The 55,980-nt window shown below is 68.9% G+C and carries 51 protein-coding genes (2 of these 51 running past the window's edge); 25 read left to right on the plus strand and 26 right to left on the minus strand.

From position 1 onward, the window contains the following. The 3 genes from ftsA to lpxC form a co-directional block, all read left to right on the plus strand. Positions 1–37, plus strand: partial view of a cell division protein FtsA gene (gene ftsA / locus HHL11_RS29580; protein WP_169422188.1) — the 3' end only. The gene continues 1,193 nt to the left of window position 1, outside the view; only the last 37 of its 1,230 coding nucleotides appear in the window; its start codon lies beyond the left edge, outside the window; its stop codon occupies positions 35–37. 151 nt (positions 38–188) lie between these two features. Next, a complete protein-coding gene (gene ftsZ, locus HHL11_RS29585) occupies positions 189–1,430 on the plus strand; it encodes a cell division protein FtsZ (protein ID WP_169422189.1) in 1,242 nt (413 codons plus the stop codon). A 198-nt stretch (positions 1,431–1,628) separates the two neighbouring features. Beyond that, entirely contained in the window at positions 1,629–2,552 is a 924-nt protein-coding gene (gene lpxC, locus HHL11_RS29590; protein ID WP_169422190.1) for a UDP-3-O-acyl-N-acetylglucosamine deacetylase, read from the plus strand. A 2-nt stretch (positions 2,553–2,554) separates the two neighbouring features. Here lpxC and ruvC read toward each other — a convergent pair whose 3' ends face one another. From ruvC to HHL11_RS29630, 8 genes are read right to left on the minus strand one after another with little or no spacing between them, the layout of a single operon-like run. After that, positions 2,555–3,106, minus strand: coding sequence for a crossover junction endodeoxyribonuclease RuvC (gene ruvC, locus HHL11_RS29595; protein WP_169422191.1), 552 nt, complete (start codon positions 3,104–3,106; stop codon positions 2,555–2,557). Between the two features lie 8 nt (positions 3,107–3,114). Then, positions 3,115–4,113: a phosphatidate cytidylyltransferase gene (locus HHL11_RS29600; RefSeq protein ID WP_169422192.1), complete on the minus strand. Its 999-nt coding sequence runs from the start codon at positions 4,111–4,113 to the stop codon at positions 3,115–3,117. 4 nt (positions 4,114–4,117) lie between these two features. Next, positions 4,118–4,729, minus strand: a complete 612-nt coding sequence (locus HHL11_RS29605) for a lysophospholipid acyltransferase family protein (RefSeq protein WP_169422326.1) — start codon at positions 4,727–4,729, stop codon at positions 4,118–4,120. A 17-nt stretch (positions 4,730–4,746) separates the two neighbouring features. After that, positions 4,747–5,499 (minus strand): transglycosylase domain-containing protein, encoded by a 753-nt coding sequence (locus HHL11_RS29610; protein ID WP_169422193.1) that lies wholly within the window; start codon positions 5,497–5,499, stop codon positions 4,747–4,749. Continuing rightward, on the minus strand, positions 5,496–6,311 hold the full coding sequence (gene aroE, locus HHL11_RS29615) for a shikimate dehydrogenase (RefSeq protein WP_169422325.1): 816 nt from the start codon (positions 6,309–6,311) through the stop codon (positions 5,496–5,498). Before aroE ends, HHL11_RS29610 begins: the two co-directional genes overlap by 4 nt. A 31-nt stretch (positions 6,312–6,342) precedes the next feature. Further along, complete coding sequence (locus HHL11_RS29620; protein WP_169422327.1) at positions 6,343–7,191, minus strand: energy transducer TonB; 849 nt, start codon at positions 7,189–7,191, stop codon at positions 6,343–6,345. 13 nt (positions 7,192–7,204) lie between these two features. After that, positions 7,205–9,259 carry a ribonuclease catalytic domain-containing protein gene (locus HHL11_RS29625; protein ID WP_169422194.1) on the minus strand — a complete coding sequence of 685 codons (2,055 nt, stop codon included), beginning with the start codon at positions 9,257–9,259 and terminating at the stop codon, positions 7,205–7,207. Positions 9,260–9,294: 35 nt separating this feature from the next. Further along, the gene (locus HHL11_RS29630) at positions 9,295–9,879 is read right to left on the minus strand and encodes a YqiA/YcfP family alpha/beta fold hydrolase (protein WP_169422195.1); all 585 of its coding nucleotides are present in this window, start codon (positions 9,877–9,879) and stop codon (positions 9,295–9,297) included. 67 nt (positions 9,880–9,946) lie between these two features. Here HHL11_RS29630 and HHL11_RS29635 point away from each other — a divergent pair, with 67 nt between their 5' ends. Together HHL11_RS29635 and HHL11_RS29640 are read left to right on the plus strand one after the other, a co-directional pair. Beyond that, positions 9,947–11,716: an ATP-binding protein gene (locus tag HHL11_RS29635; protein WP_169422196.1), complete on the plus strand. Its 1,770-nt coding sequence runs from the start codon at positions 9,947–9,949 to the stop codon at positions 11,714–11,716. Then, entirely contained in the window at positions 11,713–17,637 is a 5,925-nt protein-coding gene (locus HHL11_RS29640; RefSeq protein ID WP_169422197.1) for an alkaline phosphatase D family protein, read from the plus strand. The genes HHL11_RS29635 and HHL11_RS29640 overlap by 4 nt, the downstream gene beginning before the upstream one ends. Here HHL11_RS29640 and HHL11_RS29645 read toward each other — a convergent pair. After that, positions 17,634–18,305 carry a response regulator gene (locus tag HHL11_RS29645; RefSeq protein ID WP_169422198.1) on the minus strand — a complete coding sequence of 224 codons (672 nt, stop codon included), beginning with the start codon at positions 18,303–18,305 and terminating at the stop codon, positions 17,634–17,636. The two genes, HHL11_RS29640 and HHL11_RS29645, sit on opposite strands and share 4 nt — an antisense overlap. Before the next feature lie 82 nt (positions 18,306–18,387). Here HHL11_RS29645 and rodA point away from each other — a divergent pair, with 82 nt between their 5' ends. The 7 genes from rodA to HHL11_RS29680 all read left to right on the plus strand — a co-directional run bounded on the left by rodA (position 18,388) and on the right by HHL11_RS29680 (position 27,108). Further along, positions 18,388–19,542 (plus strand): rod shape-determining protein RodA, encoded by a 1,155-nt coding sequence (gene rodA, locus HHL11_RS29650; RefSeq protein ID WP_169422199.1) that lies wholly within the window; start codon positions 18,388–18,390, stop codon positions 19,540–19,542. A gap of 4 nt (positions 19,543–19,546) precedes the next feature. Then, positions 19,547–20,416, plus strand: coding sequence for an NAD(P)-dependent oxidoreductase (locus HHL11_RS29655; RefSeq protein ID WP_169422200.1), 870 nt, complete (start codon positions 19,547–19,549; stop codon positions 20,414–20,416). Then, positions 20,413–22,497: a protein kinase domain-containing protein gene (locus HHL11_RS29660; protein WP_169422201.1), complete on the plus strand. Its 2,085-nt coding sequence runs from the start codon at positions 20,413–20,415 to the stop codon at positions 22,495–22,497. The genes HHL11_RS29655 and HHL11_RS29660 overlap by 4 nt, the downstream gene beginning before the upstream one ends. Positions 22,498–22,543: 46 nt before the next feature. Continuing rightward, the gene (gene tldD, locus HHL11_RS29665) at positions 22,544–24,004 is read left to right on the plus strand and encodes a metalloprotease TldD (RefSeq protein ID WP_169422202.1); all 1,461 of its coding nucleotides are present in this window, start codon (positions 22,544–22,546) and stop codon (positions 24,002–24,004) included. Between the two features lie 70 nt (positions 24,005–24,074). Continuing rightward, the gene (locus HHL11_RS29670; protein ID WP_169422203.1) at positions 24,075–24,644 is read left to right on the plus strand and encodes a hypothetical protein; all 570 of its coding nucleotides are present in this window, start codon (positions 24,075–24,077) and stop codon (positions 24,642–24,644) included. Between the two features lie 204 nt (positions 24,645–24,848). After that, on the plus strand, positions 24,849–25,964 hold the full coding sequence (locus tag HHL11_RS29675) for a 3-deoxy-7-phosphoheptulonate synthase (RefSeq protein ID WP_169422204.1): 1,116 nt from the start codon (positions 24,849–24,851) through the stop codon (positions 25,962–25,964). Between the two features lie 94 nt (positions 25,965–26,058). Next, positions 26,059–27,108 (plus strand): hypothetical protein, encoded by a 1,050-nt coding sequence (locus tag HHL11_RS29680; protein ID WP_169422205.1) that lies wholly within the window; start codon positions 26,059–26,061, stop codon positions 27,106–27,108. Here the strand turns inward: HHL11_RS29680 and mpl are convergent. Both mpl and HHL11_RS29690 read right to left on the minus strand, forming a co-directional pair. Then, positions 27,105–28,484: a UDP-N-acetylmuramate:L-alanyl-gamma-D-glutamyl-meso-diaminopimelate ligase gene (gene mpl, locus HHL11_RS29685; RefSeq protein WP_169422206.1), complete on the minus strand. Its 1,380-nt coding sequence runs from the start codon at positions 28,482–28,484 to the stop codon at positions 27,105–27,107. The two genes, HHL11_RS29680 and mpl, sit on opposite strands and share 4 nt — an antisense overlap. A 145-nt stretch (positions 28,485–28,629) precedes the next feature. Further along, complete coding sequence (locus tag HHL11_RS29690; RefSeq protein WP_169422207.1) at positions 28,630–30,258, minus strand: long-chain fatty acid--CoA ligase; 1,629 nt, start codon at positions 30,256–30,258, stop codon at positions 28,630–28,632. A 71-nt stretch (positions 30,259–30,329) separates the two neighbouring features. Between HHL11_RS29690 and HHL11_RS29695 the strand changes: the two genes are divergently transcribed. From HHL11_RS29695 to HHL11_RS29725, 7 genes are all read left to right on the plus strand, one after another. Next, positions 30,330–30,923, plus strand: coding sequence for a hypothetical protein (locus HHL11_RS29695; protein ID WP_169422208.1), 594 nt, complete (start codon positions 30,330–30,332; stop codon positions 30,921–30,923). After that, entirely contained in the window at positions 30,916–31,467 is a 552-nt protein-coding gene (locus HHL11_RS29700; RefSeq protein ID WP_169422209.1) for a TlpA family protein disulfide reductase, read from the plus strand. Before HHL11_RS29695 ends, HHL11_RS29700 begins: the two co-directional genes overlap by 8 nt. Positions 31,468–31,618: 151 nt before the next feature. Next, positions 31,619–32,065 (plus strand): acetyl-CoA carboxylase biotin carboxyl carrier protein, encoded by a 447-nt coding sequence (accB, locus tag HHL11_RS29705; protein ID WP_169422210.1) that lies wholly within the window; start codon positions 31,619–31,621, stop codon positions 32,063–32,065. A gap of 2 nt (positions 32,066–32,067) precedes the next feature. Continuing rightward, the gene (accC, locus tag HHL11_RS29710) at positions 32,068–33,417 is read left to right on the plus strand and encodes an acetyl-CoA carboxylase biotin carboxylase subunit (protein WP_169422211.1); all 1,350 of its coding nucleotides are present in this window, start codon (positions 32,068–32,070) and stop codon (positions 33,415–33,417) included. Beyond that, positions 33,417–34,298 (plus strand): 50S ribosomal protein L11 methyltransferase, encoded by an 882-nt coding sequence (prmA, locus tag HHL11_RS29715; protein WP_169422212.1) that lies wholly within the window; start codon positions 33,417–33,419, stop codon positions 34,296–34,298. The genes accC and prmA overlap by 1 nt, the downstream gene beginning before the upstream one ends. A 25-nt stretch (positions 34,299–34,323) precedes the next feature. Beyond that, positions 34,324–35,460: a DUF3426 domain-containing protein gene (locus HHL11_RS29720; protein ID WP_169422213.1), complete on the plus strand. Its 1,137-nt coding sequence runs from the start codon at positions 34,324–34,326 to the stop codon at positions 35,458–35,460. Between the two features lie 23 nt (positions 35,461–35,483). Then, complete coding sequence (locus tag HHL11_RS29725) at positions 35,484–36,380, plus strand: carbohydrate kinase family protein (RefSeq protein ID WP_169422214.1); 897 nt, start codon at positions 35,484–35,486, stop codon at positions 36,378–36,380. Between the two features lie 45 nt (positions 36,381–36,425). Here the strand turns inward: HHL11_RS29725 and HHL11_RS29730 are convergent, their stop codons facing one another. Further along, on the minus strand, positions 36,426–37,196 hold the full coding sequence (locus HHL11_RS29730) for an SDR family oxidoreductase (RefSeq protein ID WP_169422215.1): 771 nt from the start codon (positions 37,194–37,196) through the stop codon (positions 36,426–36,428). Positions 37,197–37,309: 113 nt separating this feature from the next. On the opposite strand from HHL11_RS29730, the gene HHL11_RS29735 reads away from it, so the two are divergent. Continuing rightward, complete coding sequence (locus HHL11_RS29735) at positions 37,310–38,746, plus strand: MBL fold metallo-hydrolase (RefSeq protein WP_169422216.1); 1,437 nt, start codon at positions 37,310–37,312, stop codon at positions 38,744–38,746. A gap of 1 nt (position 38,747) precedes the next feature. On the opposite strand, the gene HHL11_RS29740 is transcribed toward HHL11_RS29735, so the two are convergent. The 8 genes from HHL11_RS29740 to HHL11_RS29775 all read right to left on the minus strand — a co-directional run bounded on the left by HHL11_RS29740 (position 38,748) and on the right by HHL11_RS29775 (position 47,344). Beyond that, positions 38,748–39,764 (minus strand): branched-chain amino acid ABC transporter permease, encoded by a 1,017-nt coding sequence (locus tag HHL11_RS29740; protein ID WP_169422217.1) that lies wholly within the window; start codon positions 39,762–39,764, stop codon positions 38,748–38,750. Position 39,765: 1 nt separating this feature from the next. Next, positions 39,766–40,650 carry a branched-chain amino acid ABC transporter permease gene (locus HHL11_RS29745; protein ID WP_169422218.1) on the minus strand — a complete coding sequence of 295 codons (885 nt, stop codon included), beginning with the start codon at positions 40,648–40,650 and terminating at the stop codon, positions 39,766–39,768. A gap of 45 nt (positions 40,651–40,695) precedes the next feature. After that, positions 40,696–41,898: an ABC transporter substrate-binding protein gene (locus HHL11_RS29750; RefSeq protein ID WP_169422219.1), complete on the minus strand. Its 1,203-nt coding sequence runs from the start codon at positions 41,896–41,898 to the stop codon at positions 40,696–40,698. Between the two features lie 28 nt (positions 41,899–41,926). After that, entirely contained in the window at positions 41,927–42,634 is a 708-nt protein-coding gene (locus tag HHL11_RS29755) for an ABC transporter ATP-binding protein (RefSeq protein WP_169422220.1), read from the minus strand. Between the two features lies 1 nt (position 42,635). Then, positions 42,636–43,412, minus strand: coding sequence for an ABC transporter ATP-binding protein (locus HHL11_RS29760; RefSeq protein WP_169422221.1), 777 nt, complete (start codon positions 43,410–43,412; stop codon positions 42,636–42,638). A 116-nt stretch (positions 43,413–43,528) separates the two neighbouring features. After that, entirely contained in the window at positions 43,529–45,508 is a 1,980-nt protein-coding gene (locus HHL11_RS29765) for a TRAP transporter large permease (protein WP_169422222.1), read from the minus strand. Beyond that, the gene (locus tag HHL11_RS29770) at positions 45,505–46,158 is read right to left on the minus strand and encodes a TRAP transporter small permease subunit (RefSeq protein WP_169422223.1); all 654 of its coding nucleotides are present in this window, start codon (positions 46,156–46,158) and stop codon (positions 45,505–45,507) included. The genes HHL11_RS29765 and HHL11_RS29770 overlap by 4 nt, the downstream gene beginning before the upstream one ends. A gap of 73 nt (positions 46,159–46,231) precedes the next feature. Continuing rightward, positions 46,232–47,344 carry a TRAP transporter substrate-binding protein gene (locus tag HHL11_RS29775; RefSeq protein WP_169422224.1) on the minus strand — a complete coding sequence of 371 codons (1,113 nt, stop codon included), beginning with the start codon at positions 47,342–47,344 and terminating at the stop codon, positions 46,232–46,234. A 143-nt stretch (positions 47,345–47,487) separates the two neighbouring features. On the opposite strand from HHL11_RS29775, the gene HHL11_RS29780 reads away from it, so the two are divergent. From HHL11_RS29780 to HHL11_RS29800, 5 genes are read left to right on the plus strand one after another with little or no spacing between them, the layout of a single operon-like run. After that, complete coding sequence (locus tag HHL11_RS29780; RefSeq protein WP_169422225.1) at positions 47,488–48,273, plus strand: fumarylacetoacetate hydrolase family protein; 786 nt, start codon at positions 47,488–47,490, stop codon at positions 48,271–48,273. 34 nt (positions 48,274–48,307) lie between these two features. Further along, positions 48,308–48,754: a rhodanese-like domain-containing protein gene (locus tag HHL11_RS29785; RefSeq protein ID WP_169422226.1), complete on the plus strand. Its 447-nt coding sequence runs from the start codon at positions 48,308–48,310 to the stop codon at positions 48,752–48,754. 23 nt (positions 48,755–48,777) lie between these two features. Further along, positions 48,778–50,004 (plus strand): bifunctional glutamate N-acetyltransferase/amino-acid acetyltransferase ArgJ, encoded by a 1,227-nt coding sequence (argJ, locus tag HHL11_RS29790; protein ID WP_169422227.1) that lies wholly within the window; start codon positions 48,778–48,780, stop codon positions 50,002–50,004. Beyond that, complete coding sequence (locus tag HHL11_RS29795) at positions 50,001–50,873, plus strand: ATP-binding protein (protein ID WP_169422228.1); 873 nt, start codon at positions 50,001–50,003, stop codon at positions 50,871–50,873. Before argJ ends, HHL11_RS29795 begins: the two co-directional genes overlap by 4 nt. After that, positions 50,870–51,343 carry an NUDIX domain-containing protein gene (locus tag HHL11_RS29800; RefSeq protein WP_169422229.1) on the plus strand — a complete coding sequence of 158 codons (474 nt, stop codon included), beginning with the start codon at positions 50,870–50,872 and terminating at the stop codon, positions 51,341–51,343. Before HHL11_RS29795 ends, HHL11_RS29800 begins: the two co-directional genes overlap by 4 nt. 7 nt (positions 51,344–51,350) lie before the next feature. Here the strand turns inward: HHL11_RS29800 and HHL11_RS29805 are convergent, their stop codons facing one another. The 6 genes in view from HHL11_RS29805 to pilB are tightly spaced (at most 40 nt apart) and all read right to left on the minus strand, a layout consistent with a single transcriptional unit that may run on beyond the window. Continuing rightward, positions 51,351–51,557: a DNA gyrase inhibitor YacG gene (locus HHL11_RS29805; protein ID WP_169422230.1), complete on the minus strand. Its 207-nt coding sequence runs from the start codon at positions 51,555–51,557 to the stop codon at positions 51,351–51,353. Continuing rightward, complete coding sequence (gene zapD, locus HHL11_RS29810) at positions 51,557–52,309, minus strand: cell division protein ZapD (RefSeq protein ID WP_169422231.1); 753 nt, start codon at positions 52,307–52,309, stop codon at positions 51,557–51,559. Before zapD ends, HHL11_RS29805 begins: the two co-directional genes overlap by 1 nt. A 40-nt stretch (positions 52,310–52,349) precedes the next feature. After that, a complete protein-coding gene (gene coaE / locus HHL11_RS29815; RefSeq protein ID WP_169422232.1) occupies positions 52,350–52,952 on the minus strand; it encodes a dephospho-CoA kinase in 603 nt (200 codons plus the stop codon). Between the two features lie 10 nt (positions 52,953–52,962). Further along, positions 52,963–53,829: a prepilin peptidase gene (locus HHL11_RS29820; protein ID WP_169422233.1), complete on the minus strand. Its 867-nt coding sequence runs from the start codon at positions 53,827–53,829 to the stop codon at positions 52,963–52,965. Beyond that, positions 53,829–55,043, minus strand: a complete 1,215-nt coding sequence (locus HHL11_RS29825) for a type II secretion system F family protein (protein WP_169422234.1) — start codon at positions 55,041–55,043, stop codon at positions 53,829–53,831. Before HHL11_RS29825 ends, HHL11_RS29820 begins: the two co-directional genes overlap by 1 nt. Before the next feature lie 38 nt (positions 55,044–55,081). Next, on the minus strand, positions 55,082–55,980 hold the 3' portion of the coding sequence (pilB, locus tag HHL11_RS29830) for a type IV-A pilus assembly ATPase PilB (RefSeq protein ID WP_169422235.1). The gene runs 838 nt beyond the window's last position; the window shows 899 of its 1,737 coding nt (coding positions 839–1,737); the start codon falls outside the window, past its right edge; the stop codon is at positions 55,082–55,084.

Consider the following 55,980-nt stretch of genomic DNA (forward strand, 5'->3'; position numbering starts at 1 on the left):
CGGGCGCCTGAAGGATTTCATCGTGGGGAACTTCTGATGATGCATCCCCACAAGTTGTGGCTGGCGCGCGGCAGCCCTCCCGGCCGCAGAAAGGAGCGATGGCGGTGCACCGATCCACCGTTCCTGCGTTAAAGCAAACCAACAAAAGAAGTTCGTCAGTGGCAACTGCAAAGAGTTAGGAGCATCAAATGAGCATCGAAATGATCGAAGTCGAGGAGTTCCACCAGGGCACCCAGATCAAGGTGATCGGGGTCGGCGGTGGCGGCGGCAACGCCGTGGCGCACATGATCGAGCGCAGCGTGCAGGGCGTGGAGTTCATCTGCGCCAACACCGATGCGCAGGCTCTGCAGCGCAGCTCCGCGCACAAGCACATCCAGCTGGGAGGCAGCGGCCTGGGCGCCGGCGGCAAGCCGGACAAGGGCCGCGAGCTCGCCGAGGCGGCCGTGGATTCCATCCGCGAAGCCATCGCGGGCGCCCACATGCTGTTCATCACCGCCGGCATGGGCGGCGGCACCGGCACCGGCGCCGCGCCGGTGATCGCGCGGGTGGCCAAGGAAATGGGCATCCTGACGGTGGGGGTCGTGACGAAGCCGTTCGACTGGGAAGGCGGCCGCCGCATGACCAACGCCGACAACGGCCTGTCCGAGCTGGAAGCCAACGTCGACTCGCTGATCGTCGTCCTGAACGAGAAGCTGCAGGAAGTGCTGGGTGACGACATCACCCAGGACGAAGCCTTCGCGCACGCCAACGACGTCCTGAAGAACGCCGTGGGCGGCATCGCGGAAATCATCAACGTGCCCGGCCACGTGAACGTGGACTTCGAGGACGTGCGCACCGTGATGGGCGAGCCCGGCAAGGCGATGATGGGAACGGCCCTGGCCTCCGGCCCGGACCGCGCCCGCATCGCGGCGGAACAGGCCGTGGCCTGCCCGCTGCTGGAAGGCATCGACCTGTCCGGCGCCAAGGGCGTGCTGGTGCTGATCACCGCCGCGCGCGGCAGCCTGAAGCTGAACGAGTCCAAGCAGGCCATGAACACGGTCCGCGCCTACGCCTCGGCGGAAGCGCACGTGATCTTCGGCACCGCCTACGACGAAGCGCTGGGCGACGACATCCGCGTGACCGTGGTCGCGACGGGCCTGTCCCGCCAGGGCCAGCAGCGCCGCACGGCGCCCCCGCTGCAGGTGCTGCGCACCGGCACCGACAACGTGCCGTTCAACGTGCCGACGGTGAACAACGCCATCGCCGGCCCGGGCGCGATCGTGACGCGCGAGATGCAGACGGCGGCGCAGCAGCCGGATTACGGCGGCATGGCCGTGCCCAGCGTGTGGCGCACCAACCGCACCCAGGCGGCGGCCAAGGTCGACGCGCTGTCCTCGGGCGGCATGGACGATTTCGAGATTCCCGCGTTTCTCCGGAAGCAGGCAGACTAAAAGAAATCTCCGAGGGTGAGAAGCATTGGGGCGGGTGCAGGAAAGGCCCGCCCTTTTTCTTTTTTACGCGGCTTCACGCCCGCTTCATGCCTCATTCACTGTAAAGCCGCAGGCTCTGCCGTGAGAGAGACCGGGACTATGGAGGGCATTGTGAAGATTGGAAACGCTGTCAGGGAGTGGCCCTTTACAATTCCGAGGATGCTGCGCCAGAGAACCCTCAAGTCCCTGACCAAGGCGGTCGGCGTGGGCCTGCACGGTGGCCAGCGGGTCGAACTGACGCTGCGCCCGGCCCAGCCGGACACGGGCATCGTGTTCCGCCGCACCGACCTCCCGCTGCCGGTGGACATCCCCATCTCGGCCCAGGCGGTCACGGATACGCGCATGGCGTCCACCATCTCCAATGGCGGCGTCAAGGTGCTGACGGTCGAACACCTCATGTCGGCCTGCGCCGGCCTGGGCATCGACAACCTCTACGTGGACATCACGGCGGAAGAAGTGCCCATCCTCGATGGCTCTTCGGCCTCCTTCGTGTTCCTGCTGCAGTCCGCGGGCATCGTGGAGCAGAACGCGCCGCGCCGCTTCATCCGCGTGCTGCGGCCGGTGGAAGTGCGGGAAGGCGAGGGCGAGAACCTCAAGTGGGCGCGGCTGGACCCGTACCACGGCTTCAAGCTGGGTTTCGAGATCGACTTCGACCACCGTGTGGTCAATTCGACGGGCCAGCGCTACGAGTTCGACCTGAGCAAGGGCAACTATTCGCGCGACATCGCCCGCGCCCGCACCTTCGGCTTCACCAAGGACCTGGAGATGATGCGCTCCCGCGGCCTGGCCCTGGGCGGCGGCATGGACAACGCGATCGTCGTCGACGACTACCGCGTGCTCAACTCCGAAGGCCTGCGCTACGACGACGAGTTCGTCAAGCACAAGATCCTCGACGCCATCGGCGACCTGTACCTGGTCGGCAAGCCGCTGCTGGCCGCCTACAGCGCCTTCCGTTCGGGCCACGCCCTGAACAACAAGCTGATCCGCGCCTTGCTGGCGGACCAGACCTCCTTCGAGGTCGTGAGCTTCGGCGACGAACGCCAGGCGCCGGCGGGCTTCGCGCAGCCGGCACGGGCCTGGTAAGGTCAGATCACCCGGCCGGTCTTGTACGCGCCGGTCGAGCGCCGCGCCACCTGGCCGGCCGCGCGGATCCGCTCCGTCGCCACCGACGCATGCGCGTGCGTGATCGCGAGGCCCAGCGCGTCGGCCGCGTCCTCGCCGGGCAGCCCCGGCAGTGACAGCAGGCGCTGCACCATCAGCTGCACCTGCTTCTTCGCGGCCTTGCCGGTGCCCGCCACCGCCTGCTTCATCTGCATGGGCGTGTATTCGGCGATTGCCAGGTTGGCCGTCACCAGCGCGGTGACGCAGGCGCCGCGCGCCTGCCCGAGCAGCAGCGTCGATTGCGGGTTGACGTTGACGAACACGATCTCGATGGCCGCCGCGTCGGGCTGGTAACGCACACGCAGCTCGCCGATGCCGTCGAACAGCACCTTCAGCCGCGCCGGCAGGTCGCCGCGATCGAGGTGGGTGGTGGTGATCGTGCCGCTGGCCACGTATTCCAGCTGCTGGCCGCTCACCACGTCGATCACGCCGAAGCCGGTGGTCTGGAGGCCGGGGTCGATCCCGAGGATGCGCATGGCGCGGATTATCCGGTCTGCACGCCGAAGTACCAGCGCACCGTGTGGAAGAAGATCGGCGCCGCGAAGCACAGCGCGTCGACGCGATCCAGCAAGCCGTTGGCCCCGGTGATGGACAAGGTGCGCGGACCCCACGAGGTGACGCCGCGATCGCGCTTCAGCGCCTTCATCACCAGGTGTCCCAGCAGCCCCGCGACACAGGCCACGAAGGCGGCCGCCAGCGCCTGCTCGGGCCGGAAGGGCGTGATGAAGGACAGCGCCGCGCCCAGCACGCTGCCGGCCAGCACGCCGACGGCGGCGCCCTGCCAGTTGAAACTGGCGCTCACGGCCGGCAGGCTCGGCGGACGGGTGAAGCGGCGCGCGACCAGGTGCTGCACCAGCATGCAGGCCTGCACCACGAACACGAGGAAGAACACCAGGAAGGCCTGCTTGCCGTCGTAGTTGCGGCCCGGAAAGCGCAGCAGCAGCAGCGCCGGCACGTGGCTCATGCCGTACACGCAGACCATGATGCCCCACTGCAGCTTGGCGTTGCGCTCCAGGTAGCGCTGCGTGTCGCCCGAGAGGGCGCTCGCCACCGGCAGCGCCAGGAACACGTAAACCGGGATGAACACCGTGAACAGGTCGAAGCGGCGCGTGGCCACCAGCCAGAACTGCAGCGGCAGCACCACGAAGAAGGCCAGCACCAGGCTGTGGTGGTCGCCGCGCCGGGTGGGCGACAGGGTGATGAATTCGCGCAGCGCGAAGAAGGCGATCAGCCCGAACAGGATCGTGGCCATGGTCTCGCCGGTGGCCCAGCCGAACCAGAACACCGCCACCATCACCCAGGAGGTCGCGAGCAGCTGGCGCAGGTGCCGCAGTTCCAGGTGCCAGGCCTCGTCCAGCGGCTCGCGCCGCCGGAAGGTGGCCAGCGTGGCGCTGACGCTGGCGATGACCAGCAGCCCGAACACCACGAAGAACAGCGCGGCGACCTGTTCGCGCGAATCGAGGCTGCGCAGGAACCGGTTCATGCCTTCAGATCTCCCGCAGCGCGATGACGGCGGCCCGCGCGCGGTCCAGGAAGGCGCGCCGCTCCTCGCCGGGCTCCAGCCGGATCGGCGCGCCGAAGGTCACCGAACAGAGGATGGGCACCGGCACCACTTCGCCCTTGGGCATCACGCGCTGGATGTTGTCGATCCAGGCCGGCACCAGCACCACGTCGGGAAATTTCTGCGCCAGGCTGTAGAGGCCGGACTTGAAGGCCTGCGGTTCTTCGCCCGCGCCGCGCGTGCCTTCGGGGAAGATCACGACGGAGTCGCCGCTGGCCAGCGCGTCGATCAGCGGCACCAATGGGTCTTCGTCGCCCTTGCGCTCGCGATCGACGTAGACCGCGTTGAACACCGCGGTCGTGATCCACTGCCGCAGCGGCGACTTGGTCCAATAGTCCTTGGCCGCGATCGGCCGCGTGATGCTGCGCAATTCCGCCGGCAGCGCGGCCCAGATCATCACCAGGTCGGCGTGGCTCTGGTGGTTGGCGAAGTAGATGCGCTGTTCGGCCTTGGGCGGGCAGCCGTACCAGCGCGCCTGCGAGCCGGTGAGGACGCGGATGAGGCCCAGCAGGAACAGGCCGAAAGCCTTCGCGGCCAGCGGCGACAGTTCCTTTTTCAAGGCAGTTCGGCCTCGCGCATGCGGGCGACGATGACGTTGGCGCGCCCGGACAGGTAGGCCGAGCCGGGATTCTTCTCGAAGCGCTTGGGCTGCGGCAGCATCACCGCCAGCCGCGCGGCTTCGTAGGGCGTGAGCCGGCTGGCCGGCTTGCGGAAGTAGTGCTGCGCCGCGGCCTCGGCGCCGAACACGCCTTCGCCCCATTCGACGTTGTTCAGGTAGATCTCCAGGATGCGCTGCTTGTCCAGCAGGTGCTCCAGCAGCATCGTCAGAACGAATTCCTGGCCCTTGCGCAGCATCGTGCGCTCGCCGGACAGCAGCAGGTTCTTGGCCAGCTGCTGCGTGATGGTGGAGCCGCCGACGATCTTCGGCGGCTTGGTGCTGGCGCGCACGACGGCGGGCCGCTTGGCATTGGCTTGCGCGCGCTTGGCGGCGACTTCTTCGGCCTTGGCGTTGCGGTCCCAGGCCTTCTCGATCGCGTCCCAGTCGACGCCGTCGTGGTTGACGAAGGTGCCGTCCTCCGAGGCGATGACCGCGCGCTTCAGGTTGTCGGAGATCGCGTCGTAAGCCACCCAGTGCTGGCTCCAGGGCAGCCGGTGCTTCTCGTTGTAGATGCGCCAGGCTTCCGAGCGCTGGAAGGTGGTGGACTCGGGCGCGACCGCCGCCATCATGGCGATGCGGCCGACGAAGAACAGCTGCAGCACGAGGCCTGCGAGCAGCACCAGGCCCACCCAGCGGAAGATCGCTTTCACTTGAGCTCCAGCTCCGCGCGCAGTTCTGCCAGCACCTGGCCCGAAGGCGGACGCACGCCGCGCCAGACCAGGAAGGCTTCGGCCGCCTGTTCCACCAGCATGCCCAGGCCGTCGCGGCCCGTGGCGCCATGGTCGGCGGCCCACTGCAGGAAACCGGCCGCGGCCGGGCCGTACATCATGTCCAGGGCCAGCGCGCCCGGCTTCAGCACGCTGGCGGGCACCGGGACCGCATCGCCGGCGAGGCTGCTCGCCGTGGCGTTGACGACGATGTCGAAGCTGCCGGCGCTGCCATCCAGCGGGCTGGCCGCCAGCACGACGTCATTGGCCGCCGCCAGGGTGGCATGGCTGGCCACCAGGGCGTGGGCCTTCGCCGCGGTGCGGTTGGCCACCACCACGCGGCGCGGGCGCGCCTCCAGCAGCGGGCCCAGCACGCCGGCCGCAGCGCCGCCAGCGCCCACCAGCAGCAGGTCGCGACCCGCCAGCTTGACGCCGGCGTTGCGCTCCAGGTCCCTCACCAGGCCGATGCCGTCGGTGTTGTCGCCCTGGATGATGGAGCCGTCGAAGCGCAGCACGTTGCAGGCGCCGGCCAGCGCCGCGCGGGCGCTGCGGTGGTCCACCAGCGAGGCGGCCTGGAATTTGAAGGGGACCGTGATGTTGCAGCCCTTGCCGCCTTCGGCCAGGAAGGCGCGCACGGCGGCGGGAAAGCCGTCCAGCGGCACCAGCCGCCGGCCATAGTCCACGGGTTGCCCGGTCAGGGCGGCGAAGCGGGCGTGGATCCACGGCGACTTGCTGTGTTCCACCGGGTTGCCCATGACGCAATAACGTTCCACGGGAACGATTTTCTCACCGGCTGGTCAGCTTTGTTTCCAGAGTGTCATCCCGGGTGAACTTGAAGCGCGAGACCACCACGATTTCGTCGGCCTTGCGCCGCATGGCGTCGTTGAAGCGGCCGAAAGGCCCGGCCGCGCGGGCAATGCTGGCCGCGCGGCGGTCCAGCGTGAGGTTGCCCGAGGATTCGACGATCTCGGTGTCCAGGATGCGGCCGTCGTGGTTGACGGTGACGATCATGGTCAGCTCGCCATAGAGCTTGCGCCCCTGCAGCTCCGGGAAGTTGCGGGTGCCACGCTCCTCGATCCTGCGGCGCAGGCCGTCGTAGTAGACCGCGTACACCTCCTCGCGCGTCGCGGGGCTGATGTAGCGCTTCTTGGGACGCGCGTTTTCCTCGTTGATGCGCCGCTCGATCTCGGCGAGCAGCTTCATCAGGTGGCGGCGCTTGTCCTCCTGCGCGGCCGTCTCGGCGTCGTGCGAGGCCAGCTTGGGGTCGGCCGGCGGCATGGCCGCCAGCGTGCGCTTCAACTGGGCCAGCATCAGCATCTGCTGGTCCTGCATGGACTCGATCTTGCGCTGCTCGTCCTCGGCGGCGTCGCCGAACTGCATCAGCGCCGAGGGCGGCAGGGGCGAGGTGGCGCGGCCGCTCTCGGCCTCGCCGCCGCCCGCCAGGCTGGCCTGGGCGATGGCCTGGGCCTTGACCGGCTTCTCGTTGCTGCGCGCGTTGACCAGCACCACTTCGAGCGGCGTGTCCTGGAAGACGCGGTTGAAGCCCTCGGGGTCGACGATGCGGACGGCCAGCAGGGCCGCATGCACGGCGACGGATGCGCCCAGGGCGATTTCCAGGGTGCTGAAGGACTTCAGGTTCACGAATCGGTCAGGTGGAACTGGGAGCGGCGACGGGCGCGCCCGCTTCTTCCTCCGGAGTGTCCGTGACATCCACCGCGATGGCAATCGGACCGGCCACGCTTTCCTCTTCGCTGTCTTCTTCTTCCGACACCGCCGCGGCATCCAGCCGCTCCAGCACCGTGCCGTTGACGTCCAGGGTGATCAGGTCGATGGCGCCCAGCTTCACGCGCACGCGGCTGCCGCGCGGCAGGTCCGCGGTGCCCAGCACCGGCAGCACCAGCGGCAGGGCGTCGGCGCGCGCCAGGGTTTCCTTGAAGACGGTGGCTTCCAGCTCCGTGATGCCCTGCTGCTGCAGGTACTTCAGGGTCCAGTAGCGCTCCATGCCGGCCTGGTTGGCGTTGTAGGCGCTGTAGGCGGCGTCGAAGGCGGAGATGATGGAGAACAGCTCCGCGTCCTTCGGCTTGAAGGGCGCGGCCAGCGCCGCGGTGCGGCCGTGGCGCGCGCCCGCGATGATCTGCCACTGGTTCACCAGGTCGGTGTAGCGGCGCAGCGGCGAGGTGCTCCAGGCATAAGCCTTCACGCCGATGCCCGCGTGCGGCGCTACCTTGGTCCCCATGCGCACCTTGACGCCAGGCGCCAGGCTGGCCTGGCTGCGGTAGATGGCGGGCACGCCGATGTCCCCGAGCCACTGGCCCCAGGTGCTGTTGGCGAGGATCATGGCCTCGGCCACGATCAGGTCCAGCGGCGCGCCGCGCCGGCGCATGGTGATCTCCACCGTCTCGTCGCCCTGCGGTTCGCCGTCCGCGCCGGGCAGGCGGAAGTTGTAATCGGGCCGGTTGAAGGTCTCCGGCTTGCCCCGCACCACCTCGCGCTGCGCCTTCAGCTGCTTCGCGAGCCGGAACAGGAAGGACAGCTGCGGGCGGAACTGCGCGGCGCTCGCCGGCACGTCGCCGGCGGGCGAGGCCGGGTCTTCCAGCCAGGCTTCGTCCAGGTGGGCATCGAGCTGGTCGTGGCGCAGGTTGGCCGCGATCGGCACGCGCTCCAGCCGCGTCTCGTGGCTCTTGACGGCAAGCGTGGCCTCGTCGAACTGCACGTACAGCGATACGGCGGGGCAGTCGCGGCCTTCGAGCAAGGTGTAGGCCTGGACCACGTCGTCCGGCAGCATCGTCACCTTGTAGCCGGGCATGTAGACAGTGGACAGGCGTGTGCGCGCCAGCTGGTCCAGCGGCGCGCCGGTCTGCAGCGCCAGGCCCGGGGCGGCGATGTGCACGCCCACGGTGACGGTGCCGCTGCCCAGCCCTTGCACCGACAGCGCGTCGTCGATTTCGGTCGTGCTGGAGTCGTCGATCGAGAAGGCCTGGACGTCCGCCACCGGCAGTTCGTCCTTGATGGCCGGCGCGGTGACCGGCGGGAAGCCCGTGCCCTTGGGGAAGTGCTCCAGCAGGAAGCGCTTCCAGTGGAACTGGTAGGGCGAGGTGATCGCGCCGGCCTTCTGCAGCAGGGCCAGCGGCGCTTCGTGCGTGCTGCGCGCGGCCTCGACCACGGCCTTGTATTCGGGCGCGTTCTTGTCCGGTTTGAACAGGATCTTGTACAGCTGATCGCGGATGGCGGGCGGGCAACTGCCCGCGGCCAGTTCCGCGGCCCAGGCGGCGATCTGCGCCTGCAACTGCTTCTTCTTCTCGATGGCCGCGAGCGCCTGCTGCAGGACCTCGGCCGGCGCCTTGCGGAAGCGGCCCTTGCCGGCGCGGCGGAAGTAGTGCGGCGCCTCGAACAGGCGCAGCAGCGCCGCGGCCTGCTGGGCCAGCGTGGCGTTGGCGCTGAAATACTCGCGCGCCAGGTCGGCGAAGCCGAATTCCTCCTCGGGCGCGAACTCCCAGGCCAAATCCAGCTCGATGCCTGTGGCCAACTGCTGCGCCTCGCGCAGCAGCTCGGCGGGGTTGGGCTTCTCGAACTTCAGCAGGATGTTGGCCGCCTTGACCTTCACCCGCTTGCCGCTTTCCAGCTCCACCTGCGACGATGCGTCGGCTTCCGACAGCACCCGCCCAGCCAGGAATTTCCCGGCATCCTCGAACAAAACGAACATCCCCCGATTGTCCCATGCGGGGCAGGTGGGGGCGCTCAGGCCAGCTGCAGGAACTCCATCACGTCCCGCAGGTGGGTGCCGAAGTCGGAGATCGCATGGTCCCCGCCTTCCAGCAGCTTGATCCGCACGCCCGGGTAGCGACCGGTCATCTCGCGCCAGTCCAGCACTTCATCGCCCTTGGCGATGACGGCGAAGTAGCGGTCCGGATGAGCCGCCGGGCCGCGTTCCAGGGCCCGCAGTTCGTCCACGTATTCGGGGGCGAAGTAGAAATGTTCCGCGGGGTCGTGCCAGGCGGTCTGCTCGCCGATGTAGCGCCCCAGGTCGCGCGCCGGATGCACGGCGGGGTTCAGCAGCACGGCGCGGCAGCCGGTGTCCTCGGCCACGCAGGTGGCATAGAAGCCACCCAGGGAGGAGCCCACCACGGCCATGGCCTCGCGCGGCCAGTCGCGTGTGCCTGCGCGCAACAGGTCCATGGCGGCGCGCGGGGAGGGCGGCAGCTGCGGGCACCACCAGGTCACGGCCGGGTGGCGCTCGCGCACGGCGGCCGCCATCGCCTGGGCCTTGAAGGAGCGCGGGGAGGAGCGGAAGCCGTGCAGGTACAGCAGATGGGTGACGGGCATAAGAGGAATCCTAGCTCCCCATGCGGAATGTCCCTAAACTCCCGGTGACAAGAAACGGAGCTAACGGGTGGGACAAACGGAAGGCGTGGCCGGCACCGAGGCGCCGGTGTCGGACGAACTGGTCAGGCGAAGCGTCGCCATCATCCTGGCGCAGACGCGCACGGGAGCGGTCACCGCGATCGTCATGGGCGGCCTGTTCGGCTTCATCTACGTGCCCACCGCCGGCTGGCTCGCCTACCTGGCGTGGTACCTGGTGTTCGCCGCCGGCATGGCCAGCCGCCAGCCTTACTTCCGCCGCCTGCTGGCGCGCGACGGCCCGACCCCCGCATCGCTGCGGCGCATCGCCTTCGTCGCCGCCTTCACCGGCTGGCTGGCGCCGCTGTCGGTGCCGCTGTTCGCGCACTACATCAGCATCGCCGACGTCGGCGTCATCACCATCATCATCGTCGGCTGGGTCTCGGTGGCCGTGGCCGTGCTGGCGGTGCAGCCCCGCGTCTATGGCGTGTACGTCACGGCCAGCCTGGCCACGGTGTACCTGGGCTGGATCCGGCTGGCCGACGCCTCGGACCTGGTCATGATCGGCATCAGCATGGCGCTGGGCGGCCGCATGATGGTGAAGCTGGGGCAGGACGTCTACATCCAGCTGCGCGACACGGTGGCTGCCGCGGAGCAGAACGCCTCGCTGGTCAGCCAGCTGCGCGACGCGCTGGCCCGCCAGCAGGAGGCGCAGAAGGCGCGCTCGCGCTTCCTGGGCGCCGCCAGCCACGACCTGCGCCAGCCGGTGCAGGCGCTGCTGTTCCTGTCCGACATCTTCCGCAAGTCGACCGACCCGGCGCGGCGCGACCAGATGGCGCTGCAGATCGCCCGCACCGGCGAATCCATCGACAGCATGTTCCGCCACCTGGTGGACTTCGCGCAGATCGACGCCGGCACCATGAAGGCCGTGCTGCGGCCCGTGCAGCTCGATCGCCTGGTGGGCGCAGCCGTCACGGGCTATGCCGAGAAGTGCGCTGCCAAGGGCCTCAAGTTCAAGCTGCAGATGGACGAGGAGCTGGCGGTCGCCGCCGACCCCGTGCTGCTGGAGCGGCTGCTGCGCAACTTCCTGGACAACGCCTACAAGTACTCGCTGCAGGGCGAGATCTCGCTGCGCGTGGCGGCCCACGGCGGCGAGGTGGAACTGCAGGTGACCGACCAGGGCGTGGGCATGAAGCCCGAGGAGCTGGGCCAGGCCTGCAACGCCTTCTACCGCGGGCCTTCGGCCAGCGTGGCGGAGGCCGAGGGCATCGGCCTGGGGCTGGCCATCTCCAAGCACATGGCCGACCTGATGCATGCGCAGTTGCAGCTGGTCTCGCATGCGGGCGAAGGCACGCGCGTCAGCGTGCGCTTGCCGCTGGTGCAGGGCGAGCAGCAGGCGCAGGCCGTCGGCGCCCCGCTGCGCGCCACTGCGCCGCTGGAAGGCCTGCTGGTGGCCGTGCTGGAAGACGACCGCCTCGCCCGCGACGCGCTGTGCGCCTGGCTGCGCGAAGCGGGCGCGCAGGTGGCGCAGGGCAGCAGCCTCGCGGTGCTGCAGCAGGAGCTGCGGCGCGCACCCGACTTCATGGTGGCCGACTTCCGCCTCCCGGAGGGCAACGGCGTCGAGGCGATCCACGCCATCCGTTCGCAGCATGGGCCGTTCCCGGCGCTGATCGTTTCCGGCGAACCCGACATCGCCGAGCGTGACCTGGGCCTGCCGGTGCTGCAGAAGCCGGTGACGCCCGAGCGCCTGCTGCAATGCCTGCGCCAGGCGCTGCCGGAGCGCAGCGCCCTGCCGTCCTCGCGCGTGAACGAACCGGCATGAGCGCGCCGCCGAGCGCGCCCACGCAACAGCCCCTTTCCGCTTCCTGGCGCGAGTGGATCCAGTCCGGCGACTGGAAGGGACAGGACGGCCCGGACTTCGACGCGATCGTCATCGGCTCCGGCTATGGCGGCAGCGTCGCGGCCCTGCGCCTGGCGCAGAAGAACTACCGCGTGCTGCTGCTGGAACGCGGCAGCGAATACCTGCCGGGGGAGTTCCCCAACGATTTCTCGCTGCTGCCCAAGTTCTTCCGGGCCAACATCCCCACGCGTCCTGCGCCCATGGGCCGGGCCACCGGCCTGGTGGAAGTGCACCTGGGCGAGGGCATGGTGGCCGTCACCGGCAATGGCCTGGGGGGCGGCAGCCTGATCAACGCCGGCGTCGTCATGCAGCCGGATGCCGACGTGTTCGCGCAGCCGCAATGGCCGGCGGCGATCCGCCACGGACCCGGCACGGTGCTGGAACCGTTCTTCGGTCGCGCGCGCGAGCAGTTGCGCGTCGCGCCCTGGGACGCGCAGCTGCCGCAGGGCGGCAAGCTGGCCAAGACTGCGGCGCTGGAGCGCCTGGGCGGCCGCCTGGGCGCGCCCTTCCGCGGCGTCGACACCACGGTCGATCCGGACCGCTGCCTGCGCTGCGGCGACTGTGCGGCCGGTTGCAACGTGCCCGATGCCAAGGGCAACCTGCCGCAGACCTACCTGCGCGCCGCGCTCGCCACCGGGCGGGTGCAGATCGTCACGCAGGCGGAGGTGTACCGCTTCGAGCCCGCGCCGCAGGAAGGCGGGGCGTTCGCCGGCTGGCAGGTGCACGCCTTCGCCACCGACGCGCAGCAGCAGTTCACGGCCACGCGCGAAGTGCTGGCCGACACGCGCCGCTCCAGCACCGCGCGCAGGCTGGCCGCGCCCCTGCTGTTCGTCTGCGCGGGCACGCTGGGGTCCACGCAGTTGCTGCAGCGTTCGCAGGCGCGGGCCGCCGACCGCCTCTCCTTCTCGCCGGCGCTCGGCACGCAGGTCTCGGGCAACGGCGACAGCCTGAGCTGGCTGGTCGACGAGCCGGAGAAAGTGGCGAGCCTCGGGCGCGGCCAGGCCGGCCTGGAGGCCTGGGAGCAGGCACGAGCCAACCAGCCCTTCAAGCGCGAGATGGTGGTCGGCCCCACGATCACCGGCGTCGTCGACCTGCGGAAGGACGCACAGGTGCCGCTGGAAGAGCGGCTGGTGGTGGAAGACGGCGCCGTGCCGCGCGCGATCGCGCAGCTCTATCGCGAGCTGCTGGCCACCGCGAGCACGCTGAAGGCGCTGGACGACTGGTGGTTCCGGCCGCCGCCCGGCAGCGCGGGCGAGGATCCGCTCACCGCCAGCGAACTGCGGGCCCAGCACAGCCAGGTGCTGCTGGTGATGGGCCACGACGGCTCGAAGGGCCGCATGGTGTGGCTCGATGGCTCCGACCGCAGCGCGCCCTACCTGCCCGATCCGCAGGAGCTTCCGACGTACAAAGCGCAGCAGAAGCTGTTCGACCGCATCGGCGCCCGCCACGTGCACAACCCGCTCTGGCGCACGATGCCGGAGACGGCCACCGGGCTCATGACCGGGCCGAAGCCGGAACCGGTGCTGAGCACGGTGCACCCGCTGGGCGGCTGCGTCATGAGCGACGACCCCGAGTGCGGCGTCGTCAACGACCGCGGCCAGGCCTGGGTGCGCGACCCCGGGCGCGAACTGCTGCCGCGCAGCGCCTTCGAGTGGCCGGGCCGGCCCGATGGCCAGCGCGGCGAGCGCAACGAGCCGCGCCTGTACCGCGGCCTCTACGTGCTCGATGGCTCGATCGTGCCGACCGCGCTGGGCTGCAACCCGCTGTGGACGATCTCCGCGCTGGCGGAGCGCGCGCTCGACGCCATCCCCGCGCGGGCGGAGCAGCCGCCGCGCGCGGCCTTCCCGGGCGCGCCGCGCGCGCCGCAGGTCCTGCCCTCGCGCGACGTGGCCATGGATGCCGTGCTGCATGAAGTGCTGCTCGCTTCCGCGCCGCGCGTCAGCGGCAAGCTGGCGGACGCCTTGGGCAACAAGGCGGTGGCGGCACGCTTCGAGGCGGACTTTTTCAGCGACGACATCCAGCGCGACATGCGACGTGGCCGCCATCCGCTGCGCGTGGAGGCCACGCTGGTGCTGGGCGGCGCCACGCCGGATGCGCCGGTGGAACTGGAATACCGCTCCGAAGGCGGCCGCTTCGAGCCGCTGCCGTCGAACGCGGGCAGCAGCGGGCCGGGGCTGATGCTTCGCAGCGCGCTCGAGGCGGCCTTCCTCGTGCTGGCGCTGGCGGCGGTCGTGGTGCTGGCCGCGGTGGGCCGGCCGCTGCCCGCGGTGCTGGCGCTGGTCGCCGCGGCCGCGGGCCTCGTCCTCCTGCCTTTGGGCCGGACCTTGCTGACGTGGATCATCCTGCGGCTCGTGCGCGACGTCCCGAACCGCGCCTTTGACGAAGCAGGCTGGTCGCAGAAGCTGGTCTACGCCAGGACGCTGTGCAAGCAGCTGGTGCACGCCAGCGAGAAGCGGGTGATGCGCTACCGCGTGCCGATGGTGCTGCACGCCGGGCCCGCGGGCGCGCCGCGCCATCTCACGCTGCACGCGACCAAGACGGTGATGTACCGCGCCAGCCTGCCGCAGCTGTGGCAATGGCTCAGGCACAGCGTGCCCCTGCGGCCCACCTTCTGGGAACAGACGATGAACGCGCAGGTGCGGGTGGTGCCGCGCGGCCGCCCCGCCTGGTCGCGGGCCTGGCTGGCCGGCACCTTCCGCATGGGGTTCGACAACCTGCTCTCCAGCGGCATGTCGGCGGCGCGCCGCCACGCGCGCGGCGCGATGGAACTGGGGCAGGGCGGCGACACGACCAGCGGCATGCTGGCGCTGACGTCCTATCCGATGCTGTTCCTGCGCTTCGCGCTGAAGACGCGGCTGCTGGATTTCCGGCTGCCTTCGTACTCCGGCCGGCCGCTGCCGGACCATGCGCCGGCGCAGGAGACGCAGCTGCGCTTGCGCAACGGCGGCTTCGCGCCGGCCGAACTGCACCAGGTGCACGTCTCGCGCGGGCGCTCCAGCGGCGACGAAGGCGACGAGAGCCGTTCGCCGCTGGTGCTGCCGCTGTGGCGCTATCGCGCGCGCGACGAGGCCGGCCAGGTGGTGCCCACGAGCATCACCGAGGGCAGCTGGATGGGGATGCCGGTGGCGCGGGCGCGCTCCGTGCTGCTGCTGCACGCCTTCGGCCAGAACGGCCTGACCTACACGCTCAAGACCATCCACGAGAACCTGGCCGAGCACTTGCAGCGCGCCGGTTTCGAGGTGTGGGTGCTGGAGCTGCGCATGTCCACCCGCAGCGGCTTCGCGGACGATCCCAGCGCCATCGACCAGATCGCGCAGCACGACGTCCCCGGCGCGGTGCGGCACATCCTGCAGACGCTGCAGGGCGAGCATCCGGAAATTCGCGACCCGCTGCAGATTTCCGCTTTCTCGCAGTGCATCGGCTCGGCGTCGCTGTGGATGGCGCTGCTCTCGGGCAAGCTGAGCCACGCGGTCGTTCCCATCGACGGCCGCAGCGAAGAGGCGCCGCAGCTGTCGATGCTGTCGCACCTGATGTCCAGCCAGGTGCATCCGTGGATCGTCGGCGCGCGCGGCACGCAGGCCAAGACCTGGCTGCCCTCGCTGCTGCAGGCGGTGTGGAAGCGCGGCGCCGTGCCCTTCGCGGTGCGTGGGCCGCAGCTGGGCGTGTTGCTGCCGATGCTGGACCGCGTGCTGTCGACGCTGCCGGCGCCGGCGCGCGAGGACGAGCGCATCGCCGGCCAGGAAGACGCCGCCGCCACGTGCAGGCGCATCCGCTTCATCGAGGCGCCGCTGTTCCGGCACGAGAACATCGGCCGGGCCACCTTCGCCGCCATGAACCTGCTGTTCGGCGACGCCAACCTGCGCCTGTTCGCGCAGGCGCGGCGCTTCGTCGATCGCGAGCAACTGGTGGATGAGGACGGCGTCAACCGCTACGTGACCGACGCCAACCTGCGCCAGCACGCCGCTTTCCCGCTGCAGCTGCTGCATGGCGCCGAGAACGAGCTGTTCGACGTTTCCGGCGCGAAGAAGTCTTTCGAAGCGCTGGGGCGTTTCCACGCCGGCTGGCAGGAGCAGTTCTGCCAGCGGCCGGGTGACCGGGTCGGCCCGGTCCTGGTGCCGGACCACGGCCACCTCGACGTGCTGATCGGGGACCGCGCGCCGGATGTGGTGTTCCCCGAGATCTCCGGATTCCTGGCGCGCGTGCTGGACGAGCGGGTGCACGCAGCCGCCCCGACGGCGACGGTGGGCTGGGAGGCGCGGCCGCCGCGGCTGGGCCCCTTCGTCGGCTGGCTGCGCGAGGAGGGTGGCTTGCCGGTGCTGCGGGTGAGCTTTGGCGTGGACGATGCCGGCGGCGCGCAGTTGCCCGCCATCGTGTTGCGCTGGCAGGACGCTGCCGGAGCCTTCCACACGCTGCAGCCCGCGCCGGCCTGGACGATGGCGCTGGCCGGCACCGGCCGGCCGCACGACCACGCCGTGGTGCAGCGCATGGCCTGGGCCGACCTCCGGCTCGAGGGCGAATGCGCCGGCGCCCAGGCCTGGCAGGTGCTGAGCCTGCATCCGGCCTGGGGCGGGCAGCAGCAGGAACCGCTGCCGGCTCCGGGCTCCGATCGGTTTGATGAACGCCTGGACCAGTGGCTGGCGCAGAGCAGCTCGGCGCCGGCGCTGGTCATCCCCTCGCTGCAGGACGGCCGCGGGGTCGATTACGGCAACGCGCTGTTCCGGCTGCCGCCGCGGGCCCTGGCCACGCTGCCGGCAACCAGCGGCGAAGCGGTGTTCGGGGTGGGCTGCTGCCGGCATCCCGGCCTGGGCCCCGACCTGCCGCGGGTCGACCAGCCGCTGAAAGCCTTCCTGGCGGGCCAGGATGCCCCCAGGACGGCTTTTTCGATGCTGCTGGGGGACCAGATCTATGCCGACGCCACGGCGGGCATGGTGGACCCTACGAGCCCGCTGGAGCGCTTCCATGAACGGCACGAGACCGCGTTCCGGCGCGAAGGGCTGGGCCAGCTGCTGGCCGCGATGCCGGTCTACATGACGCCGGACGACCACGAGTGGATCGACGGCTACCCGCTGGGTAGCCCGCTGGTGGCAGAGCCCTGGCCGGACTGGCGCCGGGGGAGCCGTTATCGCGCGCGGGAACGCCGCGCCGCCAAGGTGGCGCTGCGGGCGCTGACGATCTTCCAGCGCCTGCAGTCGCCGCAGGGCGAGCGGCGCGGCCGCTGGTACGAGTTCAGCCACGGCTGCGTGCGGACTTTCGTGATCGACACGCGCGTCGGCCGGCTGCGCGAACGGCCGCAGATGGTGCACCCCGGCGTGCTGGCCGACCTGCGGGAATGGCTGCGCGCGCCGGCGGCGCGCGATGCGCTCAACGTGGTGGCCAGCGGCTCGGTGGTGCTGCCCGGCATGCGGATGAACGCCGACCCGGCCAACCCGGGCTGCATCGACACCTGGCAGTACGCGCCGCAGCAGCGGCAGGCCTTGCTGGACCTGCTGGTCGAAGAGGCGCGCGGCCGCTTCCTGCTGCTGTCCGGGGATTACCACGTGAGCGGCGCGGCGCTGCTGCAGCGGGACGGCCAGACGGTCGGCGCTGCGGTGCTGGCGCCGCCGCTCTACGCGCCCATGCCGTATGCGAACGCCACTCCCGAAGCGGTGTTCACGGACGAACAGGTCGGCGGCCTGCGGATGGTCGTGCCTGCCGGTGGCGACATCGCGCGGGGCTCGGGCCTGGGCGTGCTCGATGTGCGGCGCGAAGCGGATGGCTTCGCGATCGCCTACCGGCGCGACCTGTGGGTGTGGGAAACGGCGCAGCGGACGCCGTGGGCGGCGGACCTGTCCTTGCGGACTTAGTGCACCGGGGGCGGCGCGGTCTCGAGATCGCGCAGGCTCAGCCCGGCGCGCGCCAGCGCGTACACGGCTTCAGTGCGGTTCGACACCACCAGCGCATCGAGGATGTGCGCCACGTGCGACTTGACCGTCGTGTCCGACAGGCCCAGGTCGCGCGCGATCACCTTGTTCGGCTTGCCCTGCACGATGCCGATCAGCACCTGGCGCTGGCGGTCCGTGAGGCGGGCGCCCAGCTTGGCCCAGGCGTCCTGCTGCGCCTTGGTGGCCGGCGCGGCAACGCTGAGGCTGGTGGGGGGCAGGTAGACGCCGCCGGACAGCACCAGGGACAGGGCGGCATGGAACTGCTCGCTGGGCGCGGACTTGGGCACGAAGCCGAAGGCGCCGAGGTCGATGCAGTCGCGGACCACGGCGGGATCGTCGTTGGCGGACAGCACGAGCACCGGCACTTCGGGCCGGCGCTTGCGGACTTCGGTCAGGGAATCGAGGCCGCTGTAACCGGGCATCTGCAGGTCCAGGATCATCAGGTCGGCATGGAGCCCGGCGTCGAGCCGGGCCAGCGCCGCATCGACCACGGGGCATTCGATCACCTGCACGTCCTGGCCGGTGTCCTGCAGCGTGGCGACCACGCCGATTCGGTACAGGGGATGGTCGTCGACGACTAGGATGTTCATGGGCTACTCGGGTGTTGGGGAATGTTAGCAGTGCAGGGAGCCGCCCCGCATACAGCCATTTGGAGGAGGGCGATAATTTGGCATGGCCGCCGTGTTCGACAAACCTACCATCCGCCAGCGCCTGGCTCCCATGCTCCAGGGCTTCGACGGCCCGCTTGCCTTCGCCGTCTTCCTGCTGGCCTGCGCCGGGCTGCTCACCATGTATTCCTCCGGGTATGCCAACGGCGCCCGCTTCTATGACCACGCCCGCAACATGCTGCTGGCGGGCTCGATCATGTTCGTGGTGGCGCAGATTCCGCCGCAACGCCTGCTGAGCTTCGCGGTTCCGCTCTACCTGTTCGGCGTGGCGCTGCTGGTGGCGGTGGCCGTGTTCGGCATCACCAAGAAGGGCGCCAAGCGCTGGATCAACCTGGGCGTCGTGATCCAGCCCAGCGAGATCATGAAGATCGGCATGCCCCTGATGCTGGCCTGGTGGTTCCAGAAGCGCGAAGGACAACTGAGGCCTTTGGACTTCCTGGTGGCCGGCGTGCTGCTGGCCATCCCGGTGGGCCTGATCATGAAGCAGCCGGACCTGGGCACCGCGCTGCTGGTGCTGGCGGCCGGCATGGCCGTGATCTTCTTTGCCGGCCTGCCCTGGAAGCTGGTGATCCCACCGGTGGTGCTGGGCCTGGTCGCCGTGGGCCTGATCGTCGGCTTCGAGTCGCAGCTGTGCGCCGACGGCGTGCGCTGGCCGGTGCTGCACGACTACCAGCAGCAGCGCATCTGCACCTTGCTGGACCCGACCAAGGACCCGCTGGGCAAGGGCTTCCACATCATCCAGGGCATGATCGCCATCGGCTCCGGCGGCCTGCTGGGCAAGGGCTTCATGCAGGGCACGCAGACCCACCTGGACTTCATTCCCGAGCGCACCACCGACTTCGTCTTCGCCGCCTATTCGGAGGAGTTCGGCCTGGCCGGCAACCTGTTCCTGATCGTTGCCTTCCTGTTCCTGGTGCTGCGGGGGCTGGCCATCGCGCTGGAAGCCTCGACCCTGTTCTCCCGATTATTGGCAGGCGCGGTGACCATGATCTTCTTCACCTATGCATTCGTGAACATGGGCATGGTGAGCGGCATCCTGCCGGTGGTGGGGGTGCCGCTGCCCTTCATCAGTTACGGCGGCACGGCGATGGTAACCCTCGGCATGGGCCTGGGCATCCTGATGTCGATCGCCAAGTCGAAGCGCCTGGTGCAGAGCTAGGCGCATGCAGCGGGTCGGCATCGTCGGTGTCGGCAACATGGGCGGGGCGATGGCGGCCCGCCTGCTGGAGCTGGGCTTCGCGGTGCAGGCCTGTGACCTCCTGGCCGAGCCCGTGCAGGCGCTGGTCGCGCAGGGCGCGCGGGCGGCGGCCGATCCCGCCGCCGCGGCGCACGATGCTTCGGCCCTGATCGTGTGCGTCGTCGATGCGGCGCAGGTCGAACAGGTCTTGTTCGGCGAGCGCGGCGCCGCGGCGGCGTTGCCGGCCGGCGCAGCGGTGCTGCTGTGCCCCACCATCGCGCCGCAGGACGTCGAGCGCTCGGCCGATCGCCTGCAGGCCCTGGGCCTCGTGCCCATCGACGCGCCGATGTCCGGTGGCCCGGTCCGCGCCCGCGACGGCAGCATGAGCCTGATGGTCGCCTGCGCCGACGCCGCTTTCGAGCAGCAGCGCGGCTTGATCGAAAGCCTCAGCCGCAAGGTGTTCCGCGTCGGCACGCGGCCCGGCGACGGCGCGCGGACCAAGCTGGTCAACAACCTGCTCGCCGGCATCAACCTGGCGGGCGCCGCCGAGGCGCTGGCGCTTGCGCAGCGGCTGGGCCTGGACCTCGCGCGCACGCTCGACGTGATCGAGCAATCGAGCGGCCAGAGCTGGATCGCCTCCGACCGCCTGCGCCGCGCCATCGCCGGCGACTACGCGCCGCGCGCCCACGTGAGCCTGCTGCAGAAGGACACCGGCCTGGCCCTGCAGGCCGCGTCCGCCGCCGGTTTCGAGGGACCACTGGGTCCGGCGGCGCACGAAGTGTTCGAGCGCGCGGCGGCGGCCGGCTACGCAGGGCTGGACGACGCGGCCCTGTTCAAGCTACTTTCGGGCCGATGACGAAGATCCTGGTGGTCGAGGACGAGGCGGCGATCCGCAACAACATCGCGCGGCTGTTGCGGCTGGAAGGCTACGACACGGCCACGGCGGCCGACGGCCGCGAGGGCCTGGCGCAGGCGCGCCTGCTGCGCCCGGACATCCTGATCACCGACATCGGCATGCCGGGGCTGGACGGCTTCGCGCTGGTGGAAAGCGTGCGCGCCGAGCCCGAGCTGGCGACGACGGCGATCCTGATGCTGACCGCGCTGGACGACCGCGCCAGCATGCGGCGCGGCATGAGCGCCGGCGCGGACGACTACCTGGGCAAGCCCTTCACGCGCAGCGAACTGCTGGAAGCGCTGGACGGGCTGCAGAAGAAGCGCGGCCGCATCGAGGAATCCATCGCCACCGCGGTGCGCCGGCGCGAGGAACTGCTGCGCCGCGCCTTCACCCAGATCCTGGGCGGCGTGAAGGCGGACGAGCCGTTCGGCCTGCAGCCGCCGCCGGGCGCCGTCCCGGACCAGGTGCTGCAGGCCACGGTGCTGTTCTCCGACATCCGCAACTTCACCTCGCTGGCCGAGCGGCTCGATTCGACGGAAGTGGCGGAGCTGCTGACCGAATATTTCGAGCGGACCTGTGCGCCGGTGCTGGCCAATGGCGGCCGCTACCTGAAGTTCATCGGCGACGGCCTGATGGCGGTGTTCACCGCCGTCCCCGGCCAGGAGGGTCCGCCGGCGGCGCGGCGCGCCGTGTCGGCTTCGTTGGCGGTGGCGCTGGCCACGCACGAATTCCGCGACTGGGTCCTCGAGCGCTTCGGCGCGCGCGGCTTGCCGCCTTTTGCCATCGGGGTGGGCCTGCACGCCGGCGAGGTCACCATCGCCCGCCTGGGCAGCGGCGAGCAGAAGGAGTTGACGCCCATCGGCGACACCGTCAACACCGCGGCGCGGCTGGAAGACGCCAGCAAGGAACTGGGCTGGACCGTTGTCGCCAGTTCCGCGGTGCTGCAGGCCGCGGGCAGCGGCGTGCAGACCGGGGCCATGACTTCGCTGGAAGTGCGCGGGCGGCACGGCTTCGTCGACGTCGCCGAGATCGTGGGCCTGCAGCCCGGTCCCGAGGACAGCCATCCGGGCGCCGCCGTGCTGGTGGAGCGCGCCGCCGACATCCAGGAGGCGCTGCGCATCAACTCGGAGATGACGGCGCGCGCCGTCAAGGGCGCGCTGCGCAGCTCGCTGACGGCGGTGAAGGCGCACAGCTTCGAAGGCGAGGGCGCGCCGATCCGGCTGAAGGACTACCGCCTGACGCGCAAGCTGGCCGACGGCGGCATGTCGCAGGTGTACCTGGCCGAGCGCGAGGAGGACGGCCTGCCCGCGGTGCTGAAGGTGCTGGCCGCGAACGGCACCGCCACCAGCGAGAACCTGGCACGCTTCATCCAGGAATACGCGCTGCTGTCGCGGATCGCCGACCCGCACGTCACCTGCATCTACGACCAGGGCTTCAGCGACGACCTGGCCTACATCGCGATGGAGTACTTCGAGCGCGGCGACCTGCGTCGCGAGCTGCGCGCCGGCATGGACCGCGAGCGGGTGCTGCAGGTGACGCTGCAGCTGGCGCGCGCGCTGGAGGTGATCCATGGCCACGGCATCATCCACCGCGACCTGAAGCCGGAGAACGTGATGGTGCGCGCCGACGGCAGCGTGGCGCTGGCGGATTTCGGCGTGGCCAAGTCCATGCTGCAGCAGGACCAGCTGGCGCTGACGCAGACGCGGCATGGCGACGTGGTGGGCACGCCCTTCTACCTGAGCCCGGAGCAGGCTGCGGGGCGCGCCATCACGCCGGCCAGCGACCTGTACAGCCTGGGCGTGATGTTGTACGAAATGCTCACCGGCAGCCGCCCCTACCAGGCCGAGACGCTGGACCTGCTGCTGGCGCGGCACCTCACCGCGCCCGTGCCCAGCCTGCCGCTGGAGTTCGAAGGCCTGCAGCCGGTGCTGGACCGCCTGATGGCGAAGCAGCCGGCGGATCGCTATGCGAGCGCCGGCGCGCTGATCGCGGACCTGCGCGAGCGCCCATTGCTGAGAACCCTGGCGGGCCCAGCCGCGTAAGCCGCCGCTGACCGCGCGGGCAAGAGCCCCGGCCTACAATGCCCCGATGATCTCGCGCGAACCCACCATCGAACGCCTTGCGACCGCCAAGGCGCTGCTGCTCGAACCCTTCGGCCTCGACGAAACCCACCTGACCCGGGCGCTGGCCGAGATCCGGAAGCACCGCGTGGACGACGCCGACCTGTACTTCCAGTACACGCGCAGCGAAGGCTGGAGCCTGGAAGAGGGCATCGTCAAGACCGGGAGCTTCAGCATCGACCAGGGCGTGGGCGTGCGGGCGGTGAGCGGCGAGAAGACGGCCTTCGCCTATTCCGACGACATCTCCGAGGCTTCGCTGCTGGACGCGGCGCGCACGGTGCGCAGCATCGGCGCGGCGGCCGGTGGCGGCAAGGTGCGCGTGACGGCGCCGCACGTGGCGGGCAGCCGCTCGCTGTACGCGGGACTGGACCCGATCGCCACGCTGGACAGCACCTCGAAGGTCAAGCTGCTGGAGAAGGTGGAGCAGATGGCCCGTGCCAAGGACCCGCGCGTGGCGCAGGTGATGGCGGGGCTCGCCAGTGAATACGACGTGGTGCTGGTGGCGCGTGCCGACGGCACCATCGCCGCCGACGTGCGGCCGCTGGTGCGGCTGTCGGTGACGGTGATCGCGGAGCAGAACGGCCGCCGCGAGATCGGCTCCGGCGGCGGCGGTGGCCGCTTCGGCCTGGCCTATTTCGACGACGCGCACTGCCAGCAGTACGTGGACGACGCCGTGAAGGCGGCGCTGACCAACCTCGAGTCGCGTCCCGCGCCCGCCGGCGAGATGACCGTCGTGCTCGGCCCGGGCTGGCCTGGCATCCTGCTGCACGAAGCGGTGGGCCACGGCCTGGAAGGCGACTTCAACCGCAAGGGCTCCAGCGCCTTCAGCGGGCGCATCGGCCAGCGCGTCGCCGCCAAGGGCGTGACGGTGCTGGACGACGGCACCATCGCCGACCGCCGCGGCTCGCTGAACGTCGACGACGAAGGCAACCCCAGCCAGCGCAACGTGCTGATCGAAGATGGCATCCTGCGCGGCTACATCCAGGACTCGCTGAATGCGCGCCTGATGGGCGTCAAGCCCACCGGCAACGGCCGGCGCGAGAGCTATGCGCACATCCCGATGCCGCGCATGACCAACACCTACATGCTGGCTGGCGACCGCGACCCGGCGGAGATCGTGGCCAGCATCGAGAAGGGCCTGTATGCCGTCAACTTCGGCGGCGGCCAGGTGGACATCACCTCCGGCAAGTTCGTGTTCTCCGCCAGCGAGGCCTACTGGGTGGAGAAGGGCAAGATCCTCTATCCGGTGAAGGGCGCCACCATCGTCGGCAACGGCCCGGATGCGCTCACGCGCGTCAGCATGATCGGCAACGACATGAAGCTGGACACCGGCGTCGGCACCTGCGGCAAGGAAGGCCAGAGCGTGCCGGTGGGCGTGGGCCAGCCGACGCTGCGCATCGACGGCCTCACGGTCGGCGGCACGGCCTGACGCGGCTTTGCCACGCGCCTAGGGAGGCGCCCTAGGCATTTAGATGCATAGCTGCAATACTCGGCGTGACATGAGCACGCCGAGTTCGCGGCTTCCGATCGACCGCTTCACCAACTTCCCGAGCATCGACACCTTCGGGGGGTTGAGCAATTTCCTGCGCCACGCCGTGGCCGACGAGGACAGCCGCATGCTGTCCGAAAGCATGGGCGAACTGGCCGTGCACGCCGAGTCGGTGATCGCGTCGATGAAGAAGAGCCGCCGCCGCGAGCGCATCGCGCCGGCGCTGATGGACATGCTCACCGTGCTGCGCGAACACCGCACGCTGGTCGTGAACCTCGGCCTCACGTGGCGCGGCCTGTACGAATACGCCGCCTACCTGCAGGCGCTGAACAACTTCCGCGTGCTGATCGGGCAGTGGCTGCTGGACGTCGAGCCCTGGGGCGACGAGCTCACCGTGACGCCGCAGGACTTCGCGCTGGTGGCCTGGCGCACGCTGGGCGAAGGCATGCTGCTGATCGACATGTACCAGCAGTGGCTGCAGCGCGAAGAAGGCGAAGGCACCATCGGTTCGGCGCTCGGTTCGCTCGACCAGCCCCGCGTCGACCGCGCCGTGCAGTGGTGGAAACGCCTGCGCCGGTAAGCGTTGCGATGCAGCATTTCTGTGCTACATTGATTCCCATGCGTTTCGTCCGCGCCTTCTTTTTTGGCTACTTTTGGTTCTCCAGCGCCCCCGGCGGTAGAGAGATCTGAGCGTACCTGCAACAAACGCACCGAATCCTCAAACAAACCGCCGGCAACCCCGGCGGTTTTTTGTTGGGCCCTCAAGAACTTCACCGAGCACGACATGACCCCGAAAGCGAACCCCGATGCCTGGCATGCCCACCCCGTCGACAAGACCGGCCAGACCGACGACGAACGCATCAAGGACATCACCGTGCTGCCGCCACCCGAACACCTGATCCGCTTCTTCCCGATCCGCGGCACGCCGGTGGAGGCGCTGATCAGCCGCACCCGGCATGCCATCCACGACATCATGGATGGCCGCGACGACCGGCTGCTGGTGGTGATCGGCCCGTGCTCGATCCACGACCCGGCCGCGGCGGTGGAGTACGCGCGCCGGCTGAAGGTGCTGCGCGACAAGTACGCGCAGGACCTGGAGGTCGTGATGCGGGTCTACTTCGAGAAGCCGCGCACCACGGTGGGCTGGAAGGGCCTCATCAACGACCCCTACCTGGACGAGAGCTTCCGCATCGACGAAGGCCTGCGCATCGCGCGCCAGCTGCTGATCGAGATCAACCGGCTGGGCCTGCCGGCGGGCAGCGAGTTCCTGGACGTGATTTCGCCGCAGTACATCGGCGACCTGATTTCCTGGGGCGCGATCGGCGCGCGCACCACCGAAAGCCAGGTGCACCGCGAGCTGGCCTCGGGCCTGTCGGCGCCGATCGGCTTCAAGAACGGCACCGACGGCAACATCAAGATCGCGACCGATGCCATCCAGGCGGCGGCGCGGCCGCACCACTTCCTGTCGGTGCACAAGAACGGCCAGGTCGCGATCGTGCAGACCAATGGCAATCGCGACTGCCACGTCATCCTGCGAGGCGGCAAGGCGCCCAACTACGACGCGGCAAGCGTCGAAGCGGCGTGCAAGGAACTCGAGGCCGCGCAGCTGAACCCGCGCCTGATGGTGGACTGCAGCCATGCCAACAGCAGCAAGCAGGCGGAGCGGCAGGTCGACGTCGCCCGCGACATCGGCGCGCAGATCGTGGGCGGCTCGCGGCGGATTTTCGGCGTGATGGTGGAAAGCCACCTGCAGCCCGGCGCGCAGAAGTTCACGCCGGGCAAGGAAGACCCGCGCGCCCTCGAGTACGGGAAAAGCATTACTGATGCCTGCATCGGCTGGGTCGCCTCCGAGGACTTGCTGGAGGAACTGGCGCAAGCCGTGCGTGCCCGTCGGAAATGAGACAAAGTGCGCAGCTTTCTTCTGACTCGCGTTTACAAGTAGAAACACTCCCCCTATAGTCCTCCTACCCGGCCGTAGAGCCGGCGAGGGGAACATGACGATCGAGCTACCAGTCCTGCGCCTCGGACTGGGCGGATTCAGCGAGGCACAACAGAAAGCCGCCGCCGAAGTGGCGGCCAAGGCCCGTTCTGCACGCGCCGAATGGCAGCTCGCCCCGTTCGCGGATGGGGACGGGTGGTGGCTGGAAGGCAGCCGCACGATGGTGGTGGGCACCGGCATGCTGCGCGTGCAGCCCGGCGTGCCTTCGGGCCGCTCGGTGCAGCTGGCGCTGGCCGATGTCGACCGCCCGGTCGGCTTCACGCTGCCGCTGGCGGCGCCCGGCTTCGAGCCCGCCGTGACTTTCGATCTCGCCGATGCGGACCGCGCCGCGGCAGTCCTGGACCAGTTTGCCGGCTGGATGCAGGCCATGATCTCGCAGTTCTGCCTGGCTTCCAGCCTGGCCGAAACCCAGCCCACGCTGGGCGCGGGCTCCTGGGAAGTGATCCGTGGCAGCGACCTGCTGGCGGTGGTGGACCTGAAGCTCGGCGCCGGCGTGCGCCCGGGCAGCAACGCCGCCGATTTCGAAGGCGCCACCTGGTGCATCCGCGACCACGGTGCCGTGGTCGTGCCGCCCAACTTCCCGCGCATCAGCGTCTCGCAGCTGATGTGGCAATACGCCTTGCGCACGCAGCGCGACCTGCTGCCGCCGCACTATCGCAAGGACGCCCTCTATTTCCGCCGGCCGCCGCGGCTGCCGCAACGGCAGTTGAAGGACGCGCACCTGCTGTTGCTACGCGAGCTGGTGGCTTCGCCCGGCATGACCTTCGAGCATCTGCAGCACTCCACCGGCCTGGCCGAAGCCCCGCTGGCGCGTTGCCTGGCGGCGCTGTACGTGGTGGGCTCGATCACCTCCAACGCCAAGCGGGCGCTGGGCGCGATCTCGCGTCCGCCCGTGGGCGACTCGACGCCGGCGGGCAGCAGCGTGTTCGTCTCGGAGCTGGACCCGACGGCGTTCACCGAAGCGCTGCGCCGCCCGGTGCCGCAGGATATGACGGCGCCAGCGCCGCTGTTGCCGGATCGGACGCTGCCGGCGCCTTTGAACTAGCGACCCAGCGCTTCCAACAACTTCGCGTGGACACCACCGAAGCCGCCATTGCTCATGCAGAGCACATGGTCCCCAGGCCGTGTGACGGCGCGCACCTGTTCCACCAGTTCCGGTACGGTGTGCGCGACGCGCGCCTTCTCGCCCATCGGCGCCAGCGCGTCCGCCGGATCCCAGCCCAGCCCGCCGGCATGGCAGAAGGACAGGTCCGCCTGCTCCAGGCTCCAGGGCAGCTGCGCCTTCATCGTGCCCAGCTTCATCGTGTTGCTGCGCGGCTCGAACACGGCCAGGATGCGCTGCGTGCCGACCTGGCGGCGCAGGCCGTCGATGGTGGTGCGGATGGCGGTGGGATGGTGGGCGAAGTCGTCGTAGACGGTGATCCCGCCGGCCACGCCGCGCACTTCCATGCGGCGCTTGACGTTGCGGAATTCGCGCAGCGCCGCAGCGGCCGCGGCGGGCGTCACGCCCACGTGCTGCGCAGCGGCGATCGCCGCCAGCGCATTCAGCTGGTTGTGCACGCCGCCCACTTCCCAGTGCACGGTGGCCACGCGGTGGCCCTGTTCCAGCACCTCGAAGTGGCCCGGCTCGCCTTCGGCGCGGAAGTCGCTGACCGCGGCGCCGAAGCTGCGCATCTCGCTCCAGCAGCCCTGGTGCATGACGCGCGCCAGGCTTTCTTCCAGCCCGTTGACGACCAGCCGGCCGGTGGAAGGCACGGTGCGCACCAGGTGGTGGAACTGCCGCTCGATCGCCGCGAGGTCGTCGAAGATGTCGGCGTGGTCGAACTCCAGGTTGTTCAGCACCGCCGTGCGCGGGCGGTAGTGGATGAACTTGCTGCGCTTGTCGAAAAACGCGGTGTCGTATTCGTCCGCTTCGATCACGAAGGGGGTGAAGGGCCGCGCCATGTTGCCCAGGCGGGCCGACACGCCGAAATTGAGCGGCACGCCGCCGACCAGGAAGCCGGGCTGCAGGCCGGCGTGTTCCAGGATCCACGCCAGCATGGACGTGGTCGTGGTCTTGCCGTGCGTGCCGGCGACGGCCAGCACGTGGCGGCCTTGCAGCACGTGTTCGGCCAGCCACTGCGGGCCGCTGGTGTAGCGCAGGCCCTGGTCCAGGATGGCTTCCATCAGCGGGTAGCGCGGCGAGCCATCGGGCAGGCGGGCGCGCGAGACCACGTTGCCGACCACCCAGACATCGGGCTGCAGCGCGAGCTGCTCGGTGCCGTAGCCTTCGATCAGGTCGATGCCGAGGGCGCGCAGCTGGTCGCTCATGGGCGGATAGACGCCGGTGTCGCAACCGGTCACCTTGTGCCCCGCCTCGCGGGCGAGCGCGGCCAGCCCTCCCATGAACGTGCCGCAGATGCCGAGGATGTGGATGTGCATGGGGCACGATTATCCGAAACCCGAATCCGGACTTCCGAACGCGAAGGCCGCAAAGGATCGCCAAGAACGCAAAAGAGTCAAAACAAAGATTTTTTTGTGTCCTTTGCGGACCTTTGCGTCCTTTGCGTTCGGAAGTCCAGGTTGCTCAGCGCGCGAACCGCTCCCGCAGCTTCAGCTTCCAGAACTTCCCCGTCGACGTGCGCGGCACGGCGTCGATGAACTCGTAGCGGTCCGGCAGTTGCCACCTGGCGAAGCCGTGCTGCAGCAGGACGGCGTTCAACGCGTCCGCCTGCGCTTCCGCGCCCTTCTTCAGCACCACGCAGGCCAGCGGCCGCTCGCCCCATTTGTCGTCGTGGATCGCGATCACCGCCGCCTCGGCGACGGCGGGATGCGCCATCAGCGTGTTCTCCAGGTCCACCGAGCTGATCCACTCGCCGCCGGACTTGATCAGGTCTTTGGTGCGGTCGGTGATGCGCACGAAGCCCAGCGGGTCCACGCTGGCCACGTCGCCGGTGCGCAGCCAGCCGTCGGCGGTGAACTTGTCGGGGCTCACGGGCACCTCGTGGTAGCTGCCGGTGATGAAAGGCCCGCGCACCTGGATCTCGCCCACGCTCTTGCCGTCCCAGGGCTGTTCGCCCTCGTCGCCGATCACGCGCAGGTCCACCAGCGGCACCGGCGCGCCCGCCATCGCGGCGCGCCGGTACTTCTCGTCCTGGCTGGCGTCGCGCAATTCGGCGCGCGGATAGGAGATGGTGCAGACCGGCGAGGTCTCGGTCATGCCCCAGCCCTGCTCGATCCAGATGCCGTGCTTGTCGAAGGCGCGGATCAGCGCCTCCGGCACCGCCGCCCCGCCGACCAGGGAACGCATGCCGCGCGGCAGCTTCCAGCGTCCGTGATGGGGGGAGGCCGGGTCCTGCGCCGCGTCGAAGGCCTGGATCAGGGTCAGCCAGATCGTCGGCACGCCCAGCGACAAGGTGGGCGGCTCCAGCTGCATCAGGTCCAGGAGGTCCTCGGGGTGCAGGTGCGGGCCGGGGAAGACCAGCTTCACGCCCATCATCACCGCCCCATACGGCATGCCCCAGCTGTTGGCGTGGAACATGGGCGTGACCGGCAGCACGACGTCGGTCCCGCGCAGGCCCCAGAAGTCGCCGAGGCTCGCGACCAGGGTGTGCAGGATGGTGGACCGGTGCGAATAGGCCACGCCCTTGGGCCGGCCGGTGGTGCCGGACGTGTAGCACATGGCGATCGGGTCGTCCTCCTCGTGCGGCGCGTAGTCGAAACCGTCCGGGTCGGCCGCGTCGAGCAAGGCTTCGTAGTTGGCGAAGCCCTCCGGCACCGGCTTGCCGGAGAACGGGAACACGATCACCTGCTCGAAGCGATGCAGCCCGGCGAACTGTTCGTACAGCGGCAGCAGCACGTCGTCCACCACCAGGAAGCGGTCCTGCGCATTGCCGGCGATCCAGCCGATTTCGTCCGGCGCCAGGCGCAGGTTCAGCGTGTGCATGACGCCGCCGGCGGCCGGGATGCCGAAGTAGCATTCCAGGTGGGCATGGTGGTTCCAGCAGAGGGTGGCGACCCGCTCGCCCTTCTTCAGTCCCAGCTTTTGCAGGGCCGAGGCGAGGGCGCGGGCGCGGCGGTAGAACTCGCCGTAGCTGTGCCGCCGCAGCGACTTGTCCGGCAGGCGCGAGACGATCTCGTTGCCCGCGAACAGCCGGCCGGCGCGCTCCAGCAGGTGGTTGAGGGAAAGCGGCGCCGCCATCATCGTGCTCTTCATGGCCTGTCTCCTGGGCTGGTGGAGACCACTCTACGGGCCGGGACCTGTCCAGGCAATGCAGAATCCACGGGATGGACACAGTGCAGGCGGAAATTGCCGCGACCGCCGCCCGGCTGGTGGTGGAAGAGGGCCTGGAATACGGCCCGGCCAAGAAGCGGGCGGTGAAGGAGCTGGGGCTGCCCACGCGGGCGGGCCTGCCGGACAACGACCAGGTCGAGGAAGCGGTGCGCGAGTACATCGCCATCTTCCATGCCGACACCCAGCCCGTCGAACTGGCGGCCTTGCGGAAGCTGGCGCTCACGTGGATGGAGCGGCTGCAGGAGTTCCGGCCCTACCTGGGCGGGGCAGTCTGGCATGGCACGGCCACGCGGCTTTCGGACATCTACCTGCAGCTGTTCTGCGACGACCCCAAGTCTGCGGAGATCGCGCTGATCGACCACGAGGTCGATTACACGCCGCGCACGGTCACCGGCTTCAACGGCGATTCGGTGGAGGCCCTGAGCATCAGCTCCGTGAGCCGCGAACTGGGCGAGTCCATCGGCGTGCACCTGCTGGTGTACGACCACGACGATCTGCGGGGCGCCTTGCGGCGCGACAACCAGGGCCGCACGCCGCGCGGCGACATCAAGGCCGTGCGTGCGCTGGTGGAGGCAAGCCATGACTGAGACGACTGCCAACGAAATCGCCCATCCCTCGCGGCGCGGACTGGTCGCCGGGGTCGCCGCCGTCGCGGCCCTTGCCGGCGCCGGCATCGCGTGGTGGCGCCTGCGCGAAGGCGACGTCGACGAGGCCGCGGTGGCTCATTTGTGGACGCTGGACTTCCGCACGCCGCAAGGCGCGAGCCTGCCCATGGCCGGTTTGAAAGGCAAGCCGCTGCTGGTGAACTTCTGGGCCACCTGGTGTCCGCCGTGCGTGGAAGAAATGCCGATGCTGGACGCCTTCTACCGCGAACATGCGGCGAAAGGCTGGCAAGTGATCGGCCTGGCCGTGGACCAACCGAGTGCGGTGCGGACTTTCCTGCAGCGGACGCCGGTGACTTTCCCGATCGGGCTGGCCGGCCTGGAGGGCACCGAGCTGTCGAAGAACCTGGGCAACGCCGTCGGCGGGCTGCCGTTCAGCGTCGTTTTCGGCGCCGATGGGCGAGTGCGGCAGCGTAGAATGGGGCGGGTCAGCCCGGCGGACCTGCAAGCCTGGTCCGCCTCGGCCTGAGCTCCGCGCGGCGTTTGCCGCCGCTGGTTCCCGGTACCGCAGGACGGTGGCGCGTAAAACATTTAAACATCAAATCGCGCCAGAAGACCGAAGTAAGCGGATTTTGCTGTAAATTCGCGTCCTCTCATAAAACGAGGTGGAGAACCCTCCCATGGACCTGCGCAAACTCAAGACGTTGATCGACCTCGTGTCCGAATCGAACGTCTCCGAACTCGAGATCACGGAAGCCGAAGGCAAGGTCCGGATCGTCAAGGGCGGTCCGGCGATGGTGCATGCCGTCGCCCAGCCCCAGGTGCTGCCTGCCGCCGTGGCCGCGCCCGCGCTGGCCGCCGCGCCCGCGCCGGCCGTGCCCGAAGCGCCCGCGGGCCATACCGTCAAGTCGCCCATGGTGGGAACCTTCTATCGTGCCTCCGCGCCCGGCGCCAAGTCCTTCGTCGAGGTCGGCGCCCAGGTCAAGGAAGGCGACACGATCTGCATCATCGAGGCGATGAAGATCCTCAACGAGATCGAAGCGGACAAGACTGGCACCGTCACCCAGATCCTGGTGGAGAACGGCCAGGCCGTCGAATACGGCCAGCCGCTGTTCATCATCGAATAAAGATGTTCAAGAAAATCCTCGTCGCCAATCGAGGCGAGATTGCGTTGCGCATCCAGCGCGCGTGCAGCGAGTTGGGCGTCAAGGCCGTCATGGTCTACTCCGAGGCTGACCGCGAAGCCAAGTACGTGAAGCTCGCGGAAGAGGCCGTCTGCATCGGCCCCGCGCCCTCGCCCCTCAGCTACCTGAACATGCCGGCCATCATCTCGGCGGCCGAAGTGACGGACGCCGAGGCCATCCACCCCGGCTACGGCTTCCTCTCGGAGAACGCCGATTTCGCCGAGCGGGTGGAAAAGAGCGGCTTCCAGTTCATCGGCCCGACGCCGGACAACATCCGCATGATGGGCGACAAGGTCTCGGCCAAGCAGGCCATGATCAAGGCCGGCGTGCCCTGCGTGCCCGGTTCCGAAGGCGAACTGCCGGACAACCCCGCCGAGATCCGCCGCATCGCCAAGGCCGTCGGCTACCCCGTGATCATCAAGGCGGCGGGCGGCGGCGGTGGCCGCGGCATGCGCGTGGTGCACACCGAAGCGGCGCTGATCAACGCGGTGCAGATGACGAAGGCCGAGGCCCAGGCCGCCTTCGGCAATCCCGCCGTGTACATGGAGAAGTTCCTCCAGAACCCGCGCCACATCGAGATCCAGGTGCTGGCCGACAAGTTCAAGAACGCGGTCTACCTGGGCGAGCGCGACTGCTCCATGCAGCGCCGCCACCAGAAGATCCTCGAGGAAGCGCCGGCCCCGGGCATCCCGCGCAAGCTGATCGAGAAGATCGGCGAGCGCTGCTCCGCCGCCTGCAAGAAGATCGGCTACCGCGGCGCGGGCACCTTCGAGTTCCTGTACGAGAACGGCGAGTTCTATTTCATCGAGATGAACACCCGCGTGCAGGTGGAGCACCCGGTGACCGAGCTCATCACCGGCATCGACATCGTCCGCACGCAGATCCAGGTGGCCGCCGGCGAGAAGCTGCCCTTCAAGCAGGGCGACATCGTGCTGCGCGGGCACGCCATCGAATGCCGCGTGAACGCCGAGGACCCGTACAACTTCGTGCCTTCGCCGGGGCGCATCACGCTGTGGCACCAGCCCGGCGGCCCGGGCGTGCGCGTGGACTCGCACGTGTACAACAACTACTTCGTGCCGCCCAACTACGACTCGATGATCGGCAAGATCATCGTGCACGGCGACACCCGCGAGCAGGCGCTGGCACGCATGCGCACGGCGCTGTCCGAGACGGTGGTGGAAGGCATCAAGACCAACATCCCGCTGCACCGCGAACTGATGGTCAACGCGAAGTTCATGGCCGGTGGCACCAACATCCACTACCTGGAAGAGTGGTTGTCCCACCACAAACGCTGATGTTCGAACTGCGCCTGCTGGCCCCCGAGGAACGCGTCGAAGCCGTCAGCGAGGCGCTGGACGCCCTCGACGCGCTCTCCATCTCGGTGGAGGACGCCGACGCCCAGACCCCGGCCGAACAGGCGCTGTTCGGCGAGCCCGGCATGCCGCCGCCCAAGGAGGGCTGGCAGCGTTCGCTGGTGGTGGCCCTGTTTGCCGAGGAGAAGCTCGCACGCGAAGCAGCCACGCTGCTGGAGCCGCAGGACTTCTTCGCCGGCTGCAAGCTGCTGGGCATCCAGCCGGTGCCCGACCAGGACTGGGTGCGGCTGACGCAATCGCAGTTCGAGCCGGTGGAGATCACGCCCAGCTTCTGGATCGTGCCGACCTGGCACGAGCCGCCGGCCGCGGCGCAGGAAGTGATCCGCCTGGATCCGGGCCTGGCCTTCGGCACCGGCACGCATCCCACCACCCGCATGTGCCTGCGCTGGATCGCCAACCATGCGCCGCGCGGCCAGCGCGTGCTGGACTACGGCTGCGGCTCGGGCATCCTCGCCATCGGCGCGGCCAAGTTCGGCGCGAGCGATATCGACGCGGTCGACATCGACGAGGCGGCGGTGCGCTCCACCGAGGACAACGCCCGCGCCAACAGCGTGACGCTGAACGCGGGCCTGCCCGATCGCGCCGGCGGCAAGTACCAGACCGTGCTGGCCAACATCCTGGCCACGCCCTTGAAGGTGCTGGCGCCGCTGCTTGCGGCGCATGTGGCCCCGGGCGGCTCGCTGGTGCTGGCCGGCATCCTGTCGCGCCAGGCCGACGAACTGAAGGCGGCCTACGCCCCCTATTGCCAGCTGCAGGTGAGCGACGAAGAGGACGGCTGGATCCTCATGACGGCCGCCCTGTAACCGGCCACCCTACAATCCCGGGCTCATGAGCCTGACCACCAGCTGTCCCGCCTGCGGCACGACTTTCCGCGTCGTGCCCGACCAGCTGAAGATTTCCGAAGGCTGGGTGCGCTGCGGCCATTGCTCCGAGGTGTTCGACGCCACGGCCAACCTCGCCGAGGAAGTGGTGGCGCCCGACGCGCCGGGCCCGGCTGCGCCCGCCCTGCCGCCGCAGCCGCCGGCCCTGGACGACGCCATTCGCGCGTGGGAGGCCACGGGCACGGCCGGCCTCAGCCAGCCCGCCAGCCTGTCCGGCCCGACCCCCGGCTTTGCAAGCAGCCCGGTGCCGCTGGCGCCACCGCCCGCGGCGACCGTGCCGCCGCCGGCCCCGGTCACCGCCCCCGAGCCCGTCGCATCGGCTGCGGGCCCGCGTTCGCGGCCCATGCCGCTGGCGACGCTGGCCGGCTCGGCACGGCCCTCGCGCGACTTCCCCCTGGACAGCCAGGCGCCCGAACCCACCGAGCTGGACGAGCCTTTCGTGTTCCGCCGCTCCGACCTGCTGGAAAGCGACGCCGGGCCCTCGGTCTATCCGCCCTCCGGCCCGCACATGGACAGCCGCCTGCCCTCGGAAGACGACGAGGAGGCCGAAGCCACGGCGCTGCGGGAGGTCTCCTTCGTGCGGCACGCGCGCCGCAAGGCCTTCTGGAAGCGCCCGCTGGTGCGCGTGTTCCTCACCCTGCTGCTGCTTGCGCTGGCCGCCCTGCTGGCGCTGCAATACGCCTGGCAGGAGCGCGACCGGCTCGCGCTGCTGCAGCCGCAGCTGCGGCCCGCGCTGGGCCTCATGTGCGAACGGCTGCACTGCACGCTGGGCCCGCCGCGGCAGATCGAATCGGTGGTGATCGACAGTTCCGGCTTCAACCGGCTGCGCAACGACACCTACAAGCTCAGCTTCGCGCTGCGCAACACCGCCCGCACGGACGTGGCCATGCCTTCGCTGGAGCTCACGCTCACCGACGCGCAGGACCAGCCGCTGCTGCGCCGCGTGCTGGCGCCCGCGGACCTGGGCGCGCGCGACGCCGCCATCGCCGCCGGCTCCGACTGGAGCGGCGCGGTGGGCATCGTGGTCAACACCAGCGGGGGCAGCCGGGTCGCCGGCTACCGCCTGCTGGCCTTCTATCCCTGAAACTTCCTCTTTCGAAAGACGCCATGGCAGCAGTCATCTGCGGATCCCTTGCCTTCGACACCATCATGACCTTCGAAGGCCGCTTCGCCGAGCAGATCCTGCCGGACCAGCTGCACATCCTCAACGTGTCCTTCCTGGTGCCCTCGCTGCGGCGCGACTTCGGCGGCTGCGCCGGCAACATCGCCTACAGCCTGAAGCTGCTGGGCGGCGAGCCGCTGCCCATGGGCGCGGTGGGCAACGACGGCACCGACTACCTGGTGCGCCTGCAGCAACTGGGGATCAGCACGGACTTCGTGCGCCAGGTGCAGGGCACCTACACCGCGCAGGCCATGATCATGACCGACCGCGACAACAACCAGATCACGGCCTTCCACCCGGGCGCGATGATGAACGCGCACGAGGTGCAGGTCACGCCGCGCAGCGACATCAAGCTGGGCATGATCTCGCCGGACGGCCGCGAAGCCATGCTGCAGCACGCGGCGCAGTTCAAGGCGGCCGGCATCCCCTTCGTGTTCGACCCGGGCCAGGGCCTGCCGATGTTCGACGGTCCCGAGCTGGCGCGCTTCATCGAGCAGTCGACCTGGGTCACCGTGAACGACTACGAAGGCAAGATGCTCAGCGAGCGCACCGGCTGGAGCAGCGCCGAGATCTCGAAGCGCACGCAGGGCCTGGTGGTCACGCTGGGCGGCGAGGGCTGCGAGGTGTGGATCAACGGCGAGAAGACCCACGTGCCGCCGGTGCAGGCCGCCGCGGTGGTGGACCCCACGGGCTGCGGCGACGCCTGGCGCGGCGCGCTGCTGTTCGGCCTGGAGCAGGGCTGGTCGCTGGCGAAGTGCGCGGCGCTGGGCAACCAGGTCGGCGCGATCAAGATCGCGAGCAGGGGGCCGCAGAACTATTCGCTTGAGGGGGTCCGGCGTTGAGCGTTGAGCGTTGAGCGTCCACGCCCAACGCCAAACGCTCAACCCTCACCGCCGTGCGTGCGTGACGCCGCCGTCCACGACGAGCGTCTCGCCCAGCACGTAGTCCCCGGCCCGCGATGCCAGGAAGATCGCCGCGCCTGCCATGTCGTCGTCGTTGCCGATGCGCCCGGCGGGCACGTGCTTCGCGACCTCCTCGCCGTGGTCGCGCGCTTCCTTGTTCATCTCGGAGGCGAAGGGCCCGGGCGCGATCGCGCTCATCACGATGTGGTCCTGCGCCAGCCGCAGCGCCATGCGCCTGGTCAGGTGGATCAGGCCCGCCTTGCTGGCGCTGTACGAGTAGGTCTCCCACATGTTGACGGAGATGCCGTCGATCGAGGCGATGTTGATCACCTTGGCCGGCCGCTCCGGCCTTGCCGCGCGCTTCAGCGCTCCGTGCAGCGCCTGGGTCAGGAAGAAGGGCGTCTTCATGTTCAGGTCCACCACCTTGTCCCAGCCCTTTTCCGGGAAGCTGTCGAAGCTCTCGCCCCAGGCAGCGCCGGCGTTGTTGACGAGGATGTCGAGGTGCGGCTCGCGCTTCTCGATCTCCGCGGCCAGCGCCTGCACGCCTTCCATGCCGGACACGTCGGCGGGCAGCGAGATGCAGGTGCCCAGCGCGGACAGCTCGCGCGCCGTCGCGTCGCAGGCTTGCGCCTTGCGCGCCGAGATGTAGACGCGCGCGCCCTGGCGCAGGTAGCCTGCCGCGATCATGCGGCCGATGCCGCGCGAGCCGCCGGTTACCAGCGCCACCCGGCCTTGCAGCGAGAAGAGGTCGTTCATGGTCTGCTCCTTGTGCCGCGCACGATAGCGCCGAGGGTTCGGGGAGCCAATCACCTGCATGACAGCATGGAAGCGCGCCGCTACCATCCGCCGCACGCAAGGAGGCGATCACGATGTTGCGCCATGGCTTCGTTTCCCTCGCAGCGGCGGCCCTGCTGCTGGCCGGCTGCGCCGCGCGCTCGCCGAATGCGGGCGCGATCCTGCAGCAGGCCGACGCCACCATGGGCGGCGCGCAGTTGAGGACGCTGCGCTACGCCGGCAGCGGCACCGGCGCCACCTACGGCCAGGCCTACCTGCCGGGCGGCGACTGGCCGCGCATCACCATCCCTTCCTACACGCGCTGGGTCGACTACGGCAATGCGGCGCTGCGCGAGGATTCGGTGCGCACGCGCGCCGAGCCCACCGGCGGTGGCGCGCTGCCGCCGCTGGGGACGGGCGAGCAGCGCACCTCCGCCTGGCTGCGCGGCGAGCAGGCCTGGAACGTCGCCAACAACCAGCCGGCGCCGGCGCCGGTGGCGCTGGACGCGCGCATCCACGACCTCTGGACCACGCCGCACGGCGCGGTGAAGGCGGCGCTGCGCCGGCCCGCCACCTTGCGCGACGAAGGCGGCGCGTCGGTCGTGGAGTTCGAGGAGCCGGGCCGCTTCAAGGCGAAGCTGTGGATCACGGACGGCCTGGTGCAGCGGATCGACTCGGTCGTGCCGAATCCGGTGACGGGCGACACGGCGGTGACCACGTTCTACAGCGGCTGGCGCGACTGGGCCGGCGTGCGCTTCCCCAGCCGCATCCAGCAGCGCCAGGGTGGTGGCGAGGTGCTGGACCTGGCCATCACCGAGGTGCAGGCCAATCCGCCGCTGGCGATCGAGGTGCCGCCGGGCATGAACTTCGCGGACCGGGTCGAGGTGCAGAAGGTCGCCGACGGCGTCTGGTTCCTGGGCGGCGGCTCGCACAACAGCGTGCTGGTGGAATTCGCCGACCACCTGCTGCTGGTCGAAAGCCCGCTGTACGACGGCCGCGCGCAGGCCGTGCTGGCGGCCGCGAAGCAGCTGGCGCCCGGCAAGGAGGTGCGCTACGTGCTGGATTCGCACCACCACTTCGACCATGCAGGAGGGCTGCGCGCCGCGGCTGCTGCAGGCGCGACGCTGGTGGTCCACGAGCAGGCGCGGCCCTGGTTCGAGCGGGCGTTCGCGCAGGCGAACACGGTGCATCCCGATGCGCTGGGGCAGTCGGGGCGGCGAGCGAACTTCACCGGCGTCGCCGGCCAGCGCACCTTCAGCGACGGCCAGCGCACCTTGCAGGTGTTCACGATCGAAGGCAGCCCGCATGCGCAGGCCTTCATGATGGCGTGGCTGCCGCGCGAACGCCTGCTGGTGGAAGCCGATGCCTGGACACCGGGCCCGCCGAACGCGCCGCCGCCGGCGCGGCCGAACGTGCTGAACGTGAACCTGGTGGAGAACATCGAGCGGCTGAAGCTGGATGTCGACCGCATCCTGCCGCTGCACGGGCGGGTGGCGAGCTACGCGGAGTTGCGCGCAGCCGCCGGCCGCTGAATCACTTCTTCGTGTTGCGGCGCTCGCGCCAGGCCAGCAGCTCGCCCACGATGCCCTTGCGGAAGGCCAGCACGCAGACGACGAAGATCACGCCGATGATCACGGTGACCCACTCGCCGACCTTGTCGGCCAGCATGTCCTGCAGCGAGATCACCACGCCGGCGCCCACGACCGGGCCGAAGAAGGTGCCGACGCCGCCCAGCAGGCTCATCAGGATCACTTCGCCGGACATCGACCAGTGCACGTCGGTCAGCGTCGCGAACTTCATCACCAGCGTTTTCAGCGAGCCGGCGAGGCCCGCGAGCGAGGCCGACAGCACGAAGGCGAGCAGCTTGTAGCGGTCCACCTCGTAGCCGAGCGAGATGGCGCGCGGCTCGTTCTCGCGGATCATCTTCAGCACCTGGCCGAAGGGCGAGGTGACCACCCGCAGGATGCCCAGGAAGCAGCCCACGAAGATGGCGAGCACCAGGTAGTACATGACGCGGTCGTCGCCCAGCGGGAGCAGGCCGAACAGCTTGCCGCGCTCGACACCCTGCAGGCCGTCCTCGCCGCCGGTGAAGGGCGCCTGCAGGCAGAGGAAGAACACCATTTGCGACAGCGCCAGCGTGATCATCGCGAAGTAGATGCCCTGGCGGCGGATCGCCACCAGCCCGAACACCAGCCCGAGCACGGCGCCGGCGGCGGCGCCGGCCGCGAGGCCGAGTTCCGGCGTCCAGCCCTGCTGCTTGACCAGCCAGCCGGTGACGTAGGCCGAGAAGCCGAAGAAGGCGGCATGGCCGAAGGACAGCAGGCCGGTGAAACCGAGCAGCAGGTTGAAGGCGCAGGCGAACAGCGCGAAGCACAGCAGCTTCATCACGAACACCGGGTACAGGCCGATCGCCGGGGCCAGCAGGGCCAGCACCAGCAGCGCGAGGTAGGTGTAGCGCGCGGCCTTGCCGATGCCCGTGGATGCCTGCGCGGGCGCCTGCGGCGCACCCAGTTCCAGGTCTCCGGCGACGGAGGTGGAGGGCGTGGACATGTCAGGCCTCCTTGCCGAACAGGCCGGCGGGTCGCACCATCAGGACGATCGCCATGATCACGAAGACGACGATGTTGGAGGCCTCGGGGTAGAACACGCGGGTGAAGCCTTCCACGACACCGAGCAGCAGGCCGGTGATGACGGAACCCATGATGGAGCCCATGCCGCCGATCACGACGACGGCGAACACCACGATGATCAGGTTGGAGCCCATGAGCGGCGTCACCTGGATGATCGGCGCGGCCAGCACGCCGGCGAGGCCCGCCAGCGCGGCGCCGGCGCCGTAGGTGAGCGTCACCATCAGCGGCACGTTGACGCCGAAGGCCTGCACCAGCTTCGCGTTCTCGGTGCCGGCGCGCAGGTAGGCGCCCAGGCGCGTGCGCTCGATCAGGAACCAGGTCGCGAGGCACACGGCGATCGAAGCGACCACGACCCAGGCCCGGTAGTTGGGCAGGATCATGAAGCCGAGGTTGCTGGCGCCGGACAGCAGGTCGGGCACCGGATAGGCCTGGCCGGACACGCCGTACTGCTTGCGGAAGACGCCTTCCAGGATCAGCGCCAGGCCGAAAGTGAGGAGCAGGCCGTACAGCGGGTCGAGGCCGTACAGGCGCTTGAGGAACAGCCGCTCGATGAGGGCGCCGAGGATGCCCACCGCCAGCGGCGCCAGCAGCAGCGCCCACCAGTAGCTGATGCCCCACTTGTCCATCAGGATCCACGCGACGAAGGCGCCCACCATGTAGAGGGCGCCGTGCGCGAAGTTCACGATATCCAGCAGCCCGAAGATCACCGCCAGGCCCAGGCTGAGCATGGCGTAGAAGGCGCCGTTGACCAGGCCCAGCATCAGCTGGCCGAGGAAGGCCTGGAGGGGGATTCCGAAGATTTCCATGAGCGGGGTGGGCGGCCGGGGCGCGGGCGCCCCGGCCTTGTCAGCTTACTTCTTCAGCAGCGAGCACTTCGACTCGGCCACCGTGGTGAAGGCCTGTTCGGCCGGCACCTTGGCCACGAGCTTGTAGTAGTCCCACGGCGTGTTGGAGTCCTTCGCGCTCTTCACCTGGAACAGGTACATCTCGTGCATCATCCGGCCGTCGGCGCGGACCTGGCCGTTCTTCTGGTAGAAGTCGTTGTACTTCATCGACTTCAGTTCGGCCATCACCTTGTCGGCGTCGGTGGTGCCCAGCTTTTGCACCGCCTTCAGGTAGTTCGTGACCGCGGAGTAGTCGGCCGCCTGCAGCGAGGACGGCATGCGCTTGTACTTCTCGAAGAAGCGCTTGGCGAACTTGCGCGACTCGTCGTCCTGGTTCCAGTACCAGCTGTCGGCCAGCTGCAGGCCTTCCGCGTTGGCCACGCCGATGGAGTGCACGTCGTTGATGAACACCAGCAGGCCGGCCACCTTCATCGACTTGGTGATGCCGAATTCCTTGGCCGCCTTCATCGCGTTGATGGTGTCGCCGCCGGCGTTGGCCAGGGCCAGGATGTCGGCCTTGGAGCCCTGCGCCTGCAGCAGGAAGGACGAGAAGTCGGAGGCGTTCAGCGGGTGCTTCACCGAGCCCACCACCGTGCCGCCGTTCTCCTTGACCACCTTGCTCGCGTCGGCTTCCAGCGACTGGCCGAAGGCGTAGTCGGCGGTCAGGAAGTACCACTTCTTGGCGCCGGCCTTCACCAGCGCGCCGGCGCCCACCTTGGCCAGGGCCACGGTGTCGTAGGCGTAGTGCACGGTGTAGGGCGAGCAGTCCTCGTTGGTCAGCCGGGCGGAGCCGGCGCCGATGGAGATGTACGGGCGGTGCTTTTCCTTGGTCACGCCGGCCATGGCCAGCGCGGTGCCGGAGCTGGTGCCACCCACCAGCATGGCCAGGTTCTGGTTGTCGATCCACTCGCGCGCCTTGGAGGCGGCGACGTCGGCCTTGTTCTGGTGGTCGGCGGAGAGGAACTCGATCGGGCGGTTCAGCACCTTGCCGCCGAAGTCCTCGATCGCCCACTTGATCATCTCGGCGCCGGCGGGGCCGTCGATGTCGGCGTACAGGCTGGACATGTCGGTGATGAAACCGATGCGAACCGGGCCGGTCTGGGCCTGCGCGAAAGCGCCGCCGGCGGCGAAGCCCACGGCCAGGGCGGCCACGATGGTCTTGAGTTTCATAGCACTTCTCTCCTTCTTGAAAGTGTTGTCAGACGCCCAGGTATTCCTGCAGCATGCCCATGTTCGCGCCCAGTTCGGACTGGGTGAACTCCTTGACGATCCGCCCGTGCTCCATCACGTAGAAGCGGTCGGCCAGCGGCGCGGCGAAGCGGAAGTTCTGCTCCACCAGCACCACCGTGAAGCCCTTGGCTTTCAGCGTGCGGATGGTCTCGGCCAGCTTCTGCACGATGACCGGCGCCAGGCCTTCGGAAATCTCGTCCAGCAGCAGCAGGCGCGCGCCGGTGCGCAGGATGCGCGCCACTGCCAGCATCTGCTGCTCGCCACCCGAAAGCCGCGTGCCCGGGCTGGCGGCGCGCTCCTTCAGGTTGGGAAACATGTCGTAGATCTCGGCCACGCCCATGCCGCCGTCGGCGATGGCCGGAGGCAGCAGCAGGTTCTCCTCGGCCGACAGGCTGGCGAAGATGCCGCGCTCTTCCGGGCAGTAGCCCACGCCCAGCTTCGCCACGCGATGCGGGGGCAGGTTGATCGCCTCCTGGCCGCGGATGCGGATGGAGCCGGTGCGGCGGCCGGTGAGGCCGACGATGGCGCGCATGGTGGTCGTGCGCCCGGCGCCGTTGCGCCCGAGGATCGACACCACCTCGCCCTCGTTCACGGTGAGGTTCACGCCGTGCAGCACGTGCGATTCGCCGTACCAGGCGTGCAGGTCGGCTATGCGCAGCATCTCGGTGCCGGCCATGTCAGTGGGCTCCCTGCAGTTCGGTGTCGGCGCTGCCCATGTAGGCCTCGATCACCTGCGGGTTCTTCGAGACCTCGGCATACGGGCCGTCGGCGATGACGGCGCCGCGCTGCAGCACCGTGATGCGGTCGGCGATGGAGGACACGACGTTCATGTTGTGCTCGACCATCAGGATGGTGCGGCCAGCCGAGACCTTCTTGATCAGTTCGGTCACGCGGTGGACGTCCTCGTGGCCCATGCCCTGGGTCGGTTCGTCCAGCAGCATCAGCTCCGGCTCCAGCGCCATCGTGGTGGCCAGTTCCAGGGCGCGCTTGCGGCCATAGGGCAGGTTGACGGTGTGCTCGTGGGCGAAGGCCTGCAGGTCCACGGCTTCCAGCAGTTCCATGGCGCGCTCGTGCAGGGGATAGAGCGAGCTTTCCGGCTTCCAGAAGTGGAAGGAGGTGCCCAGGCCGCGCTGCAGGGCGGCGCGCACGTTCTCCAGCGCGGTCAGGTGCGGGAACACGGCCGAGATCTGGAAGGAGCGGACGATGCCGCGGCGGGCGGTCTGCGCCGGCCTTTCGCTGGTGATGTCCGTCCCGCGGTAGGTAATGGTGCCGCGGGTGGGCGGCAGGAACTTCGTCAGCAGGTTGAAGAAGGTGGTCTTGCCGGCGCCATTGGGGCCGATCAGCGCATGGATGTCGCCCCGGCGCACCTTCAAATCCACCTTGTTCACCGCCACGAAGCCCTTGAACTCCTTGGTGAGGCCCTGGGTTTCCAGGATGGTTTCGGTGGACGACAAGGCTTTCCTTCCGCGGTGCGCGTGCTGGGGCGGAATGGTGCTGTCGCTGCTGCAGCGCAGAAAGGGGGTAAGCCCTAGGTCCGGCGGATTCCGGCTGTCAGGATGCTGACTCGCCGCTAGTTCCCGTACAGGTAGTTCGGCAGCCAAAGAGTCATGCCGGGCCAGATGTACATGAAGACCATGCAGATGATCACGATGATCATGTAGGGCATCATCCCCGCGAAGATCTGGTTGATCGTCACGTGGGGCGGCGAGACGCCCTTCAGGTAGAAGGCCGACATGGCCACCGGCGGCGACAGGAAGGCTGCCTGCAGGTTCACGAACACCAGCACGCCCCACAGCATCGGGTCGATGTGGAAGTGCTGCAGCAGCGGCAGGAAGATGGGCACGAAGATCACGATGATCTCGGTCCACTCCAGCGGCCAGCCCAGCACGAAGATGATGGCCTGCGACAGCAGCATGAACTGGATCGGCGTCATGTTCAGGCTGAGCACCCAGTGCTCCACCAGGCCCTGGCCGCCCAGGATGGCGAACACGGCGGAGAAGATGGCCGAGCCGATGAACAGCCAGCACACCATGGCGGTGGTCTTGGCGGTGAGGAACACCGCCTCCTTGGTGCGCTGCCAGGTCAGCGTCTTCGCCTGCCAGGCCATGAGGAAGGCGCCCGCGGCGCCCACCCCGGCCGACTCGGTGGCGGTGGTGATGCCGAACAGGATGACCGCCAGCACCACGAAGGTGAGGATGCCCAGCGGCATCACCGACGAGGTCAGCATGCGCAGGATCTCGAACTGCTCGGCGTCGAACTGCCAGTAGTACCAGGCCAGCACCAGCGCGAGCGCCGCGGTGATGAGCCAGAAGCCGATGTAGAACTCCACCGGCACGGCGGCGTGGCTCGCCTCGGCCTGGGGCTCGTCCAGCCGCTTGAGCGTGTCGCCGGAAGAGGGCGGGCTGGCCGCGGCGCTGTCGGCGCCTGGGGGCTCCTGCAGGCCGCCCGAGGCGGCGGGCGCCTGTTCCGCGCCCGGCGGTTCGGCCAGGGCGGTCGAGGAGGGAGGCGCCGCCGTGTCCGAGCCGGGCGGCTCCTGCAGTCCGCCGGCGCCCGGCGGCGGGGCCGGCGCGTCTGCTTGCCGGGCCGCGGGCGCGCTGATGGCCGGGTTGTCGTCCTGCTGCGAATGGATCACCACGTACCACCAGGTCGTGCCCATGGTGACCACCGCCAGCAGCAGCGGGACGCTGGCGATGCCCAGACCGCGCAGCAGCTGCCCCGCACCCAGGCTGGGCGCGACGCTGACGGCGCCGCCGGCCGGCACGGCCAGGGCCTTGCGCGGGGCGACGAGGGCGGCAAACAGCGCCGGCAGCATGCGGCGCGAATAGGCGGTGGACAGGTGCCCCAGCCACTCGGGGATAGCCACCTTCATCTGCTCCGGCGGCAGCCGCGGGGCGATCTTCGGGTTGATCAGCACCCAGCCGACCACGTACACCAGGTACAGCAAGGCGAGGAAGAAGCCCGGGAACATCGCCGCCGCATACAGCTTCACCACCGACTGGCCCGTGACCGCGGCGTACACGATGATCATCACCGAGGGCGGGATCAGGATGCCCAGCGTGCCGCCGGCGGTGATGACGCCGGAGGCGAGCTTCACGTCGTAGCCGGCGTTGAGCATCGGCCGCATGGCGATGACGCCCATCAGCACCACCACCGCGCCCACCAGGCCGGAGGCGATGCCCCAGAAGGTGCAGATGATCAGCGTGGTGACCGCCAGCGAGCCGGGCACGCGGCGGAAGGCGAGTTGCACGCTGTAGAACATCTTGTCCACCAGGGCGCCGCGTTCCATGACGTAGCCCATGAGCACGAACAGCGGGATGGAGATCAGCGTGTCGTTGTTCATCGCCCCGAAGGCGCGCTGCACCATCAGGTCGAAGATGCGGTTGTCCCAGAAGTGGACGGCGGGGTCGTAGAAGGCGACCCAGCCGAACATGATGCCCAGGCCCATGAGCGTGAACGCCGTGGGGAAGCCGAGCATGATGACGACGACGATCAGCGCGAGCATCGTCAGGCCCAGCGCCTCGTTGCTGACGGCGGTGAAGAGCGCGTTCATTCCTGCTCCATGCGCTGGCGCGCCGCTTCGTCGATGGACTTGGCCCGGGCGATGGCGTCCTGCTTCGCCTGTTCGTCCACGTAGGTGCTGCCTTGGAGCTGCTGTTCGACGACGTCGATTTCCTGCGCGTCGTCCAGCCGTGGCGTCCATTCGCCGGTCTTCAGGCAGAGGACGCAGCGGACCATCTCGGACACCCCTTGCACCAGCACCGTGGCGCCGGCCAGGGGGATGATGAACTTGAAGGGGTAGATCGGCAGCGGCACCGCGTTGAACGTGGTCTCGTGGATGCGCAGCGCGTCGCCGGCGTAGACCCAGCCCGCCCAGGTCAGGGCCAGGATGCCGGGCAGGAAGAACAGCACGAACAGCACCAGGTCCAGGAAGGCCTGCTTGCGCGGCTTCATGCTGCCGTACAGGAAGTCGCCGCGCACGTGGGCGTCCTGCGCCAGCGCGTAGGCGCCGGACATCATGAACAGGGTGCCGTACATCATGTTGCTCACGTCGAACACCCAGGCCGTGGGCATGTTCAGCAGGTAGCGCTTGAACACCTCCACCACGACGAGCAGCATGAGCGCGACGATCAGCCAGGCGAAGGCCTTGCCGACCCAGGTGCTCGCCGACTCGGTGGCGTGCAGCAGTTTGGCGATGGTCATGTTGTATGCGTTGCTTCAAAAAAGGGGCCAGGGGATCCCGGCCCCTAGCCCCTCGCTACGGCGCGGAAAACGCTCAGGCCTTCTTGGTGCCGAAATAGCGGTCGTAGGCGACGCGGAAGTTCACCTCGTAGTCGAAGTTCCACTGGCCGGCGCGCTTGGCGAACTCGCGCTGCGAGTCGAGCACCTTCTTGAAGAACGGGTTCTCGCCCGACTTCTTGGCGACCACCTTGTCCCAGGCATCGAGCTGCGCCTTCAGGATGGAGTCCGGCGTCTTGTAGAAGGCGACGCGGTCCTTGGTCTTGAGCTCGATGTAGTCCTGCGAGTTGCGGTCGATCGACTTCCAGCTGAAGTCCGCCGAGGCGGCCTGCACGGCGTAATCGACGATGTGCTTCACCTCCTGCGGCAAGGTGTTGTACTTGGCCTTGTTGAACAGCACTTCGAACTGTTCGCCGCTCTGGTGGAAGCTTTGCAGCATGCAGTTCTTGGCCACGTCCGGGAAGCCCAGCGCCCGGTCGGAGGAGGCGTTGTTGAACTCCGCCGCCTCGATCAGCCCGCGGTCCAGCGCCGGCACGATGTCGCCGCCAGGCAACGGGTTCACCGCGGCGCCCAGCTCGGTGAACATGTCCACCGCCAGGCCCACCGTGCGGTACTTCAGGCCCTTCATCTGGGAGATGTTGGAGATCGGCTTCTTGAACCAGCCCAGGGGCTGCGTCTGCATCGGGCCATAGAGGTAGGAGACGACGTCCATGTTGATGGACTTGTAGATCTCCTCCAGCAGCGCCTTGCCGCCGCCGTAGTAGTGCCAGGCCAGCACCATGTTGGGGTTCATGCCGAAGGCCGGGCCCGAACCCCAGAGCGCGAGCGCGGAGTTCTTGCCGTAGTGGTAGGCGACCACGCCGTGGCCGCCGTCGAGGGTGCCCTTGTTCACCGCCTCCAGCAGCTGGAAGGCGGGCACCACGGCGCCGGCGGGCAGCACCTCGATCTTCAGCCGGCTGCCGGCCATGTCGTTCACCTTCTTCGCGAAGTCCTGGGCGAACTCGTGGAAGATGTCCTTGGCCGGCCAGGTGCTCTGGAACCGGAACGACGTCGTCTGCGCGACGGAAACCATGGGCGCCGACATCGCGCCAGCGGCGACCGCTGCTCCCTTGAGCAGGCTGCGGCGCCGAGTGCTCTTGCTCTCGGTCATCTTTTGTCTCCTTGCGTTGGAATCGTTAGCAAGCTATCTTTGATTCGGACCCCTGGACACCAGTGATGGGGTTTACACGGAGGCTGACCGGCACCTGACGAATGGCGCCGGCCGGCAACGAACAAGACGCAAAAGGAGACAGGATGGATCGCCGGAATTTCTTCTCGGGCACGGCCGCGGCCGCGGCCACCGGGCTGGCGGGCTGCGCCTCGGTGGGCAATGCCGCCAGCGGCGCGCGCACGCCCTTCGCCGTGAGCACCACCACGGTGCCCATCGTGGGCAGCGACGAGGTCTACCCGGTGCGCCGCATCTACTGCATCGGGCGCAACTACGCCGCCCATGCGCGCGAGATGGGCTCCGATCCCAACCGCGAGCCGCCCTTCTTCTTCCAGAAGCCGACGGATGCGATCCAGTTCGTGGCCACGGGCACGGTGGCCGACCACCCGTATCCGAGCCTGACCAAGAACTACCACTACGAAGCGGAGCTGGTGGCCTTCATCGGCCGCGGCGGCCGGAACATCCCGGTGGCGAGCGCGCTCGAGCACGTCTACGGCTACACCCTGGGCCTGGACATGACGCGGCGCGACCTGCAGCGCGCCATGGGCGACGAGAAGAAGCCCTGGGAGATCGGCAAGAGCTTCGACCACTCGGCGCCCATGGGCCCGGTGCACCGCGTCGCGGAGATCGGCCACTTCACCAAGGGCGCCATCTGGCTCAAGGTGAACGGCGCCACCAAGCAGAGCGCCAACCTCGACCAGATGATCTGGTCGGTGGCCGAGCAGATCGCCAAGCTGTCGGAAGCCAACGAGCTGTATCCCGGCGACATCATCTATTCCGGCACGCCGGAGAACGTGGGCCCGGTGGTGCGCGGCGACCTGATCGAAATGCACATCGACGGCCTGCCCAACCTCAGCGTCCGAATCGTCTGAAACCGCGGGAGGCGCGTGCCGGATAATCGCCGGCATGAACGCTCCCGCCTCCTCCTCCCCGGCCGCGGGCCGCGACCAGGTACGCCCGGCCGACGGCTACGCGGGTGATGTCACTCCCGAACTGGCCTGCCGATGGTGGCAGGCCGGCGACGCCGTCCTGGTGGACGTGCGCACCGATGCCGAACGCGAATGGGTCGGCTTCGTCCCCGGCGCCGTGCCGCTGGCCTGGAAGCAATGGCCCGGCATGCAGGTCGACGCCGCCTACGGCGAGCACCTGCGCGCCGCCGTCCCGGCCGGCAAGAAAGTGGTGCTGCTGTGCCGCAGCGGCGTCCGCTCCATCGCCGCGGCCAAGGCCGCCGCCCAGGCCGGTTTCGAGGCCTACAACATCCTCGAAGGCTTCGAAGGCGACACCGACGAAGAAGGCCACCGCAACCGCAAGGGCGGCTGGCGCCTGCGCGGCCTGCCCTGGCGGCAGAACTGAACTCCTCTCCTGAAAGCGAACCCATGGCAGTCAACCTGAGCGCGCCCAGCGCGGCCTCGCTGCACCCCGTGCCCGGCGTCTCCATCGGCGTCGCCGAGGCGAACGTCCGCAAGGCCAACCGCAAGGACCTCACCGTGTTCCTGCTGGAGCCGGGCGCTTCGGTCGGTGGCGTCTTCACCCAGAACCGCTTCTGCGCCGCCCCGGTGCAGGTGTGCCGCGAGCACCTGGCCAGCGGCGACATCCGCGCGCTCGTCATCAACACCGGCAACGCCAATGCCGGCACCGGCGAGGACGGCCTGGTGCGCGCTCGCCAGACCTGCATCGCCGCCGCGCGCCTGCTGAACCTGGCGCCGGAACAGGTGCTGCCGTTCTCCACCGGCGTGATCATGGAACCGCTGCCGGTGGACCGCATCGAGAAGGGCTTGCCGGCCGCCATCGACGACGCCCAGCCGCAGCACTGGCTGCGGGCCGCCGAAGGCATCATGACCACCGACACCATCGCCAAGGCCTTCAGCCGCCAGGTGCAGGTGGACGGCGTGACCGTCACCGTCACCGGCATCAGCAAGGGCGCCGGCATGATCCGGCCCAACATGGCGACCATGCTGGGTTTCCTGGCCACCGATGCCCAGGTCGACGCCAGGCTGCTGCCGGCGCTGGCCTTCGAACTGGCGGAAGGTTCGTTCAACCGCGCCACGGTCGACGGCGACACCTCCACCAACGACTCCTTCATTGTCATCGCCAGCAACAAGGCGAAGCACGCGAAGATCACTTCGCTGGACACGCCGGCAGGCCAGGCGCTGAAGGGCGCGATGCTGGAAGTGGCGCGCCTGCTGGCGCAAGCCATCGTGCGCGACGGCGAGGGCGCGACCAAGTTCATCACGGTCCGCGTCGAGGGCGGCAAGACCGGCGCCGAATGCCGCCAGGTCGCGTACGCCATCGCGCACTCGCCGCTGGTGAAGACCGCCTTCTTCGCCAGCGACCCCAACCTGGGCCGCATCCTGGCGGCGGTCGGCTACGCCGGCATCACCGACCTGGACCAGACGAAGATCGACCTCTACCTCGACGACGTGCACGTGGCCGTCGGCGGCGGCCGCAACCCGTCCTACCGCGAGGAAGACGGCCAGCGCGTGATGAAGCAGAGCGAGATTACCGTGCGCGTCGTCCTGGGCCGCGGCAATGCCGCCGACCAGGTGTGGACCTGCGACTTCAGCCACGACTACGTGAGCATCAACGCCGACTACCGTTCATGACCGACAAGTTCGACACGCTGATCGCGCGCGCCATGACACTGCTCGATCGCCTCGAAGCGGTCCTGCCGCAACCGCTGTCCGCCCCCGACTGGAACGAGTCCATCGCCTGGCGCTATCGCAAGCGCGCGAGCGGCCATGGCGTGCTGGAACCGGTGCGCCACGTCGCCAGCATCGCGCTGGACGACCTGAAGGAGATCGAGCCGCAGAAGGAGAAGATCCAGCGCAACACGCTGCAGTTCGTGCAGGGCCACCCGGCCAACAACGTGCTGCTGACCGGCGCGCGCGGCACCGGCAAGTCTTCGCTGGTGAAGGCCTGCCTCAACGAGTATGCGAAGCAGGGCCTGCGCCTGATCGAGATCGACAAGGCCGACATGGTGGACCTGCCGGACGTCATCGACATCGTCTCCAGCCGGCCCGAGAAGTTCATGGTCTTCTGCGACGACCTGAGCTTCGAGGAGGGCGAGCCGGGCTACAAGGCGCTGAAATCCATCCTGGACGGCTCGGTGGCCGCGGCCACGCCCAACGTGCTGATCTACGCCACCAGCAACCGGCGCCACCTGCTGCCGGAGTACATGAAGGAAAACCTCACCTACAAGCACACCGACGACGGCGAGGTGCATCCGGGCGAGGTGGTGGAAGAGAAGATCTCGCTGTCCGAGCGCTTCGGCCTGTGGGTGAGCTTCTATCCCTTCAGCCAGGACGAATACCTGCACATCTGCGCGACCTGGCTGGCGCACTTCGGCGTGCCAGCGGCGGAGATCGAAGCGGCGCGGCCCGAAGCGCTGGTGTGGGCGCTGGAGCGCGCCTCGCGCAGCGGCCGCGTGGCCTACCAGTTCGCGCGTGACTACGCCGGACGGCATCACGCATGACCGGGAAGCCGGTGCTCGTCGCCCACGGTGATCGTCCGCGTGAAGGCGGCCCGGATCGCAAGGAGGTCGAGGTCGCGGTCGGCGTACTCATTCGAGCGGACGGTGCCTTTCTGCTCACCTCGCGTCCCGCGGGCAAGGTGTACGAGGGCTACTGGGAATATCCCGGCGGCAAAGTGGAAGCCGGCGAGACGGTGGAACAGGCGCTGCGGCGCGAGCTGATCGAGGAGATCGGCGTCACCATTGGCGCCGTGCATCCGTGGAAAGTCGAGCGCGTCGACTATCCGCATGCGCTCGTGCGCCTGAACTTCTGCAAGGTCTACGAGTGGACCGGCGAACTGCACATGCACGAGGGGCAGCAGTACGCGTGGCAGCAGTTGCCGGTGACGGTGCAGCCCGTGTTGCCGGGGACGGTGCCGGTGCTTCAGTGGTTCGCCGAGGAACGCGGCTTCGAAGGGCCGACGCACTCCTGACCCGGAACTATTGTTCCTTCGGATCCCCGAAGGGCAGGTCGTCCGGCGGCGTCTCGTCGGGCATGCGAAAACTCTCGCTGGCCCACGCGCCCAGGTCCATGTTCTTGCAGCGCTCGCTGCAGAAGGGGCGGAAGGGATTGCTGGGCGCGTACACGCTGTCGCCGCTGCAGGCGGGGCAGCGCACGAGACGGGGCTTCGCGCTACGGGTGGCCATCAAGCGCAGAGCGTCAGCTCGAAGGGGACGCTGTCGGTGCTGGGCACCATGCGCTCGCTGTCCTGCCGCATCAGGCGCACCGAGGCGATCAAGCGGTTGCCGCTGATTTCCGGCACCAGGCCCAGGGCCGGGTCGATGCGCAGGCGCAGCAACTGGAAGGTGCGGCCCTGCGGCAGGTTCTGCTGCAACTGGCCGCCGGTGGCGATCACCTTCTGCGGCATGCCGGTATCGCGCAGCAGCTTCAGCAGCAGGTGCAGGGCTTCGGCGGTCGGCCCCAGGGTGGAAGCCCAGCGCTCGAGGTCGGCGCGCCGTTCCTCGGCGGAATGGTGCTGCCAGGCGTAGTAGCCAGGCAGGTCGAATTCGCAGGTGCCCCCCGGGATGCTGGCGCGGCTGCGGATGCTCATGAGCCACTCGTTCTCGGTGAGCGGATGGCCGGCCTTGCCCGGGGTGCTGTTCAGGGCGCCGAAGCAGCGGTCGATGCGGGCGATGATCTCGTCCAGCACCGCCTCGGACACGCCCGGGTTGCCGCGATAGGCATTGAGCATGCCCTTCTGCCGCTCGAGGTCCTTCATCGTGTCGGACTTCAGGTCGGCGCGCGCGGCGACGTCCATCACCTCGAAGATGGTGGACAGCGCGAAATGGTGGTCCAGCGGGTGGCTGCGGGGAATCAGCTCGCCCAGGCGGCGGAACAGGTGTTCCAACCGCAGGTAGGTCCGGATGCGTTCGTTGAAAGGGTATTCGTAGAGGATCACGCTCGGGCGGTGCGCTTGGGGCTGGCGGCGGCAGGCGCCATCATAGCCCGAAGGATCGTGCCGCCTGTTCCACTTCGCTTCGCAATGCCGCCAGGGACAACCCTTCGTTGCAAACAACGAGGTCGGCCGCGGCCAGCCGCAGCGCGCGCGGCGCCTGGGCGGCGATGATGGCGCGCACCTGCTCCGGCGCCAGGGCGCTGCGGGCGACCACCCGCCTCACCTGGGTCTCCGGCTCGCAGTCGACCACCAGCACGCGGTCCAACTGCGCGCGCCAGCGGCCGGATTCCACCAGCAGGGGGATGTCGAACACGATGCAGGCCGCGCCTGCGGCCAGCGCGTTCCCGACCTGGCGCTCGATCTCCTGGCCCACCAGCGGATGGATGATGGCCTCGAGCTGCCGGCGCGCTTCGGGCTGCGCATAGGCGCGTTCGCGCATGCGTTCGCGGTCCAGCGCGCCGTCGGCGGTGACGAACTCCGGGCCGAACTGCACGCGAATCGCCGGGATCGCCAGCCCGCCCGAGGCCGTGGTGGCGCGCGAGATCGCGTCCGCGTCGACGGGCACGGCCCCGCGTTCCTGCAGCATGGCGAGCACCGTGCTCTTGCCGCTACCGATGCCACCGGTCAGGCCGATGCGGACGGCCATGCTTTCTTCCTCAGTGCGAGCCGAAGGGGAAGGCGAAGGGCAGCAGGTCCGGCACCGCCGCCGGGCCCAGCACGAAGCACAGCATGCCGGCGCCGGCCAGGTAGGGGCCGAAGGGCATGGGGATGTCCTTGTTGGCGATCTTGCCCACGACCAGCAGCACGATGCCGAGCACGGCGCCGACGATGGAGGACAGCAGCACGATGGCCAGCAGGTATTCCGCTCCGAACCAGGCCCCCAGCGCGGCCAGCAGCTTGAAGTCGCCGTAGCCCATGCCTTCCTTGCCGGTGGCCAGCTTGAACAGCTGGAAGATCACCCAGAACACCAGGTAGCCCAGCGCAGCGCCCCACACCGCCGAAACCAGCGCCACGCCGGTGAAGCCCACCGCCGAAGCGAGCAGGCCCAGCCACAGCAGCGTGTAGTTGAGGTCGTCGGGCAGGATCTGGGTGTCGAAGTCGATCAGGAACTGGCAGATCAGCAGCGCCGCGAAGGCCGCCCAGGCCGCCGCGTGCAGCGTGAAGCCGAAGCGCCAGCCGCACAGCGCGAACAGGGCAGCCGTCACCAGCTCCACGACCGGGTAGCGCATGCCGATCCTGGTGCCGCATTGCGAGCACTTGCCGCGCAGCACCAGGTAGCTCAGCACCGGGATGTTCTCGTACCAGCGGATCTGGTGGCCGCACTGGCGGCAGCGCGAGCGCGGCGTCACCAGGTTGAAGGTGTCGGTCTCGGCGACCGGCTGGCCGGTGAAGTCCGCGGCTTCCGCGGCCCATTGCCGCTCCAGCATCTTGGGGAAGCGGTAGATGACGACGTTGAGGAAGCTCCCCACGAGCAGGCCGAAGACGCCGGCCAGCGCGGCGTCGAGCACGAAACCATCCAGCATCAGACCACCGAACCCAGCTTGAAGATAGGCAGGTACATCGACACCACGATGCCGCCGATCAGGCCGCCCAGGAACACGATGATGATCGGCTCCATCAGGCTCGAGAGGCCGGCCACCATGTCGTCCACTTCCGCTTCGTAGAAGTCGGCCGCCTTGCCCAGCATGTGGTCGATGGAGCCGGATTCCTCGCCGATCGCGCACATCTGCAGCACCATCGACGGGAACACGTTGGCGTTGGACATCGCCGCGGTCAGGCTGGTGCCGGTGGACACCTCCTGCTGGATCCGCGCCGTGGCGGTGGCGTACACGGAATTCCCGGAGGCGCCGCCCACGGAGTCCAGCGCTTCCACCAGCGGCACGCCGGCGGCGAACATGGTGGCCAGCGTGCGGGTCCAGCGGGCAATGACCGACTTGTAGACCAGGTCGCCGAACACCGGCAGCTTGAGCATCAGGCGGTCCATGAAGGCCTGCATCTTCTCGTTGCGCCTCCAGGCCTGCATGAAGAAGTACAGGCCGCCACCCAGGCCGCCGAAGATCAGCCACCACCACTTCACGAAGAACTCGGACAGGGCGATCACGAACAGCGTGGGCGCGGGCAGGTCGGCGCCGAAGGAGCTGAACACCTCCTTGAACGCCGGGATCACGAAGATCATGATCACGGACACCACGACGAAGGCCACCACGACCACCGAGATCGGGTACATCAGCGCCGACTTGATCTTGGACTTGATCGCCTCGGTCTTTTCCATGTAGGTGGCCAGGCGGTCCAGCAGGCTTTCCAGGATACCGGCCGCTTCACCGGCTTCCACCAGGTTGCAGTACAGGCTGTCGAAGTACAGCGGGTACTTGCGGAACGCCGCCGACAGCGACGTGCCGGTCTCGACGTCGGTGCGGACGTCGTTCAGCAGCTTGGTGACGCTGGCGTTGGCGTTGCCGCGGCCCACGATGTCGAAGGCCTGCAGCAGCGGCACGCCGGCCTTCATCATGGTCGCCAGCTGCCGGGTGAAGATCGCGATGTCCTTCGGCTTGATCTTCTTGCCGGAGCGCATGCGGCGCTTCTTGATCTTGGACGGCGTCACGCCCTGCCTGCGCAGGGACGACATGACCTGGTTCTCGCCCGCGGCGCGCGTCTCGCCGCGCACCTGCTTGCCGTTGCGATCCCGACCTTCCCATTCGAAAACGAACTCGGTGATCTTCGTTGTTGCCGTAGCCATGGGGGCTCCTCTTACGACTCTCTCGTTTTATTCGTGCGTCACGACTCGTTCGTGCAGGCCAGCACTTCCTCGAGGGATGTGAGGCCCTGCTTGACCTTGTGCAGGCCCGATTCGCGCAGGCTGCGCACGCCTTCCTGCTTCGCCTGCTTCGCGATCTCCAGCGCGCTGCCGTCGGCGAGGATGATGCGCTGCATGTCCTCGCTGATCGGCATCACCTGGTAGATGCCCACCCGGCCCTTGTAGCCGTTGTTGCAGGCGCTGCAGCCCACGGGGTGGTAGGGCGTCCAGCTGCCGTCGACGTCTTCCTCCTTGAAGCCCGCGTCCAGCAGCGTCTCGTAGGGGATGTCCATCGGCTTCTTGCACTGGACGCACAGGCGGCGCGCCAGGCGCTGCGCCGTGATCAGGATCACGGACGAAGCGATGTTGAAGGGCGCGATGCCCATGTTGCGCATCCGGGTCAGCGTGGTCGGCGCGTCGTTGGTGTGCAGCGTGGACATCACCAAGTGGCCGGTCTGGGCGGCCTTGATGGCGATGTCGGCGGTTTCCAGGTCCCGGATTTCGCCCACCATGATGATGTCCGGATCCTGGCGCAGGAAGGCCTTCAGCGCCACCGAGAAGGTCAGGCCCGCCTTGTCGTTCACGTTCACCTGGTTCACGCCAGGCAAGTTGATTTCCGCCGGGTCTTCCGCGGTGGAAATGTTCACGCCCGGCTTGTTCAGCAGGTTCAGGCAGGTGTACAGCGACACCGTCTTGCCGGAGCCCGTGGGCCCGGTTACCAGGATCATGCCGTAGGGGCGGCCGATGGCCTCCATCAGGCGTTCCTTCTCCTCGGGCTCGTAGCCCAGGGCGTCGATGCCCAGCCTGGCGGAGCTCGGGTCGAGAATACGGATCACGATCTTCTCGCCGAACAGCGTCGGCAAGGTCGAGACCCGGAAGT

This window comes from Ramlibacter agri, assembly GCF_012927085.1.
Taxonomy (GTDB): Bacteria; Pseudomonadota; Gammaproteobacteria; order Burkholderiales; family Burkholderiaceae_C; genus Ramlibacter; species Ramlibacter agri.

What these genes read in the sequence shown, in the direction of transcription:
- prmA (WP_169422212.1), top strand. Translation starts at nt 33,417, where the DNA reads ATGTTCGAACTGCGCCTGCTGGCCCCCGAGGAACGCGTCGAAGCCGTC.
- HHL11_RS29700 (WP_169422209.1), top strand. Translation starts at nt 30,916, where the DNA reads ATGACTGAGACGACTGCCAACGAAATCGCCCATCCCTCGCGGCGCGGA.
- HHL11_RS29800 (WP_169422229.1), top strand. Translation starts at nt 50,870, where the DNA reads ATGACCGGGAAGCCGGTGCTCGTCGCCCACGGTGATCGTCCGCGTGAA.
- HHL11_RS29755 (WP_169422220.1), bottom strand. Translation starts at nt 42,634, where the DNA reads ATGGCCGGCACCGAGATGCTGCGCATAGCCGACCTGCACGCCTGGTAC.
- accB (WP_169422210.1), top strand. Translation starts at nt 31,619, where the DNA reads ATGGACCTGCGCAAACTCAAGACGTTGATCGACCTCGTGTCCGAATCG.
- HHL11_RS29630 (WP_169422195.1), bottom strand. Translation starts at nt 9,879, where the DNA reads ATGCCCGTCACCCATCTGCTGTACCTGCACGGCTTCCGCTCCTCCCCG.
- HHL11_RS29765 (WP_169422222.1), bottom strand. Translation starts at nt 45,508, where the DNA reads ATGAACGCGCTCTTCACCGCCGTCAGCAACGAGGCGCTGGGCCTGACG.
- HHL11_RS29780 (WP_169422225.1), top strand. Translation starts at nt 47,488, where the DNA reads ATGGATCGCCGGAATTTCTTCTCGGGCACGGCCGCGGCCGCGGCCACC.
- HHL11_RS29775 (WP_169422224.1), bottom strand. Translation starts at nt 47,344, where the DNA reads ATGACCGAGAGCAAGAGCACTCGGCGCCGCAGCCTGCTCAAGGGAGCA.
- coaE (WP_169422232.1), bottom strand. Translation starts at nt 52,952, where the DNA reads ATGGCCGTCCGCATCGGCCTGACCGGTGGCATCGGTAGCGGCAAGAGC.
- HHL11_RS29645 (WP_169422198.1), bottom strand. Translation starts at nt 18,305, where the DNA reads ATGAACATCCTAGTCGTCGACGACCATCCCCTGTACCGAATCGGCGTG.
- tldD (WP_169422202.1), top strand. Translation starts at nt 22,544, where the DNA reads ATGATCTCGCGCGAACCCACCATCGAACGCCTTGCGACCGCCAAGGCG.
- HHL11_RS29640 (WP_169422197.1), top strand. Translation starts at nt 11,713, where the DNA reads ATGAGCGCGCCGCCGAGCGCGCCCACGCAACAGCCCCTTTCCGCTTCC.
- lpxC (WP_169422190.1), top strand. Translation starts at nt 1,629, where the DNA reads ATGCTGCGCCAGAGAACCCTCAAGTCCCTGACCAAGGCGGTCGGCGTG.
- HHL11_RS29820 (WP_169422233.1), bottom strand. Translation starts at nt 53,829, where the DNA reads ATGCTGGATGGTTTCGTGCTCGACGCCGCGCTGGCCGGCGTCTTCGGC.
- HHL11_RS29725 (WP_169422214.1), top strand. Translation starts at nt 35,484, where the DNA reads ATGGCAGCAGTCATCTGCGGATCCCTTGCCTTCGACACCATCATGACC.
- HHL11_RS29770 (WP_169422223.1), bottom strand. Translation starts at nt 46,158, where the DNA reads ATGACCATCGCCAAACTGCTGCACGCCACCGAGTCGGCGAGCACCTGG.
- ftsZ (WP_169422189.1), top strand. Translation starts at nt 189, where the DNA reads ATGAGCATCGAAATGATCGAAGTCGAGGAGTTCCACCAGGGCACCCAG.
- mpl (WP_169422206.1), bottom strand. Translation starts at nt 28,484, where the DNA reads ATGCACATCCACATCCTCGGCATCTGCGGCACGTTCATGGGAGGGCTG.
- rodA (WP_169422199.1), top strand. Translation starts at nt 18,388, where the DNA reads ATGGCCGCCGTGTTCGACAAACCTACCATCCGCCAGCGCCTGGCTCCC.
- ruvC (WP_169422191.1), bottom strand. Translation starts at nt 3,106, where the DNA reads ATGCGCATCCTCGGGATCGACCCCGGCCTCCAGACCACCGGCTTCGGC.
- argJ (WP_169422227.1), top strand. Translation starts at nt 48,778, where the DNA reads ATGGCAGTCAACCTGAGCGCGCCCAGCGCGGCCTCGCTGCACCCCGTG.
- accC (WP_169422211.1), top strand. Translation starts at nt 32,068, where the DNA reads ATGTTCAAGAAAATCCTCGTCGCCAATCGAGGCGAGATTGCGTTGCGC.
- HHL11_RS29675 (WP_169422204.1), top strand. Translation starts at nt 24,849, where the DNA reads ATGACCCCGAAAGCGAACCCCGATGCCTGGCATGCCCACCCCGTCGAC.
- HHL11_RS29695 (WP_169422208.1), top strand. Translation starts at nt 30,330, where the DNA reads ATGGACACAGTGCAGGCGGAAATTGCCGCGACCGCCGCCCGGCTGGTG.
- HHL11_RS29735 (WP_169422216.1), top strand. Translation starts at nt 37,310, where the DNA reads ATGTTGCGCCATGGCTTCGTTTCCCTCGCAGCGGCGGCCCTGCTGCTG.
- HHL11_RS29785 (WP_169422226.1), top strand. Translation starts at nt 48,308, where the DNA reads ATGAACGCTCCCGCCTCCTCCTCCCCGGCCGCGGGCCGCGACCAGGTA.
- HHL11_RS29750 (WP_169422219.1), bottom strand. Translation starts at nt 41,898, where the DNA reads ATGAAACTCAAGACCATCGTGGCCGCCCTGGCCGTGGGCTTCGCCGCC.
- aroE (WP_169422325.1), bottom strand. Translation starts at nt 6,311, where the DNA reads ATGGGCAACCCGGTGGAACACAGCAAGTCGCCGTGGATCCACGCCCGC.
- HHL11_RS29805 (WP_169422230.1), bottom strand. Translation starts at nt 51,557, where the DNA reads ATGGCCACCCGTAGCGCGAAGCCCCGTCTCGTGCGCTGCCCCGCCTGC.
- HHL11_RS29690 (WP_169422207.1), bottom strand. Translation starts at nt 30,258, where the DNA reads ATGAAGAGCACGATGATGGCGGCGCCGCTTTCCCTCAACCACCTGCTG.
- HHL11_RS29825 (WP_169422234.1), bottom strand. Translation starts at nt 55,043, where the DNA reads ATGGCTACGGCAACAACGAAGATCACCGAGTTCGTTTTCGAATGGGAA.
- HHL11_RS29730 (WP_169422215.1), bottom strand. Translation starts at nt 37,196, where the DNA reads ATGAACGACCTCTTCTCGCTGCAAGGCCGGGTGGCGCTGGTAACCGGC.
- HHL11_RS29795 (WP_169422228.1), top strand. Translation starts at nt 50,001, where the DNA reads ATGACCGACAAGTTCGACACGCTGATCGCGCGCGCCATGACACTGCTC.
- HHL11_RS29680 (WP_169422205.1), top strand. Translation starts at nt 26,059, where the DNA reads ATGACGATCGAGCTACCAGTCCTGCGCCTCGGACTGGGCGGATTCAGC.
- HHL11_RS29720 (WP_169422213.1), top strand. Translation starts at nt 34,324, where the DNA reads ATGAGCCTGACCACCAGCTGTCCCGCCTGCGGCACGACTTTCCGCGTC.
- HHL11_RS29745 (WP_169422218.1), bottom strand. Translation starts at nt 40,650, where the DNA reads ATGGAAATCTTCGGAATCCCCCTCCAGGCCTTCCTCGGCCAGCTGATG.
- HHL11_RS29655 (WP_169422200.1), top strand. Translation starts at nt 19,547, where the DNA reads ATGCAGCGGGTCGGCATCGTCGGTGTCGGCAACATGGGCGGGGCGATG.
- HHL11_RS29600 (WP_169422192.1), bottom strand. Translation starts at nt 4,113, where the DNA reads ATGAACCGGTTCCTGCGCAGCCTCGATTCGCGCGAACAGGTCGCCGCG.
- HHL11_RS29740 (WP_169422217.1), bottom strand. Translation starts at nt 39,764, where the DNA reads ATGTCCACGCCCTCCACCTCCGTCGCCGGAGACCTGGAACTGGGTGCG.
- HHL11_RS29670 (WP_169422203.1), top strand. Translation starts at nt 24,075, where the DNA reads ATGAGCACGCCGAGTTCGCGGCTTCCGATCGACCGCTTCACCAACTTC.
- HHL11_RS29625 (WP_169422194.1), bottom strand. Translation starts at nt 9,259, where the DNA reads ATGTTCGTTTTGTTCGAGGATGCCGGGAAATTCCTGGCTGGGCGGGTG.
- HHL11_RS29660 (WP_169422201.1), top strand. Translation starts at nt 20,413, where the DNA reads ATGACGAAGATCCTGGTGGTCGAGGACGAGGCGGCGATCCGCAACAAC.